This is a genomic window from Streptomyces mutomycini (genome assembly GCF_001700505.1).
Lineage (GTDB): Bacteria > Actinomycetota > Actinomycetes > Streptomycetales > Streptomycetaceae > Streptomyces > Streptomyces mutomycini.
The window spans coordinates 1-42711 of sequence record NZ_MAPV01000053.1 but is presented as its reverse complement, the minus strand read 5'-3'; the positions used below and the strand labels follow the sequence as shown (position 1 = coordinate 42711).

The 42711-nt window shown below is 72.0% G+C and carries 35 protein-coding genes and 1 riboswitch; of the genes, 23 read left to right on the top strand and 12 right to left on the bottom strand.

Going from position 1 to position 42711, the window contains the following annotated elements; translation table 11 throughout:
* The 5 genes from guaA to BFF76_RS08395 form a co-directional block, all read left to right on the top strand.
* Positions 1–792, top strand: a 792-nt coding sequence (gene guaA, locus BFF76_RS08415; RefSeq protein ID WP_141695577.1) for a glutamine-hydrolyzing GMP synthase, incomplete at its 5' end; no start/stop codon positions are given.
* 116 nt (positions 793–908) lie between these two features.
* Positions 909–1514: a Uma2 family endonuclease gene (locus BFF76_RS08410; protein ID WP_031096502.1), complete on the top strand. Its 606-nt coding sequence runs from the start codon at positions 909–911 to the stop codon at positions 1512–1514.
* A gap of 56 nt (positions 1515–1570) precedes the next feature.
* Positions 1571–2326: an SAM-dependent methyltransferase gene (locus tag BFF76_RS08405; protein ID WP_031096504.1), complete on the top strand. Its 756-nt coding sequence runs from the start codon at positions 1571–1573 to the stop codon at positions 2324–2326.
* Positions 2327–2454: 128 nt separating this feature from the next.
* Positions 2455–3723 (top strand): hypothetical protein, encoded by a 1269-nt coding sequence (locus BFF76_RS08400; RefSeq protein WP_031096507.1) that lies wholly within the window; start codon positions 2455–2457, stop codon positions 3721–3723.
* 75 nt (positions 3724–3798) lie between these two features.
* Positions 3799–4308, top strand: a complete 510-nt coding sequence (locus BFF76_RS08395) for a DoxX family protein (protein WP_031096509.1) — start codon at positions 3799–3801, stop codon at positions 4306–4308.
* A gap of 60 nt (positions 4309–4368) precedes the next feature.
* Here the strand turns inward: BFF76_RS08395 and BFF76_RS08390 are convergent, their stop codons facing one another.
* Together BFF76_RS08390 and BFF76_RS08385 are read right to left on the bottom strand one after the other, a co-directional pair.
* Complete coding sequence (locus BFF76_RS08390; protein ID WP_031096511.1) at positions 4369–4638, bottom strand: hypothetical protein; 270 nt, start codon at positions 4636–4638, stop codon at positions 4369–4371.
* On the bottom strand, positions 4625–5959 hold the full coding sequence (locus BFF76_RS08385) for a PspC domain-containing protein (protein ID WP_065847841.1): 1335 nt from the start codon (positions 5957–5959) through the stop codon (positions 4625–4627). The genes BFF76_RS08390 and BFF76_RS08385 overlap by 14 nt, the downstream gene beginning before the upstream one ends.
* Before the next feature lie 184 nt (positions 5960–6143).
* Here BFF76_RS08385 and BFF76_RS08380 point away from each other — a divergent pair, with 184 nt between their 5' ends.
* The gene (locus BFF76_RS08380; RefSeq protein WP_031096515.1) at positions 6144–7454 is read left to right on the top strand and encodes an ATP-binding protein; all 1311 of its coding nucleotides are present in this window, start codon (positions 6144–6146) and stop codon (positions 7452–7454) included.
* On the top strand, positions 7451–8146 hold the full coding sequence (locus tag BFF76_RS08375; protein ID WP_031096516.1) for a LuxR C-terminal-related transcriptional regulator: 696 nt from the start codon (positions 7451–7453) through the stop codon (positions 8144–8146). The genes BFF76_RS08380 and BFF76_RS08375 overlap by 4 nt, the downstream gene beginning before the upstream one ends.
* An 80-nt stretch (positions 8147–8226) precedes the next feature.
* Here BFF76_RS08375 and BFF76_RS08370 read toward each other — a convergent pair whose 3' ends face one another.
* On the bottom strand, positions 8227–8982 hold the full coding sequence (locus tag BFF76_RS08370; RefSeq protein ID WP_053930301.1) for a GNAT family N-acetyltransferase: 756 nt from the start codon (positions 8980–8982) through the stop codon (positions 8227–8229).
* Between the two features lie 12 nt (positions 8983–8994).
* Positions 8995–10062, bottom strand: coding sequence for a C40 family peptidase (locus BFF76_RS08365; RefSeq protein ID WP_053930302.1), 1068 nt, complete (start codon positions 10060–10062; stop codon positions 8995–8997).
* A 354-nt stretch (positions 10063–10416) separates the two neighbouring features.
* Here BFF76_RS08365 and BFF76_RS08360 point away from each other — a divergent pair, with 354 nt between their 5' ends.
* Entirely contained in the window at positions 10417–10770 is a 354-nt protein-coding gene (locus BFF76_RS08360; RefSeq protein ID WP_031096522.1) for a hypothetical protein, read from the top strand.
* A gap of 141 nt (positions 10771–10911) precedes the next feature.
* Here BFF76_RS08360 and BFF76_RS08355 read toward each other — a convergent pair whose 3' ends face one another.
* Positions 10912–12063, bottom strand: coding sequence for a C40 family peptidase (locus tag BFF76_RS08355; RefSeq protein WP_031096524.1), 1152 nt, complete (start codon positions 12061–12063; stop codon positions 10912–10914).
* A riboswitch (cyclic di-AMP (ydaO/yuaA leader) is annotated at positions 12062–12223 on the bottom strand. It overlaps the preceding gene by 2 nt.
* 257 nt (positions 12224–12480) lie before the next feature.
* On the opposite strand from BFF76_RS08355, the gene pcrA reads away from it, so the two are divergent.
* The gene (pcrA, locus tag BFF76_RS08350; protein ID WP_065847839.1) at positions 12481–14919 is read left to right on the top strand and encodes a DNA helicase PcrA; all 2439 of its coding nucleotides are present in this window, start codon (positions 12481–12483) and stop codon (positions 14917–14919) included.
* 34 nt (positions 14920–14953) lie between these two features.
* Here the strand turns inward: pcrA and BFF76_RS08345 are convergent, their stop codons facing one another.
* Entirely contained in the window at positions 14954–16582 is a 1629-nt protein-coding gene (locus tag BFF76_RS08345) for a M23 family metallopeptidase (RefSeq protein WP_065847837.1), read from the bottom strand.
* A 268-nt stretch (positions 16583–16850) separates the two neighbouring features.
* Entirely contained in the window at positions 16851–17807 is a 957-nt protein-coding gene (locus BFF76_RS08340) for an esterase/lipase family protein (RefSeq protein ID WP_079122344.1), read from the bottom strand.
* Positions 17808–18150: 343 nt separating this feature from the next.
* Here BFF76_RS08340 and BFF76_RS08335 point away from each other — a divergent pair, with 343 nt between their 5' ends.
* The gene (locus BFF76_RS08335) at positions 18151–18564 is read left to right on the top strand and encodes a coenzyme B12-dependent isobutyryl CoA mutase small subunit (RefSeq protein WP_031096529.1); all 414 of its coding nucleotides are present in this window, start codon (positions 18151–18153) and stop codon (positions 18562–18564) included.
* A 234-nt stretch (positions 18565–18798) separates the two neighbouring features.
* On the opposite strand, the gene BFF76_RS08330 is transcribed toward BFF76_RS08335, so the two are convergent.
* Together BFF76_RS08330 and BFF76_RS08325 are read right to left on the bottom strand one after the other, a co-directional pair.
* Positions 18799–20424, bottom strand: coding sequence for a DUF5691 domain-containing protein (locus tag BFF76_RS08330; RefSeq protein ID WP_053930304.1), 1626 nt, complete (start codon positions 20422–20424; stop codon positions 18799–18801).
* 67 nt (positions 20425–20491) lie between these two features.
* On the bottom strand, positions 20492–21892 hold the full coding sequence (locus BFF76_RS08325) for a hypothetical protein (protein WP_065847835.1): 1401 nt from the start codon (positions 21890–21892) through the stop codon (positions 20492–20494).
* Between the two features lie 252 nt (positions 21893–22144).
* Between BFF76_RS08325 and BFF76_RS08320 the strand changes: the two genes are divergently transcribed.
* The 5 genes from BFF76_RS08320 (at position 22145) to sucD (ending at position 29168) form a co-directional block, all read left to right on the top strand.
* Positions 22145–23257, top strand: a complete 1113-nt coding sequence (locus BFF76_RS08320) for an ATP-binding protein (RefSeq protein ID WP_031096534.1) — start codon at positions 22145–22147, stop codon at positions 23255–23257.
* Positions 23254–25569, top strand: a complete 2316-nt coding sequence (locus BFF76_RS08315; RefSeq protein ID WP_065847833.1) for a DUF5682 family protein — start codon at positions 23254–23256, stop codon at positions 25567–25569. The genes BFF76_RS08320 and BFF76_RS08315 overlap by 4 nt, the downstream gene beginning before the upstream one ends.
* Entirely contained in the window at positions 25566–26792 is a 1227-nt protein-coding gene (locus BFF76_RS08310; protein WP_381821685.1) for a VWA domain-containing protein, read from the top strand. Before BFF76_RS08315 ends, BFF76_RS08310 begins: the two co-directional genes overlap by 4 nt.
* 288 nt (positions 26793–27080) lie before the next feature.
* Positions 27081–28262: an ADP-forming succinate--CoA ligase subunit beta gene (sucC, locus tag BFF76_RS08305; RefSeq protein ID WP_031096542.1), complete on the top strand. Its 1182-nt coding sequence runs from the start codon at positions 27081–27083 to the stop codon at positions 28260–28262.
* A gap of 21 nt (positions 28263–28283) precedes the next feature.
* On the top strand, positions 28284–29168 hold the full coding sequence (gene sucD / locus BFF76_RS08300) for a succinate--CoA ligase subunit alpha (RefSeq protein WP_031096545.1): 885 nt from the start codon (positions 28284–28286) through the stop codon (positions 29166–29168).
* Between the two features lie 116 nt (positions 29169–29284).
* On the opposite strand, the gene BFF76_RS08295 is transcribed toward sucD, so the two are convergent.
* Positions 29285–30601, bottom strand: a complete 1317-nt coding sequence (locus BFF76_RS08295) for a sigma factor-like helix-turn-helix DNA-binding protein (protein ID WP_065847831.1) — start codon at positions 30599–30601, stop codon at positions 29285–29287.
* 131 nt (positions 30602–30732) lie between these two features.
* On the opposite strand from BFF76_RS08295, the gene BFF76_RS08290 reads away from it, so the two are divergent.
* Positions 30733–32514 (top strand): cell division protein PerM, encoded by a 1782-nt coding sequence (locus BFF76_RS08290; protein ID WP_244167238.1) that lies wholly within the window; start codon positions 30733–30735, stop codon positions 32512–32514.
* A 23-nt stretch (positions 32515–32537) separates the two neighbouring features.
* Here the strand turns inward: BFF76_RS08290 and BFF76_RS08285 are convergent, their stop codons facing one another.
* Complete coding sequence (locus BFF76_RS08285) at positions 32538–33473, bottom strand: hypothetical protein (RefSeq protein WP_065847826.1); 936 nt, start codon at positions 33471–33473, stop codon at positions 32538–32540.
* 239 nt (positions 33474–33712) lie between these two features.
* On the opposite strand from BFF76_RS08285, the gene purN reads away from it, so the two are divergent.
* The 3 genes from purN (at position 33713) to BFF76_RS08270 (ending at position 37544) form a co-directional block, all read left to right on the top strand.
* Positions 33713–34369, top strand: coding sequence for a phosphoribosylglycinamide formyltransferase (purN, locus tag BFF76_RS08280; protein WP_031096554.1), 657 nt, complete (start codon positions 33713–33715; stop codon positions 34367–34369).
* Positions 34356–35909, top strand: coding sequence for a bifunctional phosphoribosylaminoimidazolecarboxamide formyltransferase/IMP cyclohydrolase (gene purH / locus BFF76_RS08275; RefSeq protein WP_065847824.1), 1554 nt, complete (start codon positions 34356–34358; stop codon positions 35907–35909). The genes purN and purH overlap by 14 nt, the downstream gene beginning before the upstream one ends.
* Before the next feature lie 174 nt (positions 35910–36083).
* A complete protein-coding gene (locus BFF76_RS08270; RefSeq protein WP_381821679.1) occupies positions 36084–37544 on the top strand; it encodes a DUF2079 domain-containing protein in 1461 nt (486 codons plus the stop codon).
* A 59-nt stretch (positions 37545–37603) separates the two neighbouring features.
* Here the strand turns inward: BFF76_RS08270 and BFF76_RS08265 are convergent, their stop codons facing one another.
* Positions 37604–38203: a hypothetical protein gene (locus BFF76_RS08265; protein ID WP_053930310.1), complete on the bottom strand. Its 600-nt coding sequence runs from the start codon at positions 38201–38203 to the stop codon at positions 37604–37606.
* A gap of 233 nt (positions 38204–38436) precedes the next feature.
* Here BFF76_RS08265 and BFF76_RS08260 point away from each other — a divergent pair, with 233 nt between their 5' ends.
* The 4 genes from BFF76_RS08260 (at position 38437) to BFF76_RS08245 (ending at position 42659) form a co-directional block, all read left to right on the top strand.
* Entirely contained in the window at positions 38437–39315 is an 879-nt protein-coding gene (locus BFF76_RS08260; protein ID WP_031096562.1) for a bifunctional methylenetetrahydrofolate dehydrogenase/methenyltetrahydrofolate cyclohydrolase, read from the top strand.
* 20 nt (positions 39316–39335) lie between these two features.
* A complete protein-coding gene (locus tag BFF76_RS08255) occupies positions 39336–40001 on the top strand; it encodes a DUF3017 domain-containing protein (RefSeq protein ID WP_031096564.1) in 666 nt (221 codons plus the stop codon).
* 418 nt (positions 40002–40419) lie between these two features.
* Positions 40420–41493, top strand: a complete 1074-nt coding sequence (locus tag BFF76_RS08250) for a helix-turn-helix domain-containing protein (protein WP_053930311.1) — start codon at positions 40420–40422, stop codon at positions 41491–41493.
* 176 nt (positions 41494–41669) lie between these two features.
* Positions 41670–42659, top strand: a complete 990-nt coding sequence (locus BFF76_RS08245; RefSeq protein WP_031096566.1) for a malate dehydrogenase — start codon at positions 41670–41672, stop codon at positions 42657–42659.
* The last annotated feature ends 52 nt before the right edge of the window (positions 42660–42711 follow it).

Sequence of the window (42711 nt, the reverse complement as noted above, 5' to 3'; positions counted from 1 at the left end):
AAGGGCGAGACCGAGCAGGTCGAGAAGGACTTCGTGGCCGCGACCGGTGCGAAGCTGAAGGTCGTCGACGCGGAGAAGCGCTTCCTCGACGCCCTGGCCGGTGTGTCCGACCCGGAGCAGAAGCGGAAGATCATCGGCCGCGAGTTCATCCGTGTCTTCGAGCAGGCCCAGCTGGAGATCCTCCAGGAGGACGGCCCCGAGGTCGCCTTCCTCGTCCAGGGCACGCTCTACCCGGACGTCGTCGAGTCCGGCGGCGGCACCGGCACCGCAAACATCAAGTCCCACCACAACGTGGGCGGGCTCCCCGACGACATCGAGTTCCAGCTCGTCGAGCCACTGCGCCAGCTGTTCAAGGACGAGGTCCGGATGGTCGGCCAGGAGCTCGGCCTGCCGGAGGAGATCGTCCAGCGGCAGCCGTTCCCCGGCCCCGGCCTCGGGATCCGCATCGTCGGCGACGTCACCAAGGAGCGGCTCGATCTGCTGCGCGAGGCCGACGCCATCGCCCGCGAGGAGCTGACCGCGGCCGGCCTGGACCGCGACATCTGGCAGTGCCCGGTGGTCCTGCTCGCGGACGTCCGCAGCGTCGGCGTCCAGGGCGACGGCCGCACCTACGGCCACCCGATCGTGCTGCGCCCGGTCTCCTCCGAGGACGCCATGACGGCCGACTGGTCGCGCCTGCCGTACGAGACGCTGGCCAAGATCTCGACCCGCATCACCAACGAGGTCGCCGAGGTCAACCGCGTGGTGCTCGACGTGACGAGCAAGCCGCCGGGGACCATCGAGTGGGAGTGATCCCCGCCCTCTGAGGTCAATGCCGATGCCGTCGCTCATTCGTTTGGGCGGCGGCATTGTCGTATCCGCTGGGTACGCTGGCTGAGGAGACGAGACTCAGCCCCATGGGAGCCATCATGAGTGCCGCACCCGACGACGATCTGGCCGAGCACTACCACTACCCCGTCCCCCCGCCCCAGGGCTGGGTGGCGGAGGATCTCGATCAGCTTCCGGACCTGCCACGGCACACAGAGCTGATCGACGGGAGTCTCGTCTTCGTGAGTCCGCAACGGAAGTTCCACACGCGCGTGATGTGGTTGCTGGAGAGGGCGCTGCTGGCGCACCTTCCGACCGGCCTGGACGTCGACCGGGAGATGAGCATCAGACTCGACAGCAGTAACAGGCCGGAGCCGGATCTGCTGGTCTACCGCGCGGAGGCGGACACGGGCGCCGACCAGACGTGGTACGCCCCGGAGGACGTCGTCCTGGCTGTCGAAGTGGTGTCGCCGGACTCCGTCGACCGGGACCGTGATGTCAAGCCCCGCAAGTACGCGGCTGCTGGGATCAGGCATTTCTGGCGGGTCGAGGCGAACGATGACGGCTTGCCCGTCGTGTACGTCTACGAACTCGACCCCGCGCTCAAGGCCTACACGCCCACGGGGATCCATCACAACAAGCTCAAGCTGAATGTGCCGTTCCCGGTCGAGGCGGACCTCACGGAGATCTACAACCGGGGCCGCTGACCGGGGGCGGCAAAACGCGTGGCCCGTCGCGGCGCTGCCGTGCCAGGCTGAGGGGCATGTCCGACGAAGAGATCCGCGCACTCATGTCCGCACCGGGCAACGACCGCCTCACTTGGAACACCCCGCTGTCCGAGGCGCACGCCGCCCAGCTGGTCACCGCCTGCGCGCCCGCTCCCGGCGCCCGGATCGCCGACTTCGGCAGCGGCTGGGGCGAGTTGCTGATGCGCCTGGTCGAAGCGGCTCCCGGTTCCACCGGGGACGGCATCGAGACCGACCCGGAAGCCGTGGGGCGGGGACGGCGCCTTGCGGAGGAGCGAGCGCTCGCCGACCGGGTGCACTTCCACGAGACCCCGGCCGCCGGACATACGGAGGGTGGCTACGACCTCGCCGTCTCCATCGGCTCCGCCCACGCCTGGCCCGGCGGCACCCCGGACGCGCTCAAGGCCCTGCGCGCGGCCGTACGACCCGGCGGCCGGGTGCTGTTCGGCGACGGGTTCTGGGAGCGGGAGCCGTCGCCCGCCGCGTTGGAGGGCCTCGGCGCGGAACCGGACGACTTCGGCTCGCTCCTGGAGCTGATCCGGCAGGCGGAGGCGGCGGGGCTCAGGCCGCTCCAGGTGACCGTCGCCGACCAGCGGGAGTGGGACCTCTTCGAATCCGCCGCCAACATCGGGCGCGGCGAGCGCTGGGCCCTGGCCAACCCCGGGCACCGGCTGCACGCCGGGGTGACCGAGGCCGTCGACGCCCGTCGCAGCGGCTACTACGGCGGTTACCGGGGAACGCTGGGCCTCGCCTACCTCGTCCTCGGCACCTGACAATCGAACATTTCCACGACATGCGCCCCCGGCCCGCCCCGATGCAGGGTGAGCCCCTCCCGTACGGCACAATTCGCAGAAATCAACAGTGAGTTGGCTCTACAGGTTGGGAAAGGGCGGCGTTCTCCGTGGCGTTGGACGAGGCGAGGGCGAAAAGTGCGCACGGCGGTGGCTGTACGTGCGGCGACTGCCCGCACGGAGCACGCGAAGGTCACCGGCGGGCCGTGGCGGCCTTCCTCGCCAAGCGGGACGAACTCGCCGCAGGACAGGGCCTGCCCGGAGGGGTCGCCCAGTCCGTCTCCGCGTCCCGGCAGTGGGTGTCGGACGAACTGACCGAGTCGGCCCGTTCCGTAGCCGAACGCAGCCGTGAGGCCGGTGACGCCTGGCTCCACACCCTCTGGACGCGCACCCTCGTCGTCGTATGGGGAGGGGTGGCCCTGCTGGTCATCGGCGAGGCCGTCACCGCCATCGGGGCCGGCTGGTCCACGGCCCGCACCGCGGGCTTGATCGCCGCCTGCGTGACCGCGGGTCTGCTGACCGGAGCCGCCCGGGTCCACCGGTCCCGCGGCGGCCTGCTCGCCCCGCTGATCGGTGAGGACAACCGGCTCTCCACCTCGCGCACCGTCGCCGCCTCCTGGGTGCTCCTCGCCGCCTTCGCCGTGCTCGTCCTCGCGCTGCAACTGGCCGGGGCGTCCGACCACGCCGACCGTGACGCCCTGATCGAGGGGCTGGACCTGGTCCGCTCGGCCGGCGTGCTGACCGTGCTCGCGCTGGTGTGCGCCGTCGCCGTCGTCGTACGCCGGGTGGTGACCGTGCGCGTACTGGGCCAGCGACTGCAGAAGCTCCGCGCCGACCGTCCGCGGGCCGCCGATCTGCTGACCGACGACTCCGGGCGCGGCAGCTTCACCGATGTGCAGTACGTGCTGGTCAGCGCCGTCGCCGTGCTGTTCGCCGCGGTCCGGCTGGCCCGCCGCCCGGAGCAGCTGCCGGATCTGCCGTGGGGCCTGGCCGTCCTGGTGGCCGTCTCGGCGGCGACCTACTTCGCGGGCAAGTACGCGGAGGGCGGCCGGCCGGTCATCCTGTCGGTCGTCCGGGCCAGGGAGGCCGGGGACCTCGACGCCCCGATCCGTACCGGCGACGACATCGAGATCCGCGGCGCCGGCTTCGTCCCGCCCGGTGCCGGCAGCCCCGACCGGCTGGCCCGGGTGGTCGTCAGGATCGGGCGGGTGCACGTGCACGTCCCCCTGATCCCGGTGACCGGAGGCTTCGCCAACCCTTCGGACACCGTGCTCACCGTGCCCGTGCCCGTCGAGGTCGAACCCGGCGCGGTGGAGGTCCAGGTCGTCACGGCGGCGGGGGTGGAGACGAACGCCTGCCTCATCGACGTCACGGACTGACCCGCACACCTGGTGAGCCGCCCCGAACCGGCGTACGTATGGTCTTGTCAAGGGCCAACGGAAGGCGGGGCAGTGATGCGCGGTTACAGGGGCGGTTCCTACGGGCTGGACGAGCCGAGAAGTCTCCGGGACCGGGCGCGGGACCACGCCCTCCTTCCCCTGAGGATCTTTCTCGGCGTCACGTTCGTCTACGCGGGGATCGACAAGCTGACCGACAGCGCGTTCCTGTCGGCGAGCGGGGCCGGTTCCATCGGCGAGATGATGAACGCCGTACGCGACAGCGCGGCGATCCCCGGCCTCGTCGACCTGGCCCTGAAGAGTCCCGAGGGCTTCGGCTACGCCATCGCGATCGGCGAACTCCTCGTCGGCCTCGGCACCCTCGCCGGCCTGTGGGCACGGCTCGCGGCGCTCGGCGGGGCGCTGATCTCGCTGAGCCTGTGGCTGACCGTCAGCTGGCAGAGCACGCCGTACTACTACGGCAACGACCTGGTCTACCTCATGGCCTGGCTGCCACTGCTGCTCGCGGGCGCGCCGTACTGGTCGCTGGACGCCCTGCGTACGCCTCGGCGCGCCATGAGGGGATGAGCACCTCCCTCGATCCACAACCCTGCCCCACGGCCTTCTGACAGGCATTGCCGACGGTGGTCACGGAGTCCCGGCCGGACCACCCGATGAACGCCCCGGTGGCGTCGTCTCGTTCTCCGCCGACGTCCTCCGTGCCTGACGCCGTCGCCGCAGCCGGTAGCTCATCCACGTCACGGTGGCCGCCAGCCACAGGCCACCGAGGAACACCGGGGCGAAGAACGTCCAGGAGGCGTTCCACGATCCCGCCGCGTCCGCCGCGTAGCCGGCCGCCAGGGTCAGCATGACGAGGCCAGCAACCGCGCGGCCCGGCCGGATCTCATGACGCGGCACGGGTTACCTCCAGCTGTCCGATGCCGATTCCCATGCCCAGCTCGACGGTGCCGGCGGGCTTGCTGCCCTTCGGGGGCATGAGGGTGCGTCGCGTGCGCTGATCGGGGGCGATGTCCACGTCCTTGCGCCGGTCCGTGGGGAACTGGATGTCTCCGAGACCTGTTTCGGCGTCCACCTCCACCGTCACCCCCGCCGGTACGACGACGAGCGCGCGGCCCACCCCCACCTCGACACGGATGCGCAGGGTCTCGCCCTTCGCGACGGTGATCCGGGACAGGTCGAGCCTCGCGACCCCGGTGCCCAGCTTGTACTGCGGCTGGACCGTGGCCACCGAGGCCGGGCGCCACTCCTTGCGGACCCAGTCGGTACCGATGTCCTGCGGGAGGACCGAGGCTCCCGCCAGCAGCCCTGCCGTGATCATGGCCAGCAGGATCGTGCCGAAGCCGGTCCTGCCGAGGACGGAGGCGATCAGCAGGCCGAGGCCGAACACCCCCAGGGCTGCGGCGAGCCCGATCTGCAGGCTGGTGCCGAGCGGATGGGCCTCCCAGCTCAGCCCCGTGCCGAGACCGCCCGCGATCAGGGCGAACAGGAGGACGAGGCCGCCGATCGACCGGGGGCCCCGGGTGCCAGGCGCGCGGTGGGGCGGCCGGAACGGGGCGTCCGCGGTCGCCCTGCGCCCGCGGGGCTCCGCCGCCTCCGGCTCCGCGTCCGCCGGACCCCACAGATAGCCGGTGCCCGCCGGGCCGGTCGTGCCGTCCTTGACGATCGGATCCCGCCACCAGGACGGGCCGCCCGGCGTGGGCGGCGCCTTCACCTCGGGCGGCGCCCCGTGGCCGGCGGTGTGCGGGGTGCTCCCCGGGGTGTGCGCCGCGGTGCCCGGCGGGTCCTCGGGCGGGAACGTCCTGCGGTGCTGGGTCCAGACCGAGAAGCCGATGACGCTCAGGGACAGCATCGCGGCGAAGGCGAGCATCCCACCGTTGTGCAGCATCGACAGCAGCAGCCCGCAGCCCACCAGGGCCAGCAGCAGCGCGATCAGGGAAGCGCCCTCGACCCGGCCGGAGAGCAGTCGGCGCGCCTCGTTCTCGTCCTCGCCCTCCATGGGGAGCAGCAACCACGCGAAGCCGTAGAAGATCAGGCCGATGCCGCCCGTCACGGCGAGGACACCGAGCACGATCCGGAAGATCACCGGGTCCACGTCGCAGTACCGGCCGAGCCCGCCGCACACCCCGGCCACCACTTTCTGCCGCGGGCTGCGCTGCAGCCGCGGTGCCGGCTCGGGGGGCGGCGCGACGCCCGGGGAGGCGTCCTGGGGAACGGTCATGGCTCCATGGTGACGGTCCGTACGTCCTCGTGGGACCCGCGGCGACCCTGGACGATCCCTGATATTGCGTTCCTCCCGCCCCTGGGGGCCCGTCCGGAGGTCCGCGCGTCGCCGCGAGGCAATCAGGGTCGAGTCCGGGCAGACCCTGATGCCGGGGCACGCCGGTACGTGTGACGATCGGTGCATGCCAGCAGCCACGACCCGAGCCCCGAGCTCCCACGCCCCGGACCCGGAGGAGCCGGCGCCCCGCAAGCTCTACCGCAGCGCCGACGGGCGGATGCTCGGCGGGGTCGCGCGCGGGCTCGCCGGACATCTGGGGCTGCCCGTCGCCTGGGTCCGGTTCGTCTTCCTGGGGCTGTTCTTCGCCGACGGCCTCGGCGCCCTGCTCTACGCCGTGTTCTGGATCGTCGTGCCGCTCGGTCTCGGCGGGGTCGGCGGTGCCGGTGGTGCGGGCGGGATGGAGAGATCCTTCTTCGAAACCGCGCCGGACGGCCGGCGCAGACTCCGCAAGCCCGACCAGGGCCAGGTCTTCGCTCTGGTCGCGCTGCTCGTCGGAGCCATGATCTTCGTCGGCAACGTCGACATGGGAAGCGAGGCGGACCGTTACGTCTGGCCGGCGCTGCTGATCGGCGCGGGCTCCGTCCTGGTGTGGCGTCAGGCCGACAACGCGCGACGCGCCCGCTGGATCGACGAGGTCGGCCGTCGGCGCCGCGTGCTGCACCTGGCCCGTGGGCTGGCCGGTGTCGCACTCGTCGGCCTCGGCCTCGCCGCCTTCATGGTGGTGCGGGGCTCGGCAGCCCAGCTCGGCACCGCACTGACCGCCGCCGGCGCCGTCGTCACCGGTATCGCGCTGCTCGCGGGCCCCTACCTCGTGCGCATGACACAGGACCTCTCCGAGGAACGTCTGATGCGCATCCGGGCCCAGGAGCGTGCCGAGGTCGCCGCCCATGTCCACGACTCCGTCCTGCACACGCTCACGCTGATACAGCGCAACGCCGACGACGGCGGCGAGGTCCGCAGGCTCGCCCGTGCGCAGGAACGCGAGCTGCGCAACTGGCTGTACGACCCGTCGGGTACGGGCAAGGACGAGGACGACGAGCCCACGCATCTGGCCGAGGCCGTCAAGCGCGCCGCCGCCGAGGTCGAGGACAAGCACGGCGTCCCGCTGGAGGTCGTCGTCGTCGGCGACTGCCCGCTCGACGAGAGGCTGGCGGCGCAGATGCAGGCCGCACGCGAGGCGATGGTCAACGCCGCCAAGTACGGTGGCGAGGGCGGCGCGGTCCAGGTCTTCGCGGAGGTCGAGGGCCGCACGGTCTTCGTCTCCGTACGGGACCGGGGGCCGGGGTTCGACCTGGACGCCGTACCGGGCGACAGGATGGGCGTACGAGAATCGATCATCGGCCGGATGCAGCGCAACGGCGGTACGGCGCGGCTGCGTTCGGTGCCCGGCGGGGGCACGGAGGTCGAGCTGGAGATGGAGAGGGCGAGCGAATGACCGAGAACACCGAGGCCACCGGGGGCCCGGAGCGCCGGGTACGGGTCGTGCTCGTCGACGACCACCGGATGTTCCGCACCGGGGTCCAGGCCGAGATCGGCCGCACCGAGGAGACCGGGGTCGAGGTCGTCGGTGAGGCCGCCGACGTCGACCAGGCCGTCACCGTGATCACCGCGACCCGGCCCGAGGTCGTCCTCCTCGACGTCCACCTCCCGGGAGGCGGCGGGGTCGAGGTGCTGCGGCGCTGCGCCCCGATGATGGGCGCGGTCGAGAACCCGGTGCGCTTCCTGGCGCTGTCCGTCTCCGACGCCGCCGAGGACGTCATCGGTGTCATCCGTGGCGGCGCCCGCGGCTACGTCACCAAGACCATCACCGGCAGCGACCTGGTCGACTCCGTCTTCCGGGTCCAGGAAGGCGACGCGGTGTTCTCGCCGCGGCTGGCCGGCTTCGTCCTCGACGCCTTCGCCTCCACGGACGCGCCGCCGGTCGACGAGGACCTGGACCGTCTGACGCAGCGCGAGCGCGAGGTGCTGCGGCTGATCGCCCGGGGGTATGCGTACAAGGAGATCGCCAAGCAGCTGTTCATCTCGGTGAAGACGGTCGAGTCCCATGTCTCGGCCGTGCTGCGCAAGCTCCAGCTGTCCAACCGGCACGAGCTGACCCGGTGGGCGACGGCGCGACGGCTGGTCTGAGCCCCGCGCACGCACGCTCGGGCGGGGGCCTGCTCAGGCCGGGGCGAGCTCAGGCCGGGGCGAGCTCAGGCCGGGCGAGCTCAGGCCGGGTCGAGTGAGATGTTGAGCTTCTCGCCTGTCCTGCGGTAGCCGATCCCGGCGTAGATCCGCTCGACGTCGGGGCTGCCGGGTTCCAGCCATACCGCGTCGTAGCCGCGCTCGAAGGCGGTGCGGGTCAGCCAGGCGGAGAGCGCGGCACCGACGCCCCGGCGGCGGAAGGCGTCGGCGACGGCCAGGCCGGCCAGTTCGCCGATCCCGTCGGCCGGAACCGAGCAGCCGCCCGCACCGGCGGGCCGGCCGGACACGGTGGCGAGGGCCGAGACGCCACCGCCCGCCGTCGCCCCGCGCAGCCAGGCGATCTCGCCGTCGTCGGGGCCGCCCTCGCCACCGAAACCGGTGTGCTGGACGGCCGCGGCCGAGGTGAACTCCGCGTCGGTGACCGGCTCGGCGATGCGCAGGCCGTCCACCGGCTTGGGGGCGAGCAGATCGTCGGGGGCGCAGGCCAGGACCGGAGCACGGTTCTCGACCGTGAAACCGGCTGCCAGCAGGGCCGGTTCGACGGCGGGTGCCCAGGAGGGCAGGAATTCCAGCCGGGGCAGCCGGTCGTGCTCGCGGAACGCCGCGACCAGGTCGGCGATGTCCTGCGCGCCGGGTTCGGCGTCCCGGTCGGGGATGGCGTAGTTGGCGAACTTCAGTTCCCAGCCCGGATTGTGGCGCACCGTGAAGGGCCCCACCCGGTAGTGGTCCGGGGAGCGGAGGGCGAGCGTGCGCGCGTAAGTCTGGATGGCGGTGTCCATGAGCCCGGGAGCCTATGCGATCCGGGTCGCTCCCGCGAAGGGCATTTCGCTGATCGGCGCGATACGGACCGGGGCACCGGGGCGCGGGGCGTGGATCATCTGGCCGCCGCCGATGTAGAGCCCGACGTGGGTGACCCCTGAGTAGAAGAACACGAGGTCGCCGGGCGCCAGTTCGGAGCGGGAGACGCGCTGACCCGCGTTGATCTGGGTGTACGTCGTCCGGGGCAGTGACACACCCGCTGCTCGCCAGGCTGCCTGGGTGAGGCCGGAGCAGTCGAAGGAGGAGGGGCCGGTGGCGCCCCAGACGTACGGTTTGCCGAGAGCCCCGTACGCGAAGTCGATGGCCTGCGCCGCGCGGGCGTTGGGGGCGGCCACCGAGCCGCGGGCAACGCTGCGGTCGGCACGGACGCCGCCGCCGTGCGCGGCGTCGGCGGTGCGCTCGTAGCCGGCGCGCTGGTCGGCGGTGAGGGTGGCCAGGAGTTTGCGGGCGTCGGCGAGCTTGGTGCGGACGGCGTCCTTGTGCTTCTCCAGTTCGGCCCGGCGGGAGGCGAGGACCGTGAGCTCGTCCTCGGCGCGGGCGCGCAGCTGGGCGATGTCGCTGATCTGCCGGCGTACGCCCCTGATCGCACCGGCCTGGCGGTCGCCCGCCCGGTCCTCGTAGGAGGCGCGCTCCAGGTACTCGTCGGGGTCGGAGGAGAGGGCCAGCCGGACGGCGGGGTCGACGCCGGCGCTCCGGTACTGGGCGGTGGCGAACGAACCGAGAGCGTCGCGCGCGGAGTTGAGGCGCTCGGTCCTGCGGGCCGCCTCGTCGCGCAGCGCGTCGAGGGACTTCTCGGTCGCGGCCGCCTGTTCCTTGGCTCCGTTGTACTTCTCGGTCGCTACCTCGGCGTCGTGGTAGAGGCGGTCGACCTTGGCCTCGACCTGGGCCGGGGTGGCCTGGGGATCGGCCTGGGCGGAGCCCTCCAGAACGGTCGCGGTGGCCGCGCCGACGAGGGCGAGCGTCGCGGCGGTGCGGGCGGCGGGCCCGGTGAACAGGCGCTGTCCGGGCTTGCGGTGAGCGGCTTCTCGATGGGCGGCCACGGGGTGGTGCGTCCTTCCGGTCGACTGCCCGTCGGAGGGTGCCGACGGGCCCGCCGGGGTCCGGCGACGGGCCACCACAGGGGGGAGTGGCCCGCCGCCGGACCCCGGCGGAGCGACCGGGGCGCCGCCCGTACGGGGGCGGCGGCGCGGAACCGGTCACCTGGGAGGGACGCTAAGCCCGGTACACGCGAAAGAGGCGTAATGACAGCTATTGCCCTCATGTGCTGTTTCGTTTCCGCCGGATGACAGGAAAATTCAACCGGAGTCAGGCAATTCGTGCAGACATAGGGGCAACTCATCGGTAAGTCGTACCTGGCCGAAGAGTGGTGATATAGCCATGGCTAGGCTGCGGCCATGGACGTACTCATCAATGTCTTCGTGGCTCTGCACATCATCGGTATCGCCTCCCTGCTGGGTGGCTTCCTGACCCAGATGAAGGCCATGGGGGCGGGCACCGCCCGCTTCGTCCCGGCCATGCTGCACGGTGCGCTCACGATGCTCGTCACGGGTGTCGCCCTGGTCGGGCTCAACCAGGCCGACGACCAGAGCGTGAACAACATCAAGATCGGCGTCAAGCTGCTGGTCCTGATCGTGATCCTGGCGCTCGTCTACGTGAAGCGGGACGAGGAGAAGGCGGGCAAGGGGGCGTTCGCCGCGGTCGGCGGGCTGACGGTCGCCAACATCTTCATCGCCACGCTCTGGACCTGAGCGGGGCGGGCGTACGGAGGAGGGCCCGGGGGGCGACCCCGGGCCCTCCTCCGTTTCAGGCCATGATCCGGTGCGCTGTGCGGCGTGCGCAGTGTCCGGTGTGCTGTGCGGCGTGAGCGGTGCGGTGTGAACCGTCCTGCGTCACGCCGGGCGCACGCTGCCGTAGATCGGCATGTAGTAGATCGACTCCTCGCGGACGTTCGCCCCCGGCTTCGGCGCGTGGATCATCATGCCGTCGCCCTTGTAGATGCCGACGTGGCTGATGTCGTCGTAGAAGAACACCAGGTCCCCCGGCTGCAGGTCCGCAGTGGCCACCCGGGTGCCCACCTCGACCTGGTCCCAGGTGGTGCGCGGCAGATCGACTCCCGCTGCCTTCCAGGCGGCCTGGGTGAGACCTGAGCAGTCGTACGAGGACGGGCCGGTCGCTCCCCAGACGTAGGGCTTGCCGATCTGGGCGCGCGCGAACGCCAGGACCTTCTCGGCCTTCGACGCGTAGCCGCTGTCGGAGCCCGTGCCGGTACCGGTCCCCGTGCCCGTACCGGTGCCGGCCTCCTCCTTCGCGGCCTCTTCGGCCTTCTCCTTCTCGGCGGCGGCCTGCTGCCGGGCCAGTTCCTCGGCCTTGCGCTCGGCCTCGGCCTCCTTCTTGCGCTCCAGCTCCGCGAGCCGTGCCTTCTCCTCGGCGGTCAGCTCCGACAGCAGCGAGCGGGCCTCGGTCAGCTTCGTCTGCACCTGCTGCTTGCTGGTGCGCAGCGAGGCCTGCGACGCGGTGAGCGTCTCCAGGCTCTTCGTCGCCTCGACGCGCTTCTCCGCGGCCTCCTTCTGCTGCGTACGGAAGTCCGCGACCGCCTTCTGCTGCTGGCTGGTCATCCGCGCCATCAGCTGGTCCTGGTCGAAGTACGACTGCGGGTCGTCCGCGAGGAAGAAGGTCGCCGTCGGGGCGATCGAGCCGCTGCGGTACTGCGCGGCCGCGTAGCTGCCCAGCTCCCGGCGCGTCTCGTTCAGCTTGTCGGCCCGCTTCGCCGCGGCCTCGAGCAGGGCGTCGACCACGGATCGCTGTTCGGCCGACGCGGTCTTCGCCTTGTTGTACTGCTGCGTGGCGGTACCGGCCTGCCGGTACAGGGCGTCGACCTTCTTCTGCACTTCCTCGATGCTGGGCCTGGGCTCGGTGGGGGCGGCCGTCGCGCTCTGCGTGGAGAGCAGGGTGACGGAGGCGAGCGCCGCCGTCGTGAGACCGACGGCGGGGGTGGTGCGCGCACGGGTGCGCGGCTTGCGATGCGACGCCAAGGCCGGCATCTCCTTCCGTGGACCGCCTACCGGGTTAGCTGTCGGGTTCGGGCGGAACGGAAGGCTGCCCTACGGTCCGGTGGAAACGGACCGATTCACCCCGGTGCTGCGTGTGGGTCCCCGGTTCCGGGCTCCCTTCGGGGGAGTACGGATTCGGCGGGGGCGCCCGTGCGGCGCGGTTCGCCTCAAGGGGGTACGGGGCACCCGTCGGAGCACGCTAGCCAACCCGTGGTGTCCCTGTGAAGGTTGATGTTCGATATGCCCGATACGTTTTCGTGACCTTTTCCGTGTGGCGGTCCGCGAGGCCGGAAAAGGCCCCCTGATCTCACATAACGTGAATGATCCGTCTCGTTGCGCGCACGGTCCCGGGTCCTTGTCGCGGATGCGGCCCGGGCTGTCGGTGCGGCCGCCTAGACTCGTGAGGCGATGAGCAGCCTCTTTGACGACAGTTTCCTGACCGGCCTCCAGCAAGCGGAGGACGGCCCGCCGCCGCCCCCCGAGGAGCGTGCACCCGAAGCGGTGCCGGAGGGCCTCTTCGAGGGCGTCTACGACGCGCCTCCGCCGCCGCGTGACGCCTATTACCGCGACGGTGCCCCGCGCCCCGCGATCGACGCCGCCGCGCTGCTCGACGGGCTGAACACCGAGCAGCGCGCCGCCGTCGTGCACGCCGGGTCCCCGCTGCTCATCGTCGCCGGGGCGGGATCGGGCAAGACCCGGGTCCTCACGCACCGGATCGCCCATCTCCTGGCCGAGCGCGGGGTGCACCCGGGGCAGATCCTCGCGATCACCTTCACCAACAAGGCCGCCGGCGAGATGAAGGAGCGTGTCGAGGACCTCGTCGGCCCGCGCGCCAACGCCATGTGGGTCATGACCTTCCACAGCGCCTGCGTGCGGATCCTGCGCCGCGAGTCGAAGCGCCTGGGCTTCACCTCGTCGTTCTCGATCTACGACGCCGCCGACTCCAAGCGGCTGATGGCGCTGGTCTGCCGCGATCTGGACCTCGACCCGAAGCGCTACCCGCCGAAGTCGTTCACGGCGAAGGTCTCGAACCTGAAGAACGAGCTCATCGACGAGGAGACCTTCGCGGGGCAGGCCGCCGACGGTTTCGAGAAGACGCTGGCGCAGGCCTACGCGCTCTACCAGGCGAGGCTCCGTGAGGCCAACGCCCTGGACTTCGACGACATCATCATGACCACGGTCCACCTGCTCCAGGCGTTCCCGGATGTCGCCGAGCACTACCGCCGCCGCTTCCGGCACGTCATGGTCGACGAGTACCAGGACACCAACCACGCGCAGTACACCCTCGTGCGCGAGCTGGTGGGCCCGTCCGGCGAGGCCGAGGCCCCCGGCGAGCTGTGTGTCGTCGGTGACGCGGACCAGTCGATCTACGCCTTCCGCGGCGCGACGATCCGCAACATCCTCCAGTTCGAGGAGGACTATCCGGACGCGACCACGATCATGCTGGAGCAGAACTACCGCTCCACGCAGACGATCCTGTCCGCGGCCAACGCCGTCATCGAGCGCAACGAGAGCCGCCGCCCCAAGAACCTCTGGACGAACGCGGGCGCCGGTACCCGGATCAGCGGCTACGTCGCGGACACCGAGCACGACGAGGCGCAGTTCGTCGCCGACGAGATCGACCGCCTCACGGACACCGGGGACGCGAAGGCGGGCGACGTCGCCGTCTTCTACCGTACGAACGCCCAGTCCCGTGTCTTCGAAGAGATCTTCATCCGCGTCGGGCTGCCCTACAAGGTCGTCGGCGGAGTGCGCTTCTACGAGCGCAAGGAGGTCAGGGACGTCCTGGCCTACCTCCGGGTCCTCTCCAACCCCGAGGACACCGTCCCGTTGCGCCGTATCCTCAACGTGCCAAAGCGGGGCATCGGCGACCGGGCCGAGGCGATGATCGACGCCCTGTCGATGCGCGAGAAGATCTCCTTCCCGCAGGCCCTGCGCCGCGTCGACGAGGCGTACGGCATGGCGGCCAGGTCGGCCAACGCCGTGAAGCGGTTCAACACGCTGATGGAGGAGCTCCGCACGATCGTGGAGTCGGGGGCGGGGCCGGCGGTCGTCGTGGAGGCCGTCATGGAGCGGACCGGCTATCTCGCCGAACTCCAGGCGTCCACCGACCCGCAGGACGAGACCCGTATCGAGAACCTCCAGGAGCTCGCCTCCGTCGCCCTCGAGTTCGAGCAGGAGCGGGCGGAGGAGGAGGGCGCGGGCACACTCGCCGAGTTCCTCGAGAAGGTCGCGCTCGTCGCCGACGCCGACCAGATCCCCGACGAGGACGAGGACGGCTCCGGTGTCGTCACGCTGATGACGCTGCACACCGCCAAGGGCCTCGAATTCCCCGTGGTCTTCCTGACCGGCATGGAGGACGGCGTCTTCCCGCACATGCGCGCGCTGGGCCAGGTGAAGGAACTGGAGGAGGAGCGCCGGCTCGCCTACGTGGGCATCACGCGTGCCCGCGAGCGGCTGTATCTGACCCGGGCCTCCATGCGGAGCGCCTGGGGACAGCCTTCGTACAACCCGCCGTCGCGGTTCCTGGAGGAGATCCCGGACCAGCACCTGGAGTGGAAGCGCAAGGGCCCGATGGCGGCTCCGGCGGGACCGACGTCGGGGATCACGTCGTCGCTGTCCTCGTCGCGCTCCGCGTCGGGGCCCTCGGGCTTCGCGACCAGGCGCACCGCGGACAAGCCGGTGGTCACCCTGGTGGCGGGGGACCGGGTCACGCACGACCAGTTCGGTCTGGGCACGGTGACGGCGGTCGAGGGGTTCGGTGACCAGGCGAAGGCCACGGTCGACTTCGGCGACGAGAGGCCGAAGAAACTGCTGCTGCGCTACGCGCCGGTCGAGAAGCTCTGAGCCGGGCCGGCCGGCACCCTGGTGCCGGCCGGTCTCAGTTCGGGTTGATGCCGTGGCTGCTGAACCACGGCATCGGGTCGATCGCCGAGCCGCCGCCTGGCCGTACCTCGAAGTGCAGGTGCGGGCCGGTGGAGTTGCCGGAGTTCCCCGAGTAGGCGATGACGTCCCCGGCCTTCACCGGGCCGGAGCGGATCTTGGTGGTGCTGAGGTGGCAGTACCACGTCTCGGTGCCGTCGGCCGCGGTGACGATGGCCATGTTCCCGTAGGCGCTGTTCCACTGGGTGCGGACCGTGCCGTCGGTCGCCGCCATCACCTGGGTGCCGTAGGCAACGGGGAAGTCGATGCCCGTGTGCACGGACATCCAGTTCACTCCGGCCTGGCCGTACATGGCGCTGAGGCCGTGCTGCGCCACGGGGAGGACGAACTTGGGGCGTGCGGCCTCGCGGCGTGCAGCCTCCTCCTCCCGCTTCTTCTTCTCCGTGGCCTGACGCTCCTTCAGGTCGATGCGCTCCTGGGTGCGGCTGGCGCGGTCGGCGAAGTTCTCGGCGTCGGCACTGAGATTGGCGAGCTGGGTGTCCAGCTTGTTGTTGGCCACGGCCGGCTTGACCGTCTCGGCGGCCGCCATGGACGTGGAGTCGTCCTTCGTCTCCTCGCCTCCGGCCACGCCGCTCACCGAGGCGGCGGCGATGCCCGCCACGCTCATGACGCAGGCGGAGGGGACGGCGACGGTGAGGAGAGCGGAACGCTTCGCGGGGGTGCGGCGCCGGCCCCGGCTGCCGCGCTGGGTGGCGGAACGGCTCACGGGCCGCGCGGTGGCCTGGACAGCTGGGGATTCCGCGGTCACGTCGAAGACGTCCGGCGCCGGTTCGGTGACGTCCGGCATCGGCTCGGCGCCCTCGGCCCCGGCCGTTTCGTAGCCCTCCGTGTAAGCGTCCGGGTACGTGTCCGTCCGAGCGGCCCCGGTTCCTTCGAACCCTGCACCGTCGGTTCCGGCGTGGCCGTGGGAGCCGGAGTCGTCGTGGGGCGCGAACTCGGCCGTTACGTACGGCTCGTAGGACGCCGGCTGGTGTTCGTACGAGGGATACGACGTCTGTTCGGTGGCGTACGCGGCGTTCTCGGGCGTGGCGCTGCTGTTCCAGGCGGTGGCGTCGTAGGTGCCCGTGTCGGCGGCCGCGTAGCTTTCGTACCCCGCGGTCTCGAAGGCGGGAGCGGTGTAGGTGCCGGTCGTGTAGGCCGTGGTGTCAAAAGTGGCGGTGGGGAAGGCGCCGGTGTCGCCGGCGTCCCACTGACCGGCCTGGCCGGTGTGGTCCCAGCCTGTGGTGTCCCACTGGCCCGTCGCGTCCGGGGCGGCTGCCTGGGCCGGGAGCCCCGCATCGGGCATCCAGGTGCCGGTCGTGTCGTAAGTCGGGGGCGCCTGCGGATGGGTCTGGGCGTCGTAGGCGTCGTACGAGGCCTGTTGATGCGCGCCGGTGTCCCATTGGCCGCCGTCGTACCCGTTGCCGTAGCCGTTGTCGTACGCCGGGGTGTGGTCGCCGCCGTACGGAGCCTCGTGGCTGCTGTCCTGCCCGCCCGGCAGGGTCCCGAAGAGTGGGTCGGTGTCGAAGCCGCCGGTGGAATGGCTGTCGTATCCGGCATACCCGGCGTGGGGGTGCTGGTCGTTCACCAACTTCTCTCTCGCCTCGGCAGCAGGACCTGTTCCGCGGGGGTCCGGTGGGGGGACCCCAGGGTGAGCAGTGGCCGCGACTGTACCCGGCGGTACGTGAGGACGACAATCTTCGGCGGTGTTTAGCTCCGCAGGAAACGGGCAATCGGACGCCTTTCGGTGAACCGGGGAGCCAGGCTTGGTTCTATGTTCGAAATGCGTTCTATTGAGGAGGGGTGCGAGCGCTCCTCGGTGCTCCTCGGCGGTCCCCGGCAGTCCTGGGCACGAGTCAGGCGACCGAGGCCGATCCCGGATTGCCGATGGCCGCTCCGTCGGACTCGAGTGCCTGACGGATCGCGGAGGCGACCGCGGGATGCACCGGAAGGGCGAGATGTCCGATACCGGTGACGCGCACGTTCACCGCGTCGAGGTCGGGATGATCGACGCAGGCCGTCTCGACCGGGAGCATCACCCTGTCCAGCTCGCTCCAGAAGCTGATGAACCGCGTCCGGCAGCCCGGAGCGGGGCGGCGCAGCTCGTCGATCAGATCCGATCCGCTCCGCATCTGGCGGACGATGGGGTGAGCGCCCGCCAGCGGGGCGGCGGCCGTGCCGCCGTGCGGCGTACCGAGGGTCACCAGTGTGCGTACCCTGCGGTCCCCGCCGAGCCGCTGGACGTAGTACCGAGCGATCAGGCCGCCGAGGCTGTGGCCGACGATGTCGATCTCGCGGTGCCCGGTGCGGGCGCAGATCTCTTCCACGTGGCGGTCGAGCAGCTCGGCCGCCGTGCGGATGTCGCAGGTCAGGGGCGAGTAGTTGAGCGACTCGAGGTGGTGCCAGCCGTGGCGGGCCAGGGAGCGGCGGAGCAGGACGAAGACGGAGCGGTTGTCGATGAACCCGTGCAGGAGGACGACGGGCGGGCGGTCGCCCGCCGTGGTGGGCAGTGCGGCCACGGTGGCCGTCGCGTCGGCCGGCGGCGCGGTCCTTGCGGGGTGCCCGGCCGGTTCCGCCGTACGGGTGATCCGGCCGGGGGCTTCAGGTCCGGCGCCGGTGCCGGGGGTGGTGCCGGGGCCGGGCGGAGGTACGGGGCTCCGGCGTTCCGGGGTGAGGCCGGAGGGATAGATGAGCACGTGCCCGGCGAGGATCACCAACTCCAGCGCGGTGGCTCTGATCAGCGTCGAGGACAGCCAGCTCGGGCGCAGACAGGAACTGCGCAGCAGTGGGGGTAGGAAAGGCAGGACCCTCATGGCCGACCTCCTGCACCGGCGCACGGGGAGGCGGCTCCCTGCCCGTACGCCCTCACGGGGGTCGCTGCGGAGGCTGCCGACGGCCCTGCTGCGGCCGGGGGTCGTACCACCGTGCCGTGCGGCTGACGGCGCGGTGGTACGACGACCTCGTTGCGGCTCCCTCGGCGGCGCTCCCGGCGCGGCCAACGAGCCGACCGGTGCTGGGAACGACGCCGGCGAACATGTCCCATGTGTGATTTCCCCCTCCCGGCCCACCGTGAAACGAGACCGTGCGGGATGCTGTAGATAACGTTCGTTCACATCACCGGCCCTCCGGGTACGGGAGACGCATGTGGAGGCATTGATGGGTGTGACCGGTCCGATCCGTGTGGTGGTGGCCAAGCCGGGCCTCGACGGCCATGACCGCGGGGCGAAGGTGATCGCGCGGGCGCTGCGGGACGCGGGCATGGAGGTCATCTACACGGGGCTCCACCAGACCCCCGAGCAGATCGTGGACACGGCGATCCAGGAGGACGCCGACGCCATCGGTCTCTCGATCCTCTCCGGTGCGCACAACACGCTCTTCGCGAAGGTCATCGAGCTGCTGAAGGAGCGCGACGCCGAGGACATCAAGGTGTTCGGCGGCGGCATCATCCCCGAGGCGGACATCGCTCCGCTGAAGGAGCAGGGCGTGGCCGAGATCTTCACCCCGGGTGCGACGACGACCTCGATCGTCGACTGGGTGAACGCACACGTCCGCCAGCCCGCGGAGGCCTGAGCCCGCTGGTGGTGCCCGGGGGTGTCCGTGGCTTGGGAGGTTCGGCTCGGGCCGGGTTCGAGGAGTGGCCCGGGCAACGGCCCGCGCACGGCTGTGCCGGGACGGAGGACTGGCCCGTCGGGGTGAACTCGGCTCAGGGCCGGGCCGGTGAATGCTGACCCCGGCCGCGTATCCGGGCGTGCCTTAACCCTGTGCGTGGCCCTTCCCGTCACTCCGTGCCGTCACTCCGTGCCGTCACTCCGTGCCGTCACCCCGGGCCAGCTCCGCGTCCATGGTGGCGCGCAGGCGCAGGGTGGAGACCAGGCGCTGGAAAGCCTCCGACCAGTAGCCACCCGCACCGGGAGAAGCGCCTTCCGGCTCGTCCGGCGTGGTGGTGAGGACCGCGAGCCGCTCTGCCTCGGCGGGGTTCAGGCAGCGCTCGGCGAGGCCCATCACCCCGCTGAAGCTCCAGGGATAGCTTCCCGCGTCCCGAGCGATGTCCAGTGCGTCGACCACCGAGCGGCCCAGCGGCCCGTCCCACGGCACGGAGCAGACGCCGAGCAGCTGGAAGGCGTCGGACAGGCCGTGCGCGGCTATGAAGCCGGCGACCCAGAGCGCCCGTTCGCCGGGGGGCAGGGTGGCGAGGAGCTTCGACCGCTCCGCCGGCGACGCCGTCCCGGGGCCGTTCGCCGGAGGTGTCGAGGGGGCGCCGAGCAGTGCACGCGCCCAGTGGGGATCCCGCTGCCGCACGGCGGCCCGGCACCAGGCGGCATGCAGTTCACCTGCCCAGCCGTCGGCGACCGGCAGTGCCACGAGCACCTGGGCCGTCCGGCCGCCGAATCTCTCCCGCCAGACACCGAGCGGAGTCGCCTCCACCAACTGGCCGAGCCACCATGACCGCTCACCGCGGCCCGGGGGCGGCACCGGGACCACGCCGTCGCGCTGCATCGCCGCGTCGCATTCGTGCGGCGCCTCCACGCCGATGGACAGCACGTCCCCCGTACGGTCGGGGTTCACACAGGTCGTGGCACGGGCCGCCATCCGACGGGCGAGCGCCGAATCGGGCAGCGCGGACAGCAGCTCGGCCGCCGTGGAGCGGACGTTGCGGCTGCGGTCCGCGAGAGCTTCCTCCAGGAACGCCTCGTCGGCCCCGGAGAGGCCGGACCGCAGGGAATCGAGGAACATCAGCCGGTCCTCGGCACGCTCCGAGGCCCAGGTGCCGGCGAGCAGGGAGCGGGCGGCCCCGGGATCCTTCTCCCGGAGGGCCCCGAGCAGCGCGACCCGCTCGGCGAAGAGGCCCTCCTCCCAGAGCAGGCCGACCTCCCCGGGATCCGTCGTGACCGGGCGCGGCCTGCCGCGCGAGGAGGCACGCAGCGCGAACTTCCACTCCGGATTCAGCCCGGCCAGCCAGAGTCCTCGTGGCCCGGCGAACGCCAGGACGTGCGGACGCAGATCCGTACGCGCTCTCGCCGCGTCCAGCAGGGCGGGCAGCAACTCCGCCGGCGCCCGGTAGCCGCGCGCACCTGCGGAGGCCAGCCACTGGGGGATGAGCTCGGTGAGATCGGGAGCCACTCCCCGGCGCCCGCCGCTGGGTGGCGCCGAGCGGTCGGCGAGCAACTGGGCGAGCCTGCGGCGGGCGGCGGCAGGCAGTGGGGGCCGGGGATCGGCGGGTGCGGGCTCCGGCAGGGCGGCCCCGGTGGCCGGCCGCAGAGCCGCCCTGCGCCGCACCGTGTGAACCGCCGCCGAGCCGAGCAGTGCCGCCGGACCGGCTGCGGCGCCGCCCTCCACCCTGAGCGGGCGCCGGTCGGTGCCGAGGAGCGCCGAAGTGACGAGGTCTTCCCAGGGGGCGCTCAGGGGCACCCCGGTCGTGTCGGTGGGCATCGGTTCCCTTCCGGTGGTCCGGGCATCGTGGGCTGGGGCCAGTGCGCCTCAACGGGAGGACGGTGCGTCAGGTGAGCGCGACGGCGGCACCCGGACCGACGCCCTCGGAGTCCTCGGGGCACCAGGCGGTGAGTGGGTCGAAGCCCCGGTGCCCGCACTCGCCGAACACCGTCAGAGGGCCACCGCCGGAGAGCGCCACGAGCTTCCACAGGCCGGGCCGGGACAGCGCCGAGGGTGCGACCGGCAGGGCGGAACCGTCCGCCTGCCCGACCAACTGCCAGCTGTCCGCGGACGGCGCGGGTATGACATCGCGCAGCGTGGCCGGCCAGGCATCGAGCCAGGGGTCGTCCCGCAGCGCCCGCCCGTACGCGGCGACGGCATCGGCCGCCGTGCCGCCGGGGGGCGGTCCTGTCGGGACGAGGGGCTCGCCGAACTGCGGCCCAAGCCCGGCCCGTAGACCTCCGCCGCCCGGATAGGGCGTCAACTCGGCGTCGATCACCGCGCCCACCGGCAGTGCCTGGGCCGGGGCGCGCCCCGGCGGTCCGTAGGACAGCAGCAGCGCGGTACGCCCCGAATCCCTGCCGGACAGCCAGATGCGGCGGGTGACGATCCTGCCGTCCGGTGCGTCGTGCTGGGCGAGGACCAGCCAGTGGTCGCGGACGGCCGGCCCCTCCGCAGATGCCGTCAGCCCCACTCTCGTGCGGACCGTCGCCGCCAGCGGGGCGGGCAGCCGGTCGAGCCCCAGCCAGGCCGAGTCCAGCAGGTGCAGCAGTGCGCACTCCTCGAGCAGCCGCGTCGGCCAGCCCGGCCCCGAGGCGGCCACCGAGCCCAAGGCCCTTACGCGGCCCGCGAGTCCTGGAGCCTGCGCGTCGACCATGCGGGCCGCCGTCTCCTCCCACTGCCCGTAGTCCGGCCGGTCCGTCGTCGCGAGTCCGTCACGCAGCAGATCGGTCAGCCGCTGGTCCAGCTCCTGTACGCCGCCCGTGATGCGCTCGGCCCTGCGTTCGGCGCGACGGACCGCCGCCCTGCTCGCGGACACCGCCGCCACGGGGACCTCTTGCGCTGCGGGCGGCTTGGCGGCCGCCCGCACGCCCCGGTCCCCCAGCCACCGCGATGCCCAGGGGGGCGGCTCCTGAGTGCGCTCCGGCACCGGCGCTCCGGAGGCGAGGAGGAGCAGCAGCCCCAGAGCATGTCCGCACGGTGATGTGCCGACGGAGCAACTGCATGTGTGAGTGGGCTCGTCGATGTCGACCGCCGTGCGGTACGGAGCGCCGTCGCCGTCCCCGCAGACCCCCCATGCCGTGCCCGGACCGCAGGAGCCCGCTTCCAGCCACGCGTGCTCCGAAGCGAGCGCGCGGCCCGCCTCCCTCGTCGCTTCGTCAGGAGCGAGGGCCAGCACCCGCTCCGCCGTCCGGCGCGCCACCGTGTGGGCGGAGCGCCGGAGTTCTCCCCCGTGAGACAGCACCATGGAAACGACGGTAGAGCGTGCCACTGACAATCGGCTCCGACCAGCGAGTCCGTCCGTCCCGGACCGACTTGACCGCCTGCCGCTGTGCGGGGAGATCCCCGCCCGGGCGGGTTCAAGGGTGAGATCGTCCCGCAGCGGGGGAGCCTCCTCCGCCTGCTCCCCGACCGGTCCCGGTGCGGTGCCGGGGCCGATTGTCAGTGGCGTGGTGCACGGTGGAAACCGCATCGGATCGACCGATCCGGAGGGGGATCCATGACCGTGTCCGTACAGACCGACGCACCCGGCGGCGAAGTCCTGAGGTCGCACGCCGAGCACGCCTTCGCCGACGAGCTCAAGGCGCTAGCCGCCGCCGACGACCGTCCCAGACCCGCCCGTTGGAAGCTTTCGCCATGGGCCGTATCCACCTATCTGCTCGGCGGGACACTCCCGGACGGCACACTGATCTCTCCGAAGTACGTGGGTCCGCGCCGCCTCGTCGAAGTCGCCGTGACCACGCTCGCCACCGACCGGGCCCTGCTGCTCCTCGGTGTTCCGGGGACCGCCAAGACCTGGGTGTCCGAGCACCTCGCCGCGGCCGTCAGCGGGGACTCGACCCTGCTCGTCCAGGGCACCGCCGGCACCCCCGAGGAAGCCGTCCGCTACGGGTGGAACTACGCGCAGCTGCTGGCCCACGGGCCCAGCCGTGAGGCGCTGGTGCCGAGCCCCGTCATGCGGGCCATGGCGGAGGGCATGACCGTCCGCGTCGAGGAGCTCACACGTATCCCGGCCGATGTGCAGGACGCGCTCATCACGATCCTGTCGGAGAAGACGCTCCCGGTCCCCGAGCTGGGTCAAGAGGTCCAGGCGGTCAGGGGGTTCAACCTCGTCGCCACGGCGAACGACCGCGACCGCGGGGTCAACGAGCTCTCGAGCGCCCTGCGCCGCCGGTTCAACACCGTCGTGCTGCCGCTGCCCGCGACCCCCGAAGCGGAGGTGGACATCGTGTCCCGGCGCGTGGCCCAGATCGGGTACTCGCTCGACCTGCCCCCGGCGCCCGACGGCCTGGCCGAGATCCGACGCGTCGTCACGGTCTTCCGCGAACTGCGCGACGGCATCACCACGGACGGCCGCACCAAGCTCAAGTCGCCGTCCGGGACACTGTCCACGGCCGAGGCCATCTCCGTGGTCACCGGAGGTCTCGCGCTCGCCGCCCACTTCGGTGACGGCGTCCTGCGCCCCGGCGACGTGGCCGCCGGCATCCTCGGTGCCGTGGTCCGCGACCCTGCGGCCGACCACGTGGTCTGGCAGGAGTACGTGGAGACCGTCGTCCGGGAGCGGGACGGCTGGAAGGACTTCTACCGCGCCTGCCGTGAGGCCGCCGAATGACACCCCGCGCCGGGGGGACGGCCGCCGCCGGCAGGGGACCGCTGCTGCTGGGGGTGCGCCACCACGGGCCCGGCTCCGCACGTGCGGTCCTGGCAGCCCTGGAGGCAGCACGGCCGAGAGCCGTGCTCGTCGAAGGGCCGCCCGAGGGCGACGCACTGCTGCCCCTCGCCGCGCACCGTCGCATGCGTCCGCCGGTCGCGCTCCTCGCCCACGCCGTGGACGATCCGGGGCGCGCCGCGTTCTGGCCGCTGGCCGACTTCTCGCCCGAGTGGGTGGCGATCCGCTGGGCAGCGGCGCACGGGATCCCCGTGCGCTTCGTGGACCTGCCCGCCGCGCACTCCCTGGCGCTGGCGGAACAGCGGGACGGAGGACCGGAGGAAGGCCGGGGTATCGATCCGATCGGAATCCTCGCCGGGACCGCGGGCTACGACGACCCGGAGCGCTGGTGGGAGGACGTCGTCGAGCACCGCGCGGCGGGCGGCCGGCCGGCCGACCCCTGCGCCCCGTTCGCCGCGCTCGCCGAGGCGATGACGGCGCTGCGTGAGGCACACGGCGACGGAGGGCATCCGCAGGACGCCGTCCGGGAGGCGTGCATGCGCCTCCAGCTGCGCGCCGCCCGCAAGGAGTTCGGCGACGACATCGCGGTGGTCTGCGGTGCGTGGCACGTGCCCGCACTCGAGGCGAGGACGACGGTCGCCGCCGACCGGGCGCTCCTCAGGGGAATGCCCAAGGTCAAGGCTGAGCTGACCTGGGTGCCGTGGACCCATCGCAGGCTCGCCCGGCACAGCGGATACGGCGCGGGGATCGAGTCGCCCGGCTGGTACGGCCACCTCTTCGCCGCCCCCGACCGGCCCGTCGAGCGCTGGATGACGAAGGTGGCGGGACTCCTGCGTGACACGGACAGGACCGTGTCCTCGGCGCATGTCATCGAGGCCGTCCGGCTCGCCGGGACGCTGGCCGCCCTGCGCGGCCGCCCGGCCGTCGGCCTGGCCGAGGCCACCGACGCGGTCAGGGCCGTCATGTGCGAGGGATCCGATGTGCCGCTCGCCCTGGTGCGTGACCGGCTCGTCGTCGGCGAGATCCTGGGCGAGGTGCCGGAAACGGCCCCCGCCGTCCCCCTCCAGCGCGACCTGGACAGGCAGCAGCGCACGCTGAGGCTCAGGCCGGAGGCGGAGACGCGCGACCTGGAGCTCGATCTGCGCAAGGACACCGACGCCGCCCGCAGCGGACTGCTGCACCGGCTGCGGCTCCTCGGGGTGGACTGGGGCGAACCCGTCGCGGGCCGGGGCAGCACGGGGACCTTCCGGGAGAGCTGGCGGCTGCGCTGGGAGCCCGAGCTGTTCGTCAGGATCGCCGAGGCCGGTGTGTGGGGCACCACCGTGCTCGGCGCCGCGACCGCCAGGGCCGAATCGGACGCCCTGTCGGCGTCGTCGCTCGCCGGAGTCACCGCGCTCGCCGAGCAGTGCCTCCTGGCCGGCCTGTCCGGGGCCCTGCCCGTCGTGATGAGGGCCCTCGCCGACCGGGCCGCCCTCGATGCGGACGTCGGTCACCTCGCGGACGCGCTGCCCTCCCTGGCCCGCTCCCTGCGGTACGGGGACGTCCGGTCCACCGACACCGCTGCCCTGGGCGAGGTGGCCGTCGGCCTCGCCGAGCGCGTCTGTGTGGGACTGCCGCCCGCCTGCACCGGTCTCGACGCGGAGGCCGCGGCGGAGGCCCGACGCCGAGTGGACGCGGTGCACCGGGCGATCGGGCTGCTCGCCGTCGCCGTACGGGCGGACGGGCTGTCCGAGCGGTGGGCCGGAGTCCTCCACAAGCTGTCCGGGAGGGACGCGGTCGCCGGTGTGGTCCGGGGGCGTGCCACGCGACTGCTCCTGGACGACGGGCGGCTGGCCGGGAGCGAGGCCGCGCGTCTGATGGGACTGGCGCTCTCGCCCGGCGCCGCACCGGCCGGCGCGGCGGCCTGGATCGAGGGCTTCGTCGGCGGAGCGGCGGGCGGGGGCCTGCTTCTCGTCCACGACGACCGGCTCCTCGGGATCGTCGACACCTGGCTGACGGGCATTCCGGCCGACACGTTCGCCGCCGTGCTGCCCCTGCTGCGCCGCACCTTCTCGACCTATGACCCGGGTGTACGGCGCACGCTGGGGGAGCTCGTCCGCCGGGGACCTGATCCAGGCAGGGCACGCGACGAGGGCGGGCCCGGCACGCCGGGTTTCGGCGAGGGGTTCGACGAGGAGCGGGCGGACGCGGTGGTCCCGGTGCTCCGGCTGCTGCTCGGCCCCGAAGCGCCGGCGGAGCGGGCGGCGGCCGGATGACCACGGACCGGGCGGACATCGAGGAGAGGGTGCGGGACATGGACACAGCTCCGGCCGCCGAGGACGAGCGGCTGCGGCGCTGGCGCCTGGTGCTCGGCGCGGACGGCGCCGACAGCACGGGACACGAGCTCACCGCACGCGACGCCGCGATGGACGGAGCGCTGACCGCGTTGTACGGCGGCGGCAGGAAACCGGGCGGCCGGGGCGGAGCAGATCGTTCCGCGGGGCTCGGGGCATCCGCCCCGGGCATGGCCCGCTGGCTCGGCGACATCCGTACGTACTTTCCGTCCTCCGTCGTCCAGGTCATGCAGCGCGACGCGATGGACCGGCTCGGGCTCGCCGCCCTGCTGCTGGAGCCGGAGATGCTGGAGGCGGTCGAACCCGACGTCCATCTGGTCGGCACCCTGCTCTCGCTCGGCAAGGCCATGCCGGAGACGACCAAGGAGACGGCGCGCGCCGTCGTACGCAAGGTCGTCGAGGACCTGGAGCGCCGGCTGGCCACCCGCACGAGGGCGACGCTCACCGGTGCCCTGGACCGCTCGGCCAGGAGCCGTCGGCCACGTCACCGCGACGTCGACTGGGACCGCACGATCCGGGCCAACCTCAGGAACTACGTGTCCCTTCCGGGAGGCGATGGGGCCGGCACCGTGGTGCCCGAGCGTCTCATCGGGTACGGGCGCACGGACCGGTCCGTGAAGAAGGACGTCATCCTCTGCGTCGACCAGTCGGGCTCCATGGCCGCCTCCGTCGTCCACGCCGCCGTCTTCGGCGCGGTGCTCGCCTCGATGCGGGCCCTGGCGACCCGCCTCGTCGTCTTCGACACGGCCGTCGTCGACCTCACCGACCAGCTCGACGACCCGGTCGACGTCCTCTTCGGCACGCAGCTCGGCGGCGGTACGGACATCAACCGTGCACTCGCCTACTGCCAGTCGAGGATCACCCGTCCGGCGGACACCCTCGTGGTCCTCGTCAGCGATCTCCACGAGGGAGGGATCCGCGACGAGATGGTGGAGCGGGCCGCCGCGATGAAGGCGTCCGGGGTGCAGTTCGTGGCCCTGCTCGCCCTCTCCGACGAGGGCACCCCGTCCTACGACAGGGAGCACGCCGCCGCGCTGGGAGCGCTCGGCGCCCCGGTCTTCGCCTGCACCCCGGACCTCTTCCCCGAGATCATGGCGGCGGCGATCGAGAAGCGGCCCCTGCCGATACCCGACACCGGCCGTTGAACCGGAGGGCGCAGGTCCGGACGCTTGGAAGCCGGCCTCCGGCAGGCTCCTCGGGGTGCCGTTTTGTCCTTCGTACCCCGGCTACCAGCGCGATCTGTGACCGGTATCACCGCTCAGGTGTGATCTGCAATTTAGGGTCCGGCGTGGCGCTGGGGATAACCTGCCGGATGGACATGCCGCGTACCCGGTAACCGTGTGCGCCTCCCTAGTGACTGCGCAGTCACGTTGCCCTCGCGGCACGCCCACGCAGAAAACCAACCGCGAGACCACTAAAAGGGACGGACGCGCGTGGACCTGTTCGAGTACCAGGCGAGGGACCTCTTCGCCAAGCACGGTGTACCGGTGCTGGCCGGTGAAGTCATCGACACGCCTGAGGCAGCCCGCGAGGCGACCGAGCGGCTGGGCGGCAAGTCCGTCGTCAAGGCGCAGGTGAAGGTCGGCGGCCGAGGCAAGGCCGGCGGCGTGAAGCTGGCGGCAGACCCGGATGAGGCGGTCGCTCGCGCGACCGACATCCTCGGCATGGACATCAAGGGCCACACGGTCCACAAGGTGATGATCGCCGAGCTGTCCCCGGAGATCGAGGCGGAGTACTACGTCTCGTACCTCCTCGACCGCACCAACCGCACCTTCCTCGCCATGGCGTCGGTGCAGGGCGGCATGGACATCGAGGAGGTCGCGGAGAAGACTCCCGAGGCCCTCGCGAAGGTCCCGGTCAACGCCGTCGACGGCGTCGACATCAAGAAGGCCCGCGAGATCGTGGCCCAGGCGAAGTTCCCGGCCGACGTGGCCGAGGGCGTTGCCGAGGCCATGGTGACCCTGTGGGACACCTTCGTCGCCGAGGACGCGCTCCTCGTCGAGGTGAACCCGCTGGTGAAGACCAAGGACGGCCGCATCCTGGCGCTGGACGGCAAGGTGTCTCTCGACGAGAACGCCGACTTCCGTCAGCCCGGCCACGAGGCGCTCGAGGACAAGGCCGCGGCCAACCCCCTCGAGGCCGCCGCCAAGGCCAAGAACCTCAACTACGTCAAGCTCGAGGGCGAGGTCGGCATCATCGGTAACGGTGCCGGTCTGGTCATGTCGACGCTGGACGTCGTCGCGTACGCCGGTGAGGACCACGGCAACGTGAAGCCCGCCAACTTCCTCGACATCGGTGGCGGCGCCTCCGCAGAGGTCATGGCGAACGGCCTCGAGATCATCCTCGGCGACCCGGACGTCAAGTCCGTCTTCGTCAACGTCTTCGGCGGCATCACCGCCTGCGACGAGGTCGCCAACGGCATCGTCCAGGCCCTGGAGCTGCTCAAGTCCAAGGGCGAGGACGTCACCAAGCCGCTGGTCGTGCGCCTCGACGGCAACAACGCGGAGCTGGGTCGCAAGATCCTCTCCGACGCCAACCACCCGCTCGTGCAGCGCGTGGACACCATGGACGGCGCGGCCGACAAGGCCGCCGAGCTCGCCGCGGCTGCGAAGTAAGGGACGAGGGACTCCAACACCATGGCTATCTTCCTCACCAAGGACAGCAAGGTCATCGTCCAGGGGATGACCGGCGCCACGGGCATGAAGCACACCAAGCTCATGCTGGCCGACGGCACCAACATCGTCGGTGGCGTGAACCCGCGCAAGGCGGGCACGACCGTCGACTTCGACGGCACCGAGGTACCGGTGTTCGGCTCCGTCGCCGAGGCGATGGAGAAGACCGGCGCGGACGTCTCCGTCCTCTTCGTGCCGCCGGCCTTCGCGAAGGCCGCCGTCGTCGAGGCGATCGACGCCGAGATCCCGCTGGCCGTCGTGATCACCGAGGGCATCGCCGTCCACGACTCGGCCGCCTTCTGGGCGTACGCCGGTTCGAAGGGCAACAAGACCCGGATCATCGGCCCGAACTGCCCGGGGCTGATCACCCCCGGCCAGTCCAACGCCGGCATCATCCCGGGCGACATCACCAAGCCCGGCCGCATCGGTCTCGTGTCCAAGTCCGGCACGCTGACCTATCAGATGATGTACGAGCTCCGTGACATCGGCTTCTCGTCCGCCGTCGGCATCGGTGGCGACCCGGTCATCGGTACGACCCACATCGACGCCCTGGCGGCGTTCGAGGCGGACCCCGAGACGGACCTCATCGTGATGATCGGCGAGATCGGCGGCGACGCCGAGGAGCGTGCCGCCGACTTCATCGCGAAGAACGTCACGAAGCCGGTCGTCGGCTACGTCGCGGGCTTCACTGCCCCGGAGGGCAAGACCATGGGCCACGCCGGCGCCATCGTCTCCGGCTCCTCCGGCACCGCCGCGGCGAAGAAGGAGGCCCTCGAGGCCGCCGGCGTGAAGGTCGGCAAGACGCCGACCGAGACCGCCAAGCTGGCGCGCGAGATCCTCGAAGGCTGACCGCGCGCCGTGGCGGCCCGTCCGCCGCGGCACCGCGTCACCCGTAGCAACGGCGCGGGCCCGCACCCCTCATCGAAGGGGTGCGGGCCCGCGCCGTTTCCGGCGGGGGAGCCCGGTCAGGGAATGCGCGGGATCAGCCGCTCCGGGCCGTGCGCGAGCTCGCCCCGCAACGACTTCTGAAGTTCCAGGTCCTGGGGCGTCAGCTTCTGCGGACCGCTCAGTGGAGGGACGCCGCCGACACGCTCGGCGGGTGCCAGCGGCTGCTCGTACTGGGTGGGGGCCGTGTGCAGGGTGAAGGCGGTCGAGCCGATGAGCAGGGCCCCGAAGCAGAGTGCGGCCCGGGTCCAGAGTCGCGCGATGCGCTCGCTGCCCGCGCGTACGGCTGGGGCGGGTGGCGGAGCCGGTACCTCCTCCGCGAGTGCGAGTGCGAGGGCGAGTGCGCCGAGCAGCGCGTGAAGCGGTGCGGACCCGTCGGCCGGCGCCGGGGGTGCCGGTGGCTCAGACGGTCCGGGCAGCCGCTCGGCGACGGCGGCGCGGGCGTTCACCAGTCTGCTCGCCGCTGCAGGAGTGCTCGCCTCCGTCTCCGCGGCCGTCTCCGGCAGCCCCAGGCCGACGCCGTCGTGGAGCAGCAGCGTGCGACGGTACGAGGGCGGCAGGCCGAGCAGCGCGTCGAGCAGCGCACGCCGCGCCGGGTCCTCGGGCGGCGGGTCGGCCCTGCGGTGTGTGCGGCGCAGCCGGTGCCAGGGCGACATCGCGTACTCGTACGAGACCGCGCGTACCCAGCCCGCCGGATCGCGGTCCCTGGCCACATCGGGCCAGCGCTGCCAGGCGGTGCGGAAGGCGTGCTCGACGGCTTCCACGGACAGCTTCCGGCGGCCTGTCAGCAGGAACATCTGACGGGTGAGGCCGGGCGCGGTGCGGCTGTACAGGGCGTCGTAGGCATCTTCCGCCGCGAGAACCGGCCGCAGGGCGTGGGCCGGTGTGTCCGTCGCGGTCGTCTCCGGTGCGGTGCCGTCCGGACCGGGGGAGGCAGGAGCGAGCGCGTCAGGAGCCGGGGCGTCCCGGGCGGGTGCTCCCGGGGCGGGGGTTTCCTGGTCGTGCGGCTCCGGTTCCGGGGCCGGACCGGTCCGGGTGCTCGTGGTCCGGCAGGTGCCGGGCCCGGTCGGGGACATCGTGCTGCTCCCGGTGGCTTCGACGGGGTGGGGCGGCGCAGGGCGGTGCTCGGCGCAGCCGATCACCCTGGCGTAGGCCGCGCGCCTACGGCCCCGCGGGCTGGTGCGCCCTGTTTCCCAGGCGTGGACGGTGGCGGGCGTGACGCCCACCGCCCTTGCGACCTGTTGCTCACTCAGTGCCCTTGCCTCGCGCAGCCTGCGGCACTCCTTGGGGGAGGGCAGAGGGGTGGCGGGAGCCTGGCCGGTGGTGCTCCGCGTCATGCCCGGCCTCCGTCCCCGGTTGCACTGCACTGGGTGAAAAAGTACATAAACGTATATTGGGCGACACAGCGGCCATACGCCCGTTACGCGAAATAGGCGCGTGTCGTTGGCAGCATGGCGGCGTGACCCAAGTGACCGAGCGCAGCCCGATGTTGCCTGCCGAGCGGAGCAGGTCCGCCTTCCTGGCCTCCGCTTTCGTGCGTGGGACGCTCGCGGCGGGGCTGGGACTGGGCTCGCTGGCCGTCCTGGTCATGCTGCTGTGGATCAGTTCGCCGTACCCCGACAGCGGGCCCGCAGGTGCCTTTCACGTGGCGACAGGGCTCTGGCTGCTGGCCCACGGCGCCGAACTCGTAAGGGCCGACACCGTGGGAGGGCACCCCACGCCCGTGGCGACGGTCCCGCTGCTGCTCGTCGCGCTGCCCGTGTGGTTGGTGCACCGGGCCGCCCGGGACTCTGCGGAGACCGACGGAAAGGCTCCGGGCGGACACTCGGCGATCGGGGCGTTCTGCGCGGTGAGCGCCGGATATCTGCTGGTCGTGCTCGCCGCGGCGGCGTACGCGCGGGACGGAGCGCTGCCCGCCGACCGGGCCTCCATCGCCTTCCCCGTCACCGCCGTGGTGACGGGCGCGGCCGCTGCGGGGGCGTGGGCGGCGCGTGGGCGTCCGCTGACTCCGCTGCTGGTCTGGGCGCCGCTGAGGCTGCAGGAAGCAGCCGCCCGCTCCCGGTTCCGGTCCGGGGCCGGCGCGGTTCTGAGGTCGGCAGCCGCCGGTGTGCTCATGCTGCTCGGGGCCGGTGCGCTGCTGGTCGCGGTGGCGCTGGTGTGGCACGCGGGGGCGGCCAGGGAGTCCTTCCTGGGGCTGTCGGGCGACTGGGCGGGACGGATCTCCGTCCTCCTGCTGGCGGTGGCACTCGTGCCGAACGCCGCGATGTGGGGTGCCGCCTACGGTCTCGGGCCGGGATTCGCCCTCGGTACGGCGTCGACGGCAGCCCCGCTCGCGTTCACCGGACCGCCCGCGCTGCCGGACTTCCCACTGCTTGCCGCGGTGCCGTCCCACGGCCCGGGTACGGCGGTGAACTGGGCGGCAGTCGCGGTGCCGGTCGTAGCGGGCCTGACCGTCGCACGGTTGGTCGCACATGGGGCGGCTCCGGCACGTGGGATGCGCGAGGAGGCGTGGAGCCAGGGACGGACCGCGCTGGTGGCAGCGCTGGCGGCCCTCGGGTGCGGTGCCGGGGCGGCGGTTCTGGCGGCTGCGTCGGGTGGCGCGCTGGGGACCGGGGCCCTGGCGGAGTTCGGTCCCGTGTGGTGGCTGGTGGGCCCGGCCGCTCTCGTGTGGACTGCCGTGATCGGCGTACCGGTGGCGCTGCTGCTCAGGGCCTGGCGGCTGAGGGAGAACCGGTGGGGCTGGCGGTGGGACTCGGCGAAGGGGGAGCCGGTGGAACCGGAGCCGGGGCAGAAGCCGGAGAAGAAGGAGAAGGAGAAGGGAGAGAGGGCTGGGGGCCCGGGCGAGGAACCGTACGACTTCCTGTCAGCCGACTCGTGGCACGAGGACGGGGCCAGGAAAGCGCGCTGGGCCGTGCTCAAAAGGAATTCGGGCGGGCTGATGGCGGACTTCCGGGCCGATGCGGACCAGGGGCCCGCATCCGCAACGGCCCCCGCCCCGGCGCCCGCTCCCGAAACGGCGCCGGCGGCCGCCCCGGTCTCCGGGCCTGCCTCTGCTGCCCCGGCTCCAGGTCCCGCCTCGGTTCCGCCGCCCGCCCCGGTTTCAGGGCCCGCGTCCTCCTCCGCCCCGGCTCCGGATCCGGCCCCCGCGCCTGCTCCTCCCGTGGCTCCGGCGGAAGAGCCCGACACGCGGACCGGCCGGGTCCCGGATGCCCTCGGGCACTCGGAACCCGGCCGGGAAGATGCTCCGTAGGGAGCGGCCCACGGGGGCCGGGGCTACTTCTTCACGCCGAAGAAGGGCTCCAGCGGGTCGGGCAGCTTGTCGTTGCAGGCGACGGCGCCGGTCTTGGTGAGGGCGTCGTTCACGCAGGTGTAGTAGTCGCGGTAGACCAGCTGCACCGTGTAGCCGGTGGCCACGATCGCCAGGGCCAGCAGTGCCGTCACCAGACCGCTGACGGCCGCCGTGGTCTGCTGCCGGCTGCTGATCTGTGCGGCGCCGGGGACAGCTCCGGGCACGGCCCCCGGGCACGGGGGAGTCGCCGCTCGGTCCGGGCCGCCCGTGACGGACGCCGCAGCAGGGTCTGCACCGGCCTGGGGCTTCCGCGGCCCGCCGCGGAGGGCGCTGACCGACCAGTACACGGCGAGGGCGCCGAGGAGCATCGCAATCTCGGGGAAGTCGAAGAGGGCGAAGAAGAACGCCCACATGCCGCCCAGCACCGCGTAGCGTGCGCGCCGCTGAACGGGGTCGGTCGGGTCCCAGCGCGGCCCGCCGGGACTGCCCTCGGGGCCACCCCCCTGACCGCTCGGTCCGCCGGTGCCGCCGGGACGGCCGCCGAACCCGCCGTTCTGGCGGCCGGGCTGCTGGTCGCTCCACTGGCTGCCCCAGACAGGGCGGTCGTCGGAGTGTCCTTCGCCACCGTCTCCGCTTCCGCCGTTGCCGTGGTTCCCCGGCGGCTGGGAGGGGTGGCGGGGCTGCCAGGGCTGGTCGGGGCGGTCCTCGGGCGGCGCCGCGAACGGATTGTCGTCGGACGAACCGGACGAGGAGCCCGAGCCGCGGGAAGATCCCGGGCCCGACGAGGAGCCCGCGGGAGAACCCGGTCCCGACGAGGAGCCCGACGAGGAGTCCGGCGATGAGGACTGGCGTTCCCGCATCAGCGTGGATGCCCGCTCGGGCAGCGGGTGGCCAAGGGCGGTGCGGAGGCGGTCCGGCATGTGGTGAACGTCTTCCCCATCTCGTCATTTCCGCCCGGGGGCGGTTCCCTGTCCCCTGACGCTACCTTCCGGTCACGCCCCCGTCCCGTGGAGGCCGCCAGGTGTGCCGGTATCGTTGCTGACGGTCGGACCGTTCGTAGAGTTCCCCGTATCGCGGGACGAGCTTCTTTCGTACGACCATACAAACGCACCTCCTGCACATCGCGTACCTGCTGCACCACGCGAGAAAGGGCCCTGCCGTGGCCTCCCCGCCCCCCTCCGCCGCTCCGGCCCGCGTGGTCGTGCTCGTCTCCGGTTCAGGCACCAACCTCCAGGCACTCCTCGATGCGATCGGTGACGACCCCGAGGGCTACGGGGCCCGGATCGTCGCGGTCGGCGCGGACCGCCACGGCACCTACGGGCTCGAACGGGCCGAGCGCGCCGGGCTCCCCACCTTCGTGTGCAAGCTCGGCGAGTACGCGAGCCGTGACGACTGGGACGCGGCCCTGACCGCGGCTGTTGCGGAACACCGCCCGGACCTCGTCGTGTCCGCGGGATTCATGAAGATCGTGGGACAGGGCTTCCTCGCCGAGTTCGGCGGCCGCGTCGTCAACACCCACCCCGCCCTGCTCCCCAGCTTTCCCGGTGCCCACGGCGTCCGCGACGCGCTCGCGTACGGCGTGAAGGTGACCGGGTGCACCGTCCACTTCGTCGACGACGGCGTCGACACCGGTCCGATCATCGCGCAGGGCGTGGTCGAGGTGACCGAAGAGGAAACGGCGGAGGGCGAAGCGGCCCTCCACGAACGCATCAAGGAAATCGAGCGCAAGCTGCTCGTCGAGGCCGTGGGGCGGCTCGCCCGTGACGGCTATCGCATTGAGGGACGAAAGGTTCATCTCGGTCATGTCGGTGAATAAGCCCATCCGTCGCGCCCTGGTCAGCGTCTACGACAAGACGGGGCTCGAAGACCTCGCCCGCGGTCTGCACGAGGCGGGTGTCGAGCTGGTGTCCACCGGCTCCACCGCCGGGAAGATCGCAGCCGCCGGTGTTCCGGTCACCAAGGTCGAGGAGCTCACCGGCTTCCCCGAGTGCCTCGACGGCCGCGTCAAGACGCTGCACCCCCGTGTGCACGCCGGCATCCTCGCGGACCTGCGCCTGGACGCCCACCGCGAGCAGCTCGCCGAGCTCGGCGTGGAGCCGTTCGACCTCGTGGTCGTCAACCTGTACCCGTTCAAGGCGACCGTCGCCTCCGGCGCGTCCGACGACGAGTGCGTGGAGCAGATCGACATCGGCGGGCCGTCGATGGTCCGCGCCGCAGCCAAGAACCACCCGTCCGTCGCCGTCGTCACCAGCCCGGAGCGCTACGCCGACGTCCTCGCCGCGGTCAGGTCGGGCGGCTTCGACCTGACCGCCCGCAAGCGGCTCGCCGCCGAGGCCTTCCAGCACACCGCCGCCTACGACGTGGCTGTCGCCTCCTGGTTCGCCGACGGTTACGCGCCCGCCGACGACTCCGGCTTCCCGGACTTCTCCGGTGCGACGTACGAGCGCAAGAACGTCCTGCGCTACGGCGAGAACCCGCACCAGCCCGCCGCGCTCTACACCTCCGGCGAGGGCGGCCTCGCCGAGGCCGAGCAGCTGCACGGCAAGGAGATGTCCTACAACAACTACACGGACACCGACGCGGCCCGCCGTGCCGCCTACGACCACGCCGAGCCGTGTGTCGCGATCATCAAGCACGCCAACCCGTGCGGCATCGCGATCGCCGGCGACGTCGCGACGGCGCACCGCAACGCGCACGCCTGTGACCCGCTGTCCGCCTTCGGCGGCGTCATCGCCGTCAACCGGCCGGTGACCGTCGAGATGGCCGAGCAGGTCGCCGAGATCTTCACCGAGGTCATCGTCGCCCCGGCGTACGAGGACGGCGCCGTCGAGGTGCTGGCCCGTAAGAAGAACATCCGGGTGCTGCGCTGCCCCGACGCCCCGGCCTCCACGGTCGAGGTCAAGCCGATCGACGGCGGCGCCCTGCTCCAGGTCACCGACCGGCTCCAGGCCGACGGCGACGACCCGGCCAACTGGACCCTCGCCACCGGTGAGGCCCTCTCCGCCGATGAGCTCAGGGAGCTCGCCTTCGCGTGGACGGCCTGCCGCGCGGTCAAGTCCAACGCGATCCTGCTCGCCAAGGACGGCGCCTCGGTCGGTGTCGGCATGGGGCAGGTCAACCGCGTCGACTCCGCGAAGCTCGCCGTCGAGCGGGCGGGCGAGGAGCGGGCCCGAGGCGCGTACGCCGCGTCCGACGCCTTCTTCCCCTTCCCCGACGGCCTGGAGATCCTGACCGCCGCCGGAGTCAAGGCCGTCGTGCAGCCGGGCGGCTCGGTCCGTGACGAGCTCGTCGTCGAGGCCGCGAAGAAGGCCGGCGTGACCATGTACTTCACGGGCACGCGCCACTTCTTCCACTGACACCCGGGTCGTAGCACCACCGCAGGCCGCACCCCCGAGGGGTGCGGCCTGCGGCGCGTCCGGCGTACGGCGCCCACTCGTCCCTCTGTTCTAATGAATGGCCTTGTCGGGGCCGTAGCCGCAGGACCGGTGCGACCGGCAGTGACCAGTGTGGGATTCCGTTGCGGGGGCACCGTGCTTGACCTGAACCAGAGCGAGACCGGCGTGTCCGGGGAGCAGGCCCCGGGGCCTGCCACCGGTACGCCGCACCCGGCACCGCTGCGTCCGTACCTGATCGCGGCCGCGGGTCTCTGCGCGCTCTACTTCCTCTACGCCTACCTGCGCTACAGCCACTTCCAGTCGCCCTCCTGGGACCTGGGCATCTTCGAACAGGAAGTGCGCGCGTACGCCGGATTCGACGCCCCTGTCGTCGACATCAAGGGGCCGGGCTATCTGATCCTCGGCGACCACTTCAGCCCGCTCGTGGCGCTCCTCGTCCCCCTCTACTGGATCTGGCCGTCCGCCGTCGCCCTGATCTTCGCGCAGGCCGCCCTGTTCGCCGCCTCCGCGGTCGTCGTCGGGCGTACCGTCCAGCAGGTCCTGGGCGGCCGCACCGGTCTGTGCGTCACCGTCGCGTACGGGCTGTCCTGGGGGCTGCAGGAAGCGGTGAAAGCCGACTTCCACGAGATAGCGCTCGCGGTCCCGCTGCTGGCCCTGGTCTGCCGGGCCCTGCTCATGGAGCGTTGGCGTGCCGTCGTCCTGTGGTCACTGCCGCTGGTCCTGGTCAAGGAGGACCTCGGGATCACCGTCGCCGTCGTCGGCGGGCTCCTGGCCCTGTACGGGAGGCGGCTCCAGGGCTTTCTGCTCGCCGCCTTCGGCGTGGCCTCGTTCGCGCTCACCGTGCTGGTGCTCATACCGGCGGCCAGCAGCGCGGGGTCGTACGACTACTGGAAGAAGATCGAGGAGAACGGCGGGAAGGAAGTCCCCCTCCTCGACTCGGTCCTCGGCGTGTTCGACTCCTCCGTCAAGCTGGAGATGCTCGTCTTCCTGGTCGGCATCACGGCCTTCATGGCGCTCCGCTCGCCCCTGATCCTGCTCGTCCTGCCCACGCTCGGCTGGCGTCTGCTCTCCCAGGACTCCAACCACTGGGGCATGGTGTGGCACTACAGCGCGATCCTGATGCCGGTGGTCTTCCTGGCCATGGCCGACGGCATCCGCCGCAGCCGGGCATCGAAGCGGCCCTGGCTCGTCTCGTACGCGAACGTCGCCGCCCCGGTGGCCGCGGCGATCGCCGTCACCCTCACCCAGCACCTCCCGCTCCGCGACCTGCTGCGTCCGGAGACGTACCGCGCCGACGCACGCACCCACGCCGCCGAGGAGGCGCTGGACGCCATTCCCGTGGGCGCGCGGGTGGAGACGGACATCACGCTGATGGCGCACCTGACCGGGGACCGCACGGTCTACTGGGTCGGCGGGGCCCCCGGCACCGCACCCGACGTCGTGGCCATCAACCTGGACTTCGGCTGGTCGCAGCCGATCGAGGACCCGGTGAAGTACGCCGAGCAGCTGCACCCTGAGGCGCGCTACCGGATCAGCCGGGAGGCGGGCTCCTTCGTCGTCATGGAGCGGACCACACCGGCGCCCGAAAACGGCTGAAGGCCGCACACCCGCCGGGTGGGCGGGTGCTACGGCCTTCACGCGCGGGTGCGGGAACGTCAGTGCTGCTGCTGGCGGTTGAACCAGGCGCCGCCGTCGGACTTCGCCACGAAGACGACGACCAGGATGGCGAGCACCGTGTGGGCGAGGCCCATCACGACGAAGGGGTAGATGCCGAGGATCGCGGTGATCACGCCGAAGACGATGGTGGCGATGCGGATTCCGCTGCCCCCCTTGCCGAACTTGGCACCGAGGACGACGGCGAGGACTCCCCACAGCACGGCGAAGACGACGATGCCCCACAGCACGGCGCCCGAGTACTCGGCGAGCTGCTGGAACTGGACGTCCTCCTGGAGCGTCGCGTCGTTCTTGGCGGCGTTCACAGCCGCGGCCGCGAGGGCGACGAAGATCGCGCCGATGACCTGGAGCCCGGCTATCACGAAGAGCATGACGCGGGCGGCCTTCACACCGCCGGGCATCTCGGTGGGTCCGCCCGGGAAGCCGTAACCGCCCTGGACCGGCGGTGCCTGCGGGTAGCCGTAGCCCTGCTGGGGGGCGGCGCCCTGCGGGGGCTGCTGCGGGTAGCCGTAGCCCGGCTGACCGCCCGGCTGCGCGTTCTGCTGCTGGCCGTAGGGGTTGTTGGGATCGCCGAAGCTCATGGCGAGTTTCCTCCGTTGCGAAGTGCGGGGACGACGCGGCCGGGCGGAGGAATCGTGTGCAATCTGAACGGTGGTCCCCCCGACACTGTCCGCGGTGATGCGGGCCTTATCGTCGTCGTGACATCCGCCATTTGTCCAGCCGATAGCCGAATGCGTTGTGCAAGTGCAATCTCCCGTCCACCCGGCGGGCCTGGATTGGTACGCGGGCGGGGTCATCCGCGAGGATGGGTGGCATGACTGCCCAGATTCTCGATGGCAAGGCCACCGCAGCTGCGATCAAGTCCGATCTGACCGTCCGCGTGGCGGCCCTCAAGGCACAGGGCATCACACCCGGCCTGGGAACCCTGCTCGTGGGCGACGATCCGGGCAGCCGCTGGTACGTGAACGGCAAGCACCGCGACTGCGCCCAGGTCGGCATGGGCTCCATCCAGCGCGAACTCCCCGACACCGCCACCCAGGAGGAGATCGAGGAGGTCGTACGGGAGCTCAACGCCAACCCGGACTGCACGGGCTACATCGTGCAGCTCCCCCTCCCCAAGGGGATCGACACCAACCGCATCCTGGAGCTGATGGACCCGGCGAAGGACGCGGACGGGCTGCACCCGATGAACCTGGGCAAGCTCGTGCTGAACGAGAGCGGGCCGCTGCCCTGCACCCCGCAGGGCGTCGTCACCCTGCTCCGCCGTCACGGCGTGGAGATCAACGGCGCCCATGTGGTCGTCGTCGGCCGGGGCGTCACCATCGGCCGTCCCCTCCCGCTGCTGCTGACGCGCAAGTCGGAGAACGCCACCGTCACCCAGTGCCACACCGGCACCCGTGACCTCTCGGCGCACCTCAGGCAGGCCGACATCATCGTCGCCGCCGCCGGTGTGCCCCACCTGGTCAAGCCCGAGGACGTGAAGCCGGGCGCGGCGGTGCTGGACGTCGGTGTCAGCCGGGACGAGAACGGCAAGATCGTCGGCGACGTCCACCCGGGTGTGGCCGAGGTGGCCGCATGGGTCGCCCCGAACCCGGGCGGCGTCGGCCCCATGACCCGTGCCCAGCTGCTCGTCAACGTGGTCGAGGCGGCCGAGCGCGCCGCCGCCGAGGCCTCCGCCGCATCCGCCGGCTGACCCGGGACCGGAGAAACGTCATGGGTGCTGGTACGAGTCCGGCGGACGGTGTGCACACGGACGGACCGGCCGATGAGGCAGCGGCGTCCGGGGAGGCCCGGGTGCCCCAAGACGCCAATGCGCCGGGGGAGTCCCAGGTGACTGGGGAGCCCGGGACGGACAGGGAGCCCGGGACGGACAGGGAAGCCGGAGCGCCGGAGACGGCCGCGACGTCCGGAGAGGGCGGGGCGTCCGTCACCGCCGAGGCGGACGGGGCCGCCGGGGAGGCCGGGAGCGGTGGCTCGACCTGGGCGCCCCCGCGTCGCTTCTCGCTGACCCGTGACACCGCGCGTCCGGAGGGCGGCGGCCGGGCGGCGCCGGGTGACGCCCCCGCCCCCGCCCGGCAGTGGCCGCTGCTCACGGTGCTCTGCACAGCCGGGCTCGGGCTGCTGATCGTGGGGGCCGACACCTTCGACCAGGCGTTCAGGATCGGCACGATGCTGATGGGTGTCGCGCTGCTCGCGGGGGCGGTGCTGCGGTGGGTGGTCCCCTCCGTCGGCATGCTGGCCGTGCGGTCACGGTTCACCGACCTGGTCACGTACGGCCTGATGGGCACGCTGCTCGTGCTGCTCGCGCTGATGGCGCAGCCCAGGCCATGGCTGCAGGTCCCGATCCTGCAGGACGTGGTCCACTTCACGATCCGCTGAGGGGTGTCCGTCCCCTCCCCCGAGGAGGGACGGACACCGGCCAGGGGTCCGGCGCGGGAGATCCCGGAACACGGTGACTTGTGCGGCCTCGCCCTGCCCTGAAGTAAGTGTCATGGGCATGAGGTGGGGGGTTCAAGGGACGCCTGGGGTCTGTGGCACGGAAGTGACCATTCCGCCATCGTGTGATCGTCACGCAACGACCGGTGGCCAACTCGGTACGCGCGACGGCGCACGGCGGAGCGAGTGCTCCTGCCGAATGCCCCTGTGCGCCTCTTTGTCCGGAACCGGCACCCTTGATCCGCGCATCCTTCTGGGTAGTTCGGAGTGCGGGGCCCCCGTCCCGATGACAGGGGGAGTCATCCGGCGCCGGGGAACGGGGGTGCGCCGGGACGGTCCGGGGGATCGACTGGGGGAAGCAATGCCTCGTTGGAAGCAACTGCCGGAAGAACTCGATCCGCAGATGCGGGAGTTCGTGGGGATGCTGCGCGGACTGGTGGACCGCGGCGGTCTGAGCCTGGCCGCGGTCGCCGACCGCACGGGCTACAGCAAGACGTCGTGGGAGCGCTACCTCAACGGCAGGCTGCTCGCTCCCAGGGGGGCGATCGTCGCGCTCGCCGAGGTGACGGGCACACAGCATCACCATCTGACGACCATGTGGGAACTGGCCGAGCGGGCCTGGAGCCGTTCCGAGATGCGCCACGACATGACGATGGAGGCCATCAGGATCTCCCAGGCACGTGCGGCGCTCGGTGAGGCGGGTGTGGCCGCGGCCCCCGTGGCGGCCAGGCGTGCGGGCCGTCCGGGCGGCGTACCGACGGGGGGCTCGCCCTCTGCGGGGCCCCTGGGGGAATCGGGCGGCACCGGCCCTTCGCCGTCCGTTCCCGTCCAGCGCGGTACGGCCCCGCGGATTCCGCGGCAGCCGAAGCCGGGAGACGCGCCTGGCTCCGGCGGAGACGTACGCCGTGCGGGTGGCGGTTCCCGGGAACGCCGGGTGAGCGGCCGGCGGAGGCTGCCACTGTTCCTCGCGGGCGCCGTGGGCACGCTCCTGCTGACGGCGGGGGTCGTGCTGCTCACGGGCCGGGGCGACGGCTCCGGCACCGCCGCCGCGACGCCGTCCGCCGGTCCGGGCACCAGCGCGCAGCGGCTGCCCGCCGGTGTCGGGTGCGGCGGCGCCGACTGCACCGGAGCGGACCCGGAAGCCATGGGGTGTGGCGGCCGGTTCGCCGACACGGTCGCCAGGGCGACGGTCGGAGGTGGCCTCGTCGAGGTCCGCCACAGCAAGGCCTGCGGGGCCGCCTGGGCCCGCATCACCCAGGCGTCACCGGGGGACACCGTGCGGATCACGACCGGTTCGTCGGAGCAGGACGGCACCGTGGAGGCAGATGCCGACGCCGACGCGTACACCCCGATGGTCGCTGTGAAGAAGGCATCCGACGCCGAGGCCTGCGTGACCCTGGCGTCCGGGGAGACCGGCTGCGCCACGCCGGAGTGACACGAGCGGGGGCTGCGCTGCGTAACCGACTGTGTGCGGCCCCACAGTGGGGGCGGGCGGCCCTGGGAACGGGGGTCGGATAGCCTGACCGCTGGATATCTCTTCACATCAAGATTCAGAGGTATCCAGCACCAGGGGCAGGGACCCCCACCGCCAGCTGTCTAACGGAGATCGCCATGACCCGCACTCCCGTGAATGTCACCGTGACCGGCGCAGCCGGCCAGATCGGCTACGCGCTGCTCTTCCGCATCGCTTCCGGCCACCTGCTCGGCCCGGACGTGCCGGTCAACCTGCGACTCCTCGAGATCCCGCAGGGCCTGAAGGCCGCCGAGGGCACCGCCATGGAGCTCGACGACTGCGCCTTCCCGCTGCTGCGCAACATCGAGATCACGGACGACGCCAACGTCGGCTTCGCCGGTGCCAACGTCGCCCTCCTGGTCGGCGCCCGCCCGCGTACGAAGGGCATGGAGCGCGGCGACCTGCTGTCCGCCAACGGCGGCATCTTCAAGCCGCAGGGCAAGGCCATCAACGACAACGCCGCGGACGACATCAAGGTCCTCGTCGTCGGCAACCCGGCCAACACCAACGCCCTCATCGCGCAGGCCGCCGCCCCGGACGTACCGGCCGAGCGCTTCACCGCGATGACCCGCCTGGACCACAACCGTGCGATCTCGCAGCTGGCCACCAGGACCGGTGCCGCCGTCTCCGACATCAAGCGGCTGACGATCTGGGGCAACCACTCGGCGACCCAGTACCCGGACATCTTCCACGCGGAGATCGCCGGCAAGAACGCCGCCGAGGTCGTCAACGACGAGGCGTGGCTGGCCGACACCTTCATCCCGACCGTCGCCAAGCGCGGCGCCGCGATCATCGAGGCCCGTGGCGCGTCCTCGGCCGCCTCCGCCGCCAACGCCGCCATCGACCACGTGCACACCTGGGTCAACGGCACCGCCGACGGCGACTGGACCTCGATGGGCATCCCGTCGGACGGCTCGTACGGCGTCCCCGAGGGCATCATCTCCTCCTTCCCGGTCACCACGAAGGACGGGAAGTACGAGATCGTCCAGGGCCTGGACATCAACGAGTTCTCCCGTGCGCGCATCGACGCGTCGGTGAAGGAGCTCACCGAGGAGCGCGACGCGGTCCGCGAGCTCGGCCTGATCTGACCGGAGTCCGGCCACCGGCCGGATCCGGAGCCGTAGGAGGGCGCCCCCGGCA

Coding starts and splice junctions, on each gene's coding strand:
- sucD (WP_031096545.1), top strand. CDS start 28,284: ATGGCTATCTTCCTCACCAAGGACAGCAAGGTCATCGTCCAGGGGATG.
- BFF76_RS08320 (WP_031096534.1), top strand. CDS start 22,145: ATGACCGTGTCCGTACAGACCGACGCACCCGGCGGCGAAGTCCTGAGG.
- BFF76_RS08255 (WP_031096564.1), top strand. CDS start 39,336: ATGGGTGCTGGTACGAGTCCGGCGGACGGTGTGCACACGGACGGACCG.
- BFF76_RS08260 (WP_031096562.1), top strand. CDS start 38,437: ATGACTGCCCAGATTCTCGATGGCAAGGCCACCGCAGCTGCGATCAAG.
- pcrA (WP_065847839.1), top strand. CDS start 12,481: ATGAGCAGCCTCTTTGACGACAGTTTCCTGACCGGCCTCCAGCAAGCG.
- BFF76_RS08335 (WP_031096529.1), top strand. CDS start 18,151: ATGGGTGTGACCGGTCCGATCCGTGTGGTGGTGGCCAAGCCGGGCCTC.
- BFF76_RS08360 (WP_031096522.1), top strand. CDS start 10,417: ATGGACGTACTCATCAATGTCTTCGTGGCTCTGCACATCATCGGTATC.
- BFF76_RS08395 (WP_031096509.1), top strand. CDS start 3,799: ATGCGCGGTTACAGGGGCGGTTCCTACGGGCTGGACGAGCCGAGAAGT.
- BFF76_RS08375 (WP_031096516.1), top strand. CDS start 7,451: ATGACCGAGAACACCGAGGCCACCGGGGGCCCGGAGCGCCGGGTACGG.
- BFF76_RS08265 (WP_053930310.1), bottom strand. CDS start 38,203: ATGAGCTTCGGCGATCCCAACAACCCCTACGGCCAGCAGCAGAACGCG.
- BFF76_RS08380 (WP_031096515.1), top strand. CDS start 6,144: ATGCCAGCAGCCACGACCCGAGCCCCGAGCTCCCACGCCCCGGACCCG.
- BFF76_RS08340 (WP_079122344.1), bottom strand. CDS start 17,807: ATGAGGGTCCTGCCTTTCCTACCCCCACTGCTGCGCAGTTCCTGTCTG.
- BFF76_RS08385 (WP_065847841.1), bottom strand. CDS start 5,959: ATGACCGTTCCCCAGGACGCCTCCCCGGGCGTCGCGCCGCCCCCCGAG.
- BFF76_RS08285 (WP_065847826.1), bottom strand. CDS start 33,473: ATGCCGGACCGCCTCCGCACCGCCCTTGGCCACCCGCTGCCCGAGCGG.
- BFF76_RS08295 (WP_065847831.1), bottom strand. CDS start 30,601: ATGACGCGGAGCACCACCGGCCAGGCTCCCGCCACCCCTCTGCCCTCC.
- BFF76_RS08245 (WP_031096566.1), top strand. CDS start 41,670: ATGACCCGCACTCCCGTGAATGTCACCGTGACCGGCGCAGCCGGCCAG.
- BFF76_RS08315 (WP_065847833.1), top strand. CDS start 23,254: ATGACACCCCGCGCCGGGGGGACGGCCGCCGCCGGCAGGGGACCGCTG.
- BFF76_RS08330 (WP_053930304.1), bottom strand. CDS start 20,424: ATGCCCACCGACACGACCGGGGTGCCCCTGAGCGCCCCCTGGGAAGAC.
- purH (WP_065847824.1), top strand. CDS start 34,356: ATGTCGGTGAATAAGCCCATCCGTCGCGCCCTGGTCAGCGTCTACGAC.
- BFF76_RS08405 (WP_031096504.1), top strand. CDS start 1,571: ATGTCCGACGAAGAGATCCGCGCACTCATGTCCGCACCGGGCAACGAC.
- BFF76_RS08410 (WP_031096502.1), top strand. CDS start 909: ATGAGTGCCGCACCCGACGACGATCTGGCCGAGCACTACCACTACCCC.
- BFF76_RS08250 (WP_053930311.1), top strand. CDS start 40,420: ATGCCTCGTTGGAAGCAACTGCCGGAAGAACTCGATCCGCAGATGCGG.
- BFF76_RS08325 (WP_065847835.1), bottom strand. CDS start 21,892: ATGGTGCTGTCTCACGGGGGAGAACTCCGGCGCTCCGCCCACACGGTG.
- BFF76_RS08370 (WP_053930301.1), bottom strand. CDS start 8,982: ATGGACACCGCCATCCAGACTTACGCGCGCACGCTCGCCCTCCGCTCC.
- BFF76_RS08355 (WP_031096524.1), bottom strand. CDS start 12,063: ATGCCGGCCTTGGCGTCGCATCGCAAGCCGCGCACCCGTGCGCGCACC.
- BFF76_RS08310 (WP_381821685.1), top strand. CDS start 25,566: ATGACCACGGACCGGGCGGACATCGAGGAGAGGGTGCGGGACATGGAC.